The sequence below is a fragment of the Halomonas sp. genome (assembly GCF_052095765.1).
Lineage (GTDB): Bacteria > Pseudomonadota > Gammaproteobacteria > Pseudomonadales > Halomonadaceae > Halomonas.
On the sequence record NZ_JBQDJZ010000002.1, the window covers coordinates 1 to 55251 of the forward strand.

Consider the following 55251-nt stretch of genomic DNA (forward strand, 5'->3'; position numbering starts at 1 on the left):
AGGGCCAGGGGGTGGCCAACATTGGCACCGGACTGCTGGGTGGCATGGCTGGCTGCGCGATGATTGGCCAGTCGGTGATCAATATCAAATCTGGCGGTCGTGGTCGGTTATCCACTTTCATGGCCGGTGTGGTGCTGCTGATCATGGTGGTGTTCCTGTCTGACTGGGTGTCGCAGATTCCCATGGCCGCGCTAGTGGCGGTGATGATCATGGTATCGATCGGTACTTTCAGTTGGACATCGATCCGCGATCTGAAAAAGCACCCGGTGTCCACTAGCCTGGTGATGCTGGTGACCGTGGTGGTCACGGTCAGTACCCACAATCTGGCCATCGGCGTTTTTGTTGGGGTGCTGCTGGCGGCGATGAACTTTGCCAACAAGGTCGGCAACATCCTGTACATCGGCACTGAAGACGATCCGCAGGCCAGCCATCGCACCTACCGGGTGGTAGGCCAGGTGTTCTTTGCCTCATCCGAGCGCTTCGGAGCCGCCTTCGACTTCAAAGAAAGCGTCGGGAAGGTCACCATCGATCTGTCCCGCGCGCACTTTTGGGATATCACCGCAGTGCAGGCGTTGGATATGGTAGTGATCAAGTTCCGTCGTGAAGGCACCCAGGTGGAATTGATTGGCCTCAACGAAGCCAGTGCGACCATCGTTGACCGTTATGCCGTTCATGATGATCCCAAGGCCGTTGAAAAGCTGATGGGCAGTGAGTGACGCGCTGTGACGTTACAGCTTGAATGATGTAGAACGTACTTAGCCAACCCTTATTCGCCAACATGCGGAGCAGACAGATGACTGAACAGGTGATGGCCGCCATTGACGGCTCGCATTTCTCGGAAGGCGTTTGCGATTATGCCGCCTGGGCGAGTCTGGCGCTGGGCGCACCGTTGACCTTCCTGCACGTGGTCGACAATCATCCGAAAACCACCGAGACCGACTTGTCTGGCAACATCGGTTTCGGTGCTCGCGAACAGCTGCTGGAGGAGTTGGCGCAGCTCGATGAAAAACGCGGGCGCATTGCCCAAGAGCAGGGGCGTCTGATGCTCAAGGCTGCCCAGGAGCGTGCCTTGGCTGGTGGAGTTAGTGACCCCAGTACGCGTCAACGCAATGGCACCCTGGTGGAAACGCTGGAGGAGCTGGAAGACGAAATGCGCCTGCTGGTGATTGGCAAGCGCGGCAAGACGGCCCACAAAGACAGCGATCATCTGGGCTCTAACCTAGAGCGCGTGGTGCGTAGCTTGCATCGGCCGATCCTGATGGTGCCGGATACCTTCCATCGCCCGGAAAAGGTCATGATTGCCTTTGACGGCAGCAAAACCACCCGCAAGGGGATCGAGATGCTGGCACGTAGTCCACTGTTTCGCGGCATTGAATGCCACGTGGTGATGGTGGGTGCCGATACCGCTGATAACCAGTCACAATTGGCCTGGGCGTTGGATGCGCTGCGCGCAGCCGAGCACAAGGCCGACGGCGTGATTCGTGCCGGAGAGGTGGAGCAAGTGCTGCGCAGTTACAAGCAGGAGCATGGCATTGATATGACGGTGATGGGGGCTTACGGGCATTCGCGCATCCGTCACCTGTTGTTGGGTAGCACCACTACTAGCGTACTGCGGGGCGCGACCATTCCGGTGCTGCTGTTGCGCTGACGCATTCCCTGGGCTACGGGTTTTTCGGGGTGTCGTTTCGGAGTACCATGTGGCTCCCAAAACAATGTGCAGGAGCAGTACCCATGAGCATTCAGCGTCACGATACACAAGCCCGCATGAGCCGTGCCGTCATCCATAACGGTGTGGCATACCTGTGTGGCCAGGTGCCCGGCCCCGAGTCGCGTGATGGCGATATCACCGAGCAGACCCAGAGCATGTTGGCCAGAGTGGATGCGCTGCTGGAAGAGATTGGCTCGGATCGTGAGCACATGCTTGCTGCCACGCTTTACCTCACTAATGCTGACGATGCTGCCGCCATGAATGCCGTGTGGGATGCTTGGGTACCTGAGGGTCATGCACCGACCCGTACCTGCGTCTGTGCGCCGCTGCCCGCCAAGGAGTTGTTGGTGGAGGTGACGGTAACGGCGATTGTGAAAAGCTGAGCTGCTATCGCGAAGTGACAATAAAGCCGCCCTTTGAGGCGGCTTTATTGTGGCTGACGGGCGGAGCCGGTAGGAGTGGTGGCTCAGCTGTCCGTGCCTGGTGGTGGGGTATCCATAGACAGGGTGGTGCCTAGCAGATGTTGGGCGCCGGGCACCAGCCACACCGGGTCGAGGCGCGTATTGGCCGACTCGATGCACAAGAAATGACGCGCCGCATCAACCGATGTGTCTGGGGGTGGCTGCTGTGCGGGGTGCCAGATTACCGCAGAGTCGCTGCTCTGGCGGGCGACTCGCAGACGCCGGTGGCCGTCATCCAGAACCAGTTCGGCGTTGGTGTGATAGATACGGTCCAGCCCACCACGCACGGCAAGTTCGCCAACCTGTTCGCTCTGTGAAAAATCCTGAAGCTTGTCCAGATAGCGCGCGCCAGAAAGTCCTTCAATCTGGCAGCCAAAGGCATCGGTCACTGCCAGGTAAGTGTGCAGGGCGCCGGTCATCTTTACCGGCGTGTCACCGACGTGCTCTGTGATCAGCTCGACATGCAGGCGCTGCGCGTTGGCCTGTATCAGTGCACGTGGTGCCAGTTGGGAGTGCAGGCGCTCAACGGGAGACAGGTGCAGCTCAACGCCGTCTTCGTGAGGATCTGCCGCATCCAGACGCCACTCTGCCAGACGCGCTGGTCCATGCATCGGGCCTGAGCGGTCGGCCGACTCATCGGCCGTGTGTTCATCGGCAAACCATGGCCAACACAGCGGTATCCCTCCACGAATCGCACCGGGAAGCGCCTGGGGCGTCGGTGTTACCCACAGCCAGCCACCTGGCACCAGTGCTTCGCTCGCCGTGCGAGGTGGCGTGTTTTCGGGGGCGTCAGCCGAGCTTGGCGGCGGGGCCGGTAAATAGTGCAGCACCTGTGCGCCCTGAAGTGACACAGCCAGCTGCCCCCAAGGCTCATTGGCCAGCCACACTTGTCGTCCTTGCCACTGTGTGAGGCGCTGGCCCTCGGTTTTATCGAGCAGGGCCTGCAGGTTGGGCGGAATCATAACCTTGTCCTTATGTCGAGCCGTTCATTCAATATTCGATTAGTGGCCACTCACGACTGCAGCATCAGCTCAGCAAAGCGGGGCAGCAGGCTGGCTGCCTCGGGTGTTTCCTGAACCTCGCGCAGCAGTTGCTCAGGGTCGTCGCCTTGCTCTCGTAACGCACTGACTTGGCGTTCCAGGTAGGCACGTATGATGGCGGCGTTGAACTCAGGATGAAACTGTACGCTCCATTGCCTGGGGCCATAGCGCAGCGCCTGGTTGGCATCAAAGGCATTGGCTGCCAGCAGGCTGGCGTCTTCGGGGGCCTTGAGCACCGACTGAGCATGGGTCAGTTGGGCCCTAAAGGGCGTGGGCAGTATGCTCAGCAGCGGATCATGGCGGCCAGCGTCGGTCAGGGTGATGCGATGTGTGCCAGACTCGCGCCCGGCCGGGTGATAATCGCTGTAGCCGCCGAATGCCGCTGCCATCAGCTGGTGGCCGTAGCACACGCCGAGCATGGCGACATTGCGCTTGCGTGCCTCGCGCAACCAGGGCTTGAGGGCTTCGCTCCAAGGTTCGGCATCGCTGACCATGGCATGGGAGCCGGTAATGATGATGCCGTCTTCGTCTGCCAGTATCGGAGGCTCGCCATCATGGCGAGCGTCATGAACAGCCAGTTCGAGTTGTGGGTGGCGCTCGGCAAAGGGGCGTAACTCAGCCAGAAAGCGTGCCTCGAAATCACCCTGGTCGGCGACAATCTCGGGGAAGGCGTCGCCGGTCTTGATAATCCATAGCCTTGGCATTTCAATGCTCCTCAGCCAGTCGGCTGCCCAGGGCGATCATGAAATCGCTGGCGGCCAGAAGCTGTGCGTGTTCAATATACTCATCGGGCTGATGGGCCTGGGCGATGCTGCCAGGGCCGCAGATCACCACCGACAGCCCCTCGCGCTGGAACTGGCCGGCTTCGGTGGCGTAAGCCACGGCGCCTGCTGGTTGCTCGCCCAGCAGCTCGGAACACAACGCCAGCACCTGCGCGTTGTCGCGGTCGGCCAGTGCCGGGACCGTGTCGACAAGACGTTCAGTATGAATGCGGCAGTCTGGGGAGCGGGTCTGCATTTTGGCCTCCAGGGTGGCGGCATAGTCGTTCACCCGGGCCAACAGGTCGTCGAAGTGATCGCTTGGCAGATGGCGGATTTCCCACTCGAACTGGCATTCCCTGGCCATGATGTTGATCGCCGTACCGCCCTGGATCTTGCCAACGTGCAGGCTGGAGTGGGCGACGTTGAACGCTTCATCGACGCGGCCCTCGCTACGCAGTTCGGCCATCACATCCTCAATGCGCGTCACCAGGCGTGCGGCCACGTGAATGGCTGATACTCCCTGGTTGACCTGACTGGAGTGTGCTTCAAGGCCAGTGACGGTAGTGCGCAGGTTGGTGCTGCCTTTCTGCGCCACCACCGGCTGCATCAGAGTCGGCTCACCAACTATCACCGTGGCCGGGCGCGGGTGGTCGCTCATCAGGCGCTCGATCATGCGCGGTGCGCCAAGGCAGCCGACTTCCTCATCGTAGGAAAATGCCAGATAGATGGGTTTTTTCAGCGGGCGGTTCACCCAGTTGGGCACCTCGGCCAGCGCACAGGCAATGAAGCCTTTCATATCGCAGGTGCCACGCCCGAAAAGGCGTCCATCGCCGCCATCGGTCAGCGTGAAGGGATCGGTAGACCAAGGCTGGCCGTCGACCGGTACCACGTCAGTGTGGCCCGATAGCACCACGCCACCCTCAACTGCCGGGCCGATGCGGGCCAGCAGATTGGCCTTGCGGCCGTCATCGCTGGTAATCCGCCACGATTCGACGCCGTGACGGGTCAGCCACTGCTCGATAAAGTCGATCAGCTTCAGGTTGGAGTCACGAGAAACGGTGGCAAAGCCCACCAGGCGCTCAAGCATCTCGACGGGAGTCATACTGTTTCCTCGAATAGTGAATGAGAAAGCGTATCACGCTGCTGCGTGGCTTGTCGGGGCCGTTGTCCGACATGATAGCGGCGCTGTGGTTCACAGGAACTCGCGCTGAACGTCGGTGACGCGCCCGTCCACGGTGCGCTGCAGTTTGTCTTCAATTTCGCTGCATAGCGACTCGGCTTCACGCTGGGTTCGAGCCGCCACCACAAACGACCACTCGCTGCTGTCCAGCACATCACGCAGCCCGCTTTCGCATACGGCTACCGCCGGGTTGCGGCCAAAGCGCTCATGCATGCCGCCCATACGCTGGCGCTTTTCTTTCAGCGAATCGCAGCCAGACATGAAAAAGGTCAGGGTCAGAATACCGATATGCACAGGGCGCTCCTCGTAATATCGTGCCGCGTAATAGCGGGCCAGTATCTTTGTCATAGCAACGTAATATCAATGCGTTGGCTTTTACACAGTCTGCCTGCCCGAGCGCAGTTGTCCAGCGCAGAAAACAGGCTAAGCTGGTGATTTGGACCAGCTCAGCCAGGACGGAGATGATGATGCCAGCCTTGCACGAATGGAACCTGACTCCTCGCGATGCTGTGGCCCTGCAGCGTCAATTGGCCGAGCGTGTGGAGCGCGAAGACCGTATTGGTGACGTGCGCCACATTGCCGGGGTCGATATCGGCTTTGAGCAGGGTGGGCACGTCACCCGGGCGGCGGTGGTGGTGTTGGCCTGGCCATCCCTTGAGGTGGTTGAGCAGCTGGTACACCGTGAGCCGACGCGAATGCCCTATATTCCCGGGCTGTTGTCATTTCGCGAGCTGCCAGCGGCATTGGGTGCTTTTGCAACGCTTAAACATGATGTCCAGCTGGTGATGGCCGATGGCCATGGGATAGCGCATCCACGTCGGCTAGGCGTAGCCAGTCATCTGGGGCTATGGCTGGATATCCCGACCATCGGCGTGGCCAAGTCGCGGCTGACGGGGCGTCATGCCGAGCCCGGGCCGCAACGGGGCGACTGGACACTGCTGGAAGACCCGCGCGCCGATGAAGTGATTGGTGCCGTGCTCCGCACCCGGGCTAACGTCAAGCCAGTGTTTGTTTCTGCGGGCCACCGGCTGTGTCTGGCCACGGCGCTTGACTGGGTGGTCGCCTGCCTGGGGCGTACCAAGTTGCCTGAGCCAACTCGGTTGGCCGATCGTTTGGCATCGCGGCGTGATGAATGAGCAGGGTATGATGGGCGATTACCCGCTGCGAGAGTTACCATGAGCCCATCTGCCGTTTGCCCACTAGCCGCCAGCCGCGCTTGGGTTGAGTCCTTTGTAGTTGGACAGAATGTTTGTCCTTTCGCCAAACGCGAGATTGACCGGCAGGCCGTACGCTTTGTCGCGCTGTCGGCCAAGGATCCGGTGGAGGCGATGCAAGGTCTGATCGATGAGTGTCGGCGGCTCGATACCGAGCCCGAAGTAGAAACGACACTGATCGTATTGACTGAAGGCGTCGATGATTTTGATGACTATCTCGACTTGCTGGGGCTGGCCGAGGCGCTGATGGAAGACCAGGGCTATGAAGGGACTTATCAGTTGGCGAGTTTCCACCCAGATTACTGCTTCCATGGCGCACAGGAAGAGGATGCGGAGAATTATACCAATCGCTCGCCCTGGCCGATGTTTCATGTATTGCGTGAAGCGGGTATCGAGCGTGCCTTGGCGCACTATCCTGACCCCGAGCAGATTCCACAGCGTAACGCTCAGCGAATGCGTGAAATTAGCCGCCTGCAACTGGCCGAGTGGTTGGAAGCGCTACGTTGAGCCTGTCTGGAATATTCAGGCTTGCAAGCAAGCGCTGGATAATGAAGCATGTAAGATGCATCTAAGCTGTTAACAACACCAAGGAGCCAACATGAGTATTCAAAAAACCGCCAGCGCCCAGTGGAAAGGTAGCGTAAAGAAAGGCAAGGGCAGCGTTTCTACCGAGAGCGGAGTGCTTTCCTCCCAGCCTTACGGCTTCAACACGCGCTTTGAGGGTCAGGCCGGCACCAACCCGGAAGAGCTGGTGGGTGCAGCCCATGCCAGCTGTTTTTCCATGGCACTGTCGCTGATGCTGGGTGAAGCTGGTCTGGAGCCGGAGCAGATCGACACTCAGGCCACGGTCACTCTGGAGCCGGATAGTCTGACGATCACCAAGGTGCACCTGGTCACTACGGCAAAGGTGCCGGGTGCTGACCAGGCAGCTTTCGAAAAAGCCGCCCAGGATGCCAAGGATAACTGCCCGATCTCCAAGTTGTTCACCGCCGAGATCACCCTGGATGCGACGCTGGAAAGCTGATGCCAAACCACCCGTTGCCCGGTAGTGCCGGGCAGCGGGTCTCAACCGAGACCCAGCCGCCGTCGATGCCTTAGGACAGTGGCTGGGTTTTTGCTGCTGCCCTGACCAGCGCGCGGGTCAAGCGTTGCTGGGGGCGGTTGAATATCAGCCACTCGGGGTGCCACTGCACGCCAATCAGGAAATCATGCCGTGTGGACTCGATCCCTTGCACCAGGCCGTCACGGTCCCGGGCGACAATCTCAATGCCATTTCCTGCTTGCTCAACGGCCTGATGATGCAGGCTGTTGACTCGGCACCAGCTCACCTTGAGGATGCGGTTGAGTTGGCTGTCACCGACGATATCCACGGTCTTGCGCGGCAGCACCGTGCGTCGGCGCTTCAGGCCTTCATGGGTGGTGTAGATATCCGGGTCTAGGGTGCCACCTAGGTGCACATTGATCAGCTGCGCGCCACGGCAGATGCCAAGCACCGGCGTGTGCTGGGGAATGAAGCGCTCGAGCAGTCTGAGCTCCAGCGTGTCGCGCTGGGGGTCAACGCGCACATCCAGCTGCATTTCTCCGCCATATAGCGATGCCTGTATATCATCCCCGCCGCCAATAATCAGTCCATCGAGCCTTGCTGGCTGCGGTCGCGAGGGTGATAGCCGCAACGGTTGACCACCGTGACGCCACACGGCGAACCAGTCAAACCACCAGGCAATCTGGCTCTTGTCGTCAGACGTTGTGATACCGATGAGCGGTTTTTTGCTCGGCTGTTGATGTTGCTGGCGTTGCTGATACTGAGAACTCATGAACCCAGCATCCTGCGGCGCAGTGACTTGAGCAACCGCATCAGGCGAGACGGATGGTGTTGGGCAAGATATTCGGAACTGCGCTGTGCCAGGATGTCGGGCTTTGCCGCCAGGCGCTCGACCTCCAGCCAGCGGCTCCATTCACACACCGCACCCCAGTCAGGGTCGGAAAGCTGGGCATTGGGTAGCCGGTAGTGAAAGGTCGGGCGTGGCTTGGTCAAGGGGCCGCTCAGCAGCGGGTGAGGATGTTCGGGAGCCAAATAGGCAAACAGCGGCAGCATGTCCAGCTCACGGTTGCGGGTGGGATTAAAGCACATATAGTCATCAATCAGCGTGGTCAGGTCGGGGCTGTAGTCTGGCGCCAATACCCGCATGGCATAGTCGTGAGGGAAGGGGTTGGCATGCGGCAGCACCTCACGGGTAATGTCCACCTGGATCTGGTCGCGAAGCCAGCCGGCCAGCAGCAGATAGGCCCGGATATGTGCAAGGATGACGTCCACGTTTAGACTAGGTGCTTCCGGGTTGAGGTGCAGGCCAAAGCCGTAGAGCAGGCTGGCATCGGTGCCTTTGGCGCCGTGTTGGCGCAACAGGTCGAACAACGTGTCGAGGGTGCCAAGCTCGTTCCAGGGCACCGGCGGGCAGACAATTTCGGTCGGCACAAGCCCTGTGGCAACGTCGCCAATCAGCTCGCGCGTGCGCGTGTGGAAATCTTTGCGCATGCGCTCCCACTCGCTGTCGTCAGGCACGGGGGGATGCATGATACGCTCATCCGGGTGGGCATACTGGGTGTCGAGCTCAATGCGAAAATCACCCCAGCGCGTGCTGCGTACCCACAGACGGTGCGCGCTGGCAGCCTCTAGTTCACCGCCAAACAGGTCGTTGACCAGTTCAGCGGTGGTGCGTGGCAGCAGCCCAGCAAACTCGATTTCAACCCCCACGCGTCGATAGCCGCCGTTCGTGTTGCGCTGTGTGGGTGGCGATTGCGCTGTCATAACGTCATCCTGTGAGTCTTGGTGTCGAGCAGGCTAACATACTGCCATGCCCGTTCAGGGTCTGGAAAAGCTTATGGTCAGTGAGCCCTAATAGGATAGGAGATCCGATGTCATTTTTTGTACCGAGCCGCCTGGCTGGCCTTGCCGGCCTGCTGGTTCTGCTGATGCTGGCGTTAGCGTTGCCGCCTACAGCATCAGCCCAGACCTTGCCGTTCGGGATGAGTGGCGAAAAATCGGAAGACGGGCCCAGTGCCAAGGAGCTCCAGCAGTCGCTGGATCAGGTCATTGAAGTACTGCAGAACGAGGGGCAGCGTAAAAGGCTACTTGATGAGCTGGAAGCGTTGCGTCAGGCCAACAGTCAGGTGACGGATCAGGAAGGTCTGACCAACCAGCAAGGTCTGCTTGGCGCACTGGCCGACACCTTGACCGATCTGGGTGAGCAAGCTAGCTCGGATCAGTCGCCATTGATGGAATGGAAACGACAGCTGAAGGAAGGCTGGACAGACTGGTCAGACCTGCTGATTGCAACGGGCAACACAGAGCTGGCGCGATTCGCTATCAACCTGGTGGTGTTGATGGGGGTATGGGTCGGGTTTCTGGTGTTGTTTATCGCTCTGGGCCGACTCATTGCTGCCCGCAACAACTGGCCACTCGACCTGCCACGGGAGCCCCAGGGCGGGCTGATGGTTTTTCACTTCCTGCGTCGCCTACTCCCCTGGGCTCTAGCGTTTGCCCTGACCCTCGGGATAGCCCACCTGTTGCCGGAAAGCTCTGGGCGGCTAGCGGCACTGGTAATTGCCTATGTGGCGCTGTGTGGGCGGGTGTTGTCTGTTGTGGTGGAAACGGTAATTTCGGTATTCACCAGTGGTCACCGCTACACAGCGGTGCAGCTGCTGCACCGTGACAGCTTGCGCCCGCTGTTCATGATTGGCGCTTTTATCGCGTTGGGTGACGCGCTCAACACGGCACGTATTACTGATATCATTGGCCAGGATCTTGCCGGCTTGATGTCAGTTCTGACGAATATCCTTGCCGCCGTTCTTAGCGTCCGTTTCATCATTCGTTTTAAGCGCCCCATTCAGCATCTGATCACCAACCGCTCCTATGCTGATCGCCGCGACACCAGCAGTGCCATAGAGATGGTGCGTGCGCTGGGTGGGCTCTGGCATGTGCCGGCGCTGTTGCTGGTGGGTGGTTCGCTGGTGGCGATTTTTATCTCTGGCGGGGATGTGGGCTCGGCACTGGCCAAGTCGATCATTTCAGCCGCTTTGCTGGTGCTGGCGCTGGTCATGGTCGGGCTGATCCGGCGTAATGCCGTTCGCCGTTCCAAGCGGCGTCGCACAGAATACCGACAGCGTCTTGAGCGCTTCGGCTATGTGCTGGCACGGGTGCTGACCTGGATAGTGTTTGGTGAGTTGTTTCTGCAGGTCTGGGGTGGCTCGTTGATTGGCATTGGCCAGCAGGGCGTGGCCAGCGTGCGTATCGGGCAGGCGCTTTTGGCCATCGGTTTTACCGGGCTGATTGCCTGGCTGGCGTGGATATTTGCTGATACCGCGATTCAGCGGGCACTGGTGGCTTCTGCCGGTGCACGTGGCCGACGTGTCAACTTGGCGCGGGCCCAGACTATTACACCGATGATTCGCAACGTCATTTTCATCACTATCGTGATCATCGCTTCTATCGTCGGCCTGGCCAATCTTGGCGTAAACGTCACGCCGTTACTGGCGGGTGCTGGTGTTATCGGTCTGGCGCTGGGTTTTGGTGCCCAGACGTTGGTACAGGATCTGATTACCGGCATTTTCATCATCATTGAAGACTCTCTGGCCGTAGAAGACTTTGTGCGTATCAATGGTCACATGGGTACTGTTGAAGGCCTGACGCTGCGCACCGTGAGGCTGCGCGACCTGGACGGCATTGTGCATATCATTACCTTCAGTCGCATCGACTCCATCCACAATATGTCGCGTCAGTTTGGCATCGCGCTGATGAAGATTCGTATTCCTTACGACATGAAAATTGATGATGCCATCCAGCTAATGCAGGAGAATGCCTTGGCGCTGCGCAAGGACCCGATGATGCGCCACCACATCTGGTCGCCGCTGGAAATGCAGGGTATTCATGCATTTGAAGATGGCTGCGCCATCCTGCGGATGCGCTTTCGCACCTCCCCGGAAATGCAGTGGGATGTGATGCGCGCCTTCAACCTGTTACTCAAGCGCCGTATGGAAGAGCAGTCTGTTGATCTTGGTGTGCCGCGGATCAGCGTTGGCATGGAAGGTATTGCCGGTGGCCGTCTGAACAGGACAGATAACAGCGACAGCGCTGATGGCAATGATGGCAACGCAGATGCCGAATGGCGCGACGCCAGCGGACGTCGTCCGGGAGAGGCTGAGGCCGCCGACCCACAGCGCGATACTAGCGCCATGGGTGCCTCACCCGACCCAAGCTGATCTGACAGGCCGGCTCAGTCCGGCCCGCTTTGCAGTGCCTCGCAGCGAATGCGCCAGTCATCCAGCGAGAGTCTGGCCTGTGCCTGCCTTTTGAGCAGAAAATCCCCGTCAGGCACAAGCCGGGCATAACTGATAATGTGGTGATGTCTGCTAGCTAAGCGTGCATGATGCCATTCTTTAGTGAGCGTGTTTTCACAGTCTGGTCATAAATGAGGTATAACCTAACTGTGTCTATAAACACTGACGAATATTCGTTCAGTTACCGGAAGGGAATACACATGACGATGATGCGCACAACAACATTGACAGCGTTCACCATGGCCTCAGCACTCGGGTTGGCAGCAGGCTCGGCCTCTGCTGAGGAGTTGAAAATCATCACTTGGGGAGGCTATGCCCCTGATGATGTGGTCGCTGCCTTTGAAGAACAGACCGGTATTGATGTACAGATCACTCTGTCCAATAACGAAGACATGATTTCCAAGCTGCGAGCAACTGGTGGCGCGGGCTTCGATCTGGCTCAGCCCAGTCAGGACCGCATCGTCGGCGTACAGCGCCAGTTCAACGTTTACAAGCCGGTGGACTATAGCCGTCTTGATAGCGCCAATATGCAAGCCTCAATGGTCGAAGCAACCCAGCAGGCCACTGAGCTTGATGGCGAGTATTACGGCGTACCGATGGTGTGGGGTACCAGCGGGCTAATCGTGCATGATAGCGTGAAAGACAGCGTCAAAGACTACACCGACCTATGTAATGCAGAGGTCGCCGGCGAGGTCAGTTACCGGCTGAAGCGTCCGACACTGATGGGCTTTGCCTTCGCCATGGGGCTGGACCCCTTCGCTGCCTATGACGATAAAGAGGCCTATGCTGACATTCTCTCTCAGGTTGAAGACAAGCTGATCGACTGCAAGTCGAACGTGAAAACCTACTGGACCGGCGGTGACCAACTGTTGTCGCTGCTACGTACTGGTGAAGCGAAAGCGGCCATGGCCTGGGATGCTGGCGGGTGGAAGCTGCATGCAGAAGACCCTGAGATCAACTTCATTGCGCCGACCTCGGGTGCGCTTGGCTGGATCGATACCTTTGCCATTCCGCGCCGCAGCGAGAACGAAGATGCTGCCTATCAGTGGATCAACTTCGTGATGCAGCCTGAAATTGCCGCAAAGATCACCAACGCCTCGGGCAACTTCACCGCATCGCAAGGTGCCGACGAATTTGTTGACGCCGAGCTGCGTGATGCCTATCGCATCAGCTTCGATGAAGAGGCCATCAATAACATCAAATGGTATCCACCGGTGCCGCCGGGCCTGGAAACTGAAGAAGGCCAAGTGCTTGATCGCGTTCAGGCCGCCAAGTAACTGGTATGCCATTAGCTATTGACTTGCATTGTCAGGACTTGGTTCGCCGCTTTGGGTCACACACTGCGGTGGATCAGGTGTCTCTTGAAATTCCTGCGGGAAGTTTCTTTTCCATTCTCGGGCCATCTGGCTGCGGAAAAACCACGCTGCTACGGCTGTTGGCGGGGTTCGACCGTCCCGACTCGGGCGATATCGTTATTCGTGGCCAGCGCATGAACGATGTCGCCCCCAACCGCCGTCCGGTCAACATGGTTTTTCAGCATCTGGCGCTGTTTCCCACCATGAGTGTGGGCGACAATATTGCCTACGGCTTGAAGCGTCGCAAGGTGCCTGCCGCCGAACGCCGCCAGCGCATCGCCGGGGTGTTGGAGCAAGTTGGGCTGGCCGGTATGGAGGCACGTTTTCCGCAGCAGCTTTCCGGTGGCCAGCGTCAGCGCGTGGCGCTGGCGCGCTGTCTGGTGCTGGAGCCAACGTTGCTGCTGCTTGATGAGCCGCTGGGCGCGCTAGACCTGAAGCTGCGCGACCAGATGAAGGTCGAGCTCAAGAATCTGCAGAAGGCCTTCGGCACCACTTTTGTGTACATCACCCACGACCAGTCCGAAGCGTTGGTGATGTCAGACCGCGTCGCGGTGATGCGCGATGGCCGCTTCGATCAAGTGGCTTCCCCAGAAGCACTGTACCGCGAGCCAGCGACGCCCTTTGTGGCGAGCTTTGTTGGAGACAACAACCGCCTGAGCGGCAAGCTGATCGCCAAAGAAGGTGAACTTGTGCAGCTGGCGTTGGCCGATGGTCGCCGTGTTAGCGGGCGCTTGGCCGGCGCAGGCGAGCAGGATAAGTCTGCTGCTGGTGCCCCCGTCGTTGGAGCCCCTGGAGTTGGTGACAGCGTCGAGTTGTTCATTCGGCCTGAGTCGCTGATGCTAGACACCCCAGCGCCAGGGCACTGCACGCTGTCTGCCCAAGTGCGTACCACCTTGTTCGACGGCGCCAATAGCCGAGTGGAAGTCGAAGCCGCCGGTGAGCGCTGCTATGTGCGTTTGCCTCAAGATGGCAGCGTACCTGTGCCGCAAGAGGGCGCCAGCGTCGAGCTGGCCTGGGACCCGCAGTTGGCGCGTGTATTTCCCGCGGAGGCCGGCTGATGCGCTCGACCGGACGCTTGTCACTGTGGCTGCTGCTCACGCCCTTCGTGCTGTGGATTGTACTGCTGGTGCTGCTGCCTCACGTGCAGATGCTGCGGGTCTCGTTCCAAGTGCGGGAAAGTTGGGACACACTGGCCTTTGGCGTGGATCAGTACCGCAACTTCTTTACCGAGTCCTACTACTGGCGCACCTTCCTGCGTACCGGGGTGATGTCGCTATTTACCACTCTGATTACGTTGGTGGTTGCCTTCCCCGTGGCCTGGTATATCGCTCGGCTGGCGCGTGGACGGGCTAAGGGCTGGCTATTTCTGGCTTGCCTGGTGCCGTTCTGGGCCAGTGAACTGGTGCGTACCTACGGCTGGATGATTTTGCTGCGCGAAAGCGGACTGTTCAGCGCCTGGCTGCAAGCCCTCGGCTGGGTCGATGGCCCGGTGGAAATGCTCTACAACGACGCCGCTGTCATCATCGGACTGGTCTATAACGGCCTGTTGTTCATGGTGGTGCCGCTGGTCACTACGCTGGAAGGCATGGACGATAATCTGGTTGAGGCCGGCTACGATCTTGGCGGCGGGCATGTCACGGTGATGCGTGAAATCGTCGTGCCTTGGGCCATGCCCGGCATCGTCTCTGGCTGCATCGTGGTGTTCATGCTGACGCTGGGGAGCTACCTCACGCCGGTTTTGATGGGCGGCAAGGATAGCGCCTGGTTCACCGATCAGATATTCACCCAGTTCATTACTCGCTTTAACTGGGAGCAGGGCGCAGCACTTGGGGTATTGCTGTTGGTGCTGTCGTCGCTGATCGTGTGGCTTGGGCTCAAGTTCACCGGTCAGTCGCTGCGTAAGGTTATGGGGTAAATCAGATGATTCGTTCAGTACCGCGCTCGCGCTGGTTCAATGGCTTGTATCTGGCCTATCTCGTCGCCTTCTTCATCTATCTGGCGTTGCCGCTGCTAGTGACGGCGGCCTTCGCCTTCAACAATGCGCCGTATCCGTCGCTACCCTGGAAAGGCTTCACGCTGGACTGGTTCATCGGCGATGGCAGCGCCGGGCGTACCGGTTTTTTCCATGACAGCGGATTGCTCTCAGCACTGTGGGTCAGCGTCAAAATCGCCTTCTGGGTCACTATAGTCAGCGTCGCGCTGGGGTGTGGCAACGCGGTGCTATTTGAGCGGATACACTTTCGTGGTAAAGAGTTTCTGTATCTGCTGCTGTTGTTGCCGCTGGTGATTCCCGGCGTCATCCTGGGCGTGTCGATATTGGTGTTTTACAGCGGCATGGCCAACGAACTGTCACGTGCCTGGGCGTTTGAACTGGACATGTTGCGCCCTGGTACACCGTTGGTGGTCATAGGGCAGGTCAGTTTCATTACCACTCTGAGCACCTTGGTCATCGCCGCCCGGCTGCGTAAATTTGATCCGCAACTCGAAGAAGCGGCGCTTAACCTCGGCGCTACACCACTGGTGGCCTGGTTCACCGTCACGTTGCCTTGGCTTCTGCCGGCGATTTTCGGTGCAGCTGCCATGGCGTTTCTGATGTCGTTCGAGAACTTCAACACCACAGTTATGCTGACCGGCAGCGACACACCGCTTACCGTGGCGCTGTTCAACCGCCTACGCGAAGGCTCTACTCCGGTGCTTAATGCCGCCGCCCTGGTGCTGATGGTTGCCTCGGCCTTGTTGGCTGCGCTGGTGTTGAGGCGCAGCTCCGGCAATGAGGCAAAGTAAGATTAGACCCAGCTGGGCGAAGCGCTGGGGCTGGCCCCTACGGTGCGCGAACTGTTTCATACCCTGCGCATCGAAGGCAATAAAGCGACCTGGCAGTTTCGTACCCGGCACCGTGAAGCCATGGGCGGACTTAGGGTCGCGCGCAAGGTGGGCTGGTGTTATAAATTCTGAAGCCTGTGCAGCTTAAGTTTTTCACCCATCGATGCATGACGAGGAGAAAAGGTATGTCTGTGATCCGTCAGTTGAACGACAAGAAAACCAGAGAATTTGCCCAACATTGCTTTGAGAAGGTTAAAGAAGAAAAGCTGCAGGAGATGGCCGCAGGGCCTGCCAGCGAGCATGATATGAAGCACTGGGATATCAGCGAGGGCGAGTGGGAAGAAGCAGTCGCCGCTGCCCTGGCTGACAGGGAGTTCACCAAGAACCCGCCGCAAGATTAACCTGTCGGGATTGATTCATGGCCCAGCTTGTTTCAGGCCTGGGCCGTATTGTGTCTGGAGCTGGAGTAGACTCAAACGCCTTCAGCCACCGTCAAAACTACTGGCCGGTGCCAAGGTTCAGTTGCAGTGCCTGTAAGCCGTCAAGCTCTAGGCTGACGTTGTCGGAGAATACCGGGTTGCCGATGACGCGGATATTCAGCCCGGCGCCCACGCCGCGGGAAATCACGTTGGCCTTGATGCGGGTGTCTGTCATCAACGGTGCGGTGTAGGGGAAGTCGATGCTTTTTACTTCAACTGAGCTGAGCCCTAGTTCGCTGACTTGGGCTTCGACGGTGCGCTTCATGGTGTAATCGTAATAAAAGAAAAGGCCGGCGTAGGCCAGTCCGGCCAGCACAGCAAGCTTGAAAATGAAGCGGATCATGATATTTCCTTAGCTCCTTTAAGATAGCGAACGGTGTTTTCTGACGGTCGTCATGCTACCTGACTTTGTGCTTTATTTCTTATTTGGCTGCATCAGCCAGCCTCTGGATTTCGTCAGTCCTCGGGCCTGTCAGACGCTGGCGCCCGACTTTCCAGGCGTCTTAGACGCTGCCACATATCACTGCGCAGATCCGCAAGGCGCGGGCGCTGATCGTCAGTAAAGGCCAGCGGGCGCACTAGGCGCTGGGCTCGTAGCCCCAGGCGGGCGCCCAGCAGGCCCACGCCCAGTCCCTGGGCCGCGCGGGTCGAAAGTTTACCGGCCAGATTCATGGAAACCAGCTGCATGCTGGCGTCGCTGGCCATCTCGCTGACGCCGGCAAAGGCCATGTCGCGCAGCACATGGCGCAGCAGACGTAGCCGCGAGGCATAGTTGAGCTCCAGCCCGTACAAGCGGCTGAGCCGGTCAACCATGGCCAGATGACGCCAAGCCACTAGTGCCATATCCACCAGGGTCAACGGGCTGACCGCGACCAGCACAGCCGTTTCGCTGCTCATGCGTGAAATCAGTCGGCTGGCCTCGCGATCGCGCGGGGCCAGCAGGTGGTGGTCGAGCAGTACCTGAATGTCCTGACCATCGTGGTGCGGCTGACTGGCGGCGATAAACGCCTGCCAGTGCGGGTGGTCGTCATCAAGATCAAGGTCCTGACGCAGTGCCTGGGCAGTCGCCAGAGCGCGGCGGTGAGTGGCTTGGGGTAGTGCACCCAGCGCCTCGCGCAGTTTGTTGTGACGTCGCAGCCGACGCAGGCGGAATAGCTCGCAGATCAGCGCTGCACTGCCCAGGCCAATGGCTGCCAGGCCCAGTGCCTGCCAGCCCAGGCTGAACCAGTCGCCAGCGGCTAGGCTGGCTGGCAGCGAAAGGCCAAGCTCGACCACACCCAGCGTAACGCCACCCGCCAGCAGGCCAAGCAGCCCCCAGCGACGTTTGCGCGGGCGCGAAAGGCTATCGGCCAGCCCGCGTTCGGCTTGGCTATCCGGGTCCGGCGTGTCGATGACTAGTGGCTGGTTGTCGATATCTGGTGAGACTTGTTGGCCCGGGGCCGGCTCAGCGGGGTTGGGACGGCTGTTGCTGCGCTCCGTGGGCTCGGCATCCTGTTCTGGTAGGGAAAAGCGTCGGCCTGGGCGTGGGTCATGGTTTTGCTGATCGTTCTGGCGCTGGCTGTTTTTCTGGGTGCCAAAAGACGAATATCTTGAATTCATTGCAGTTTGTCTCCGATCAGCCAGTCGATGGCGGCATCCATGCGAATGTGCGGCAGGGCACCTTTGCCCGGGGGCAGCGGCTGAAAGGCGGTGAAATTGAAGCCTTGGCGCGCCCAGAAGTCCGCAGTTGGCAGCTGTTGGGGTACGTCACCGGGAAACATCAAGGTACTTTCTCCGCTCAGCGTAGTGCCGCGCAAAGCGGTGAGCGTCTTGCCATTGTCGTGTACCTCCCTGGCGTCGGTGGCGCGTATCGAGGCCAGCGACAGGGCCTTGACCGGCACGTTGGCATAGCGCAGATCCTTGATCGGTTCAGCCAGCAGCGCTTCCAGCAGGCCGGTCAGACGTGGGTGCTGCTCGGGCGTGACATGGTCGGCCTTGGTGGCAGCAATCGCCAGGCGGTCGATCCGCGGTGCGAACAGTCGGCTGAGCAGGCTGCGCTGGCCGTAGTCGAAGCTTTCCATCAGCCGGGTGAGGGCACGGGACAGATCTTCGAAACGTTCTGGCCCGGCGTTGAGCGCGCCGAGCACGTCAACCAGTACGATCTGGCGATCAAAGCGGCGGAAATGATCGTGGTAAAAAGGTTTGACGATGTGTTGCTGATAGTAGCGAAAGCGCCGTTTCAGGGTGGCATACAGGCTGTCGGGGGGCAGCTTGGTCAAGGTGCCGGGGGCGTGATCGCCAAGTCCGGGCAGCGGGAAAAATTGCAGCACGGGTGCGCCGTCAAGATCCCCGGGCAGAAGAAAGCGCCCGGGCTGAAGATCAGAAAAGCCTGCCTCTCGTGCGGCGCGTAGGCCGCCAGCATACAGCTCAGCAATCTCGGCCAGGCGGGTTTCGTCCAACTCATCCTGTGGGCTCAGCTGTTCAACCGCGCTGCGCCACTGGTTGAAAAATTCGCCGCGCTGCTGGCCGTCGGTGCGCTGTTGTTGGCTCCAGCTGTCAAAGTCGTGCTCAAGCAGCGGCAGGTCCAGTAGCCATTCACCGGGGTAATCAAACAGGTCCAGTGTTAGCTCTCGGATATCCGCTCCGAACAGACTGTTCTTGCGTGGGCGGTAGCGCAGTACCAGACGCAGCTCGCTGATGCCGCGTGTGGCATCCGGCCAGCGTGGCGGGTTGGCATCAAGGGCGGCCATGGCCTGATCAAAGGGAAAGCGCGGTACGCCAAGGTCCTGCTGCTCGACGCGGCGTGCGCCCAGCAACCGACCTTCCCGGGCTGCCGTTAGCAAGTCCAGCCGAGCTTCGACGCCAGCGTGACGCAGCTGGTGAATCAGCGAGGTGAGAAAGGCGGTTTTTCCCGCACGCGACAGGCCAGTAACCGCCAGACGCAACTGGCGATCGCGCGTTCGCTCCATCAGGTCATTCAGTTCCCGGGTCAGGGGCTCGAGCATGCGGCAGAGGTCCTTGTCGGTGACAGTCTGGGTCTAGAGGTTGGTATGGGGGTGGCGGCGGCGCAACGCAAGTCGTCGCCAGGCCAGCGTTACCGGTGGCAGCAGGCACAGGGGCAACAGTGACGCGTTGAGGGCTGACCAGCCCACGGTGTTGACCAGTGGGCCGGCAATCAGTGCCGTGATGGCTACGGTGGAAAATACCAGGAATTCGTTGGCGGCTTGGGTGCGTGCTCTTTCTTCTGGCTTGTGTACTTCAGTGAGCAGCCCGGTCGCTGGCAAGAAGGTGAAGTTCCAGCCCAGGCCAAGCAGCACCAGGCCGATAATGAAGTGGGCGTAGCTGGTCTGGAATTGGGCAACGGCCACGCTTGCTGCCAGCAGCAGACAGCCAGTCACTATCATGAATACTGGGCCGAAACGGGCGGTCAGCCGGCCGGTCAGAAACGAGGGCAGAAACATGGCCACTACGTGCCACTGGATGGTGGTGGCAACTTGGTCGAAGTTATGTCCGGCATCGGCCATGGCGATTGGCGTAGCGGTCATGGCCAGGTTCATCACGCCATAGCCCACCATGGCGCTGGTAGCAGCCAGGATGAAGCTAGGCTGGCGCATAATATCGAGCAGCGAACGCGTTGATGTGGTCTTTGAGTGTGGCGCAGCCGGGGCGATATGCACCCAGCGTAGCAGCACCAGGGCAAGCAGATAGAGGGCGGCTAGGCCGAAGAAGCTACCTAGATATGGGGTGTCGGCCAGCGCATGGCTGTAGCGGGCAAGCCAGGGGCCAAGGAAGGCCGCCAGCACGCCGCCGCCCATCACCAGGCCAATCGCCCGGTCACGCCCGCCTTCAGGGGCCGCCTCAACCGCCGCAAAGCGGTACAGTTGGCCAAAGCCGATCCCGATGCCGATCAGCCAGGTAGAAGCCAGGAACAGTATGAACTGCTGCGCCTGCAGGGCGACCATGGCTAGGCAGGCGCCGCTGAGGCCGAGCAAGTTGCCGAGCACGAAGCCGCGGCGACGTCCCAGCCGTCCCATGATTAGCGAGGCGGGGATGGTTGCGCACATCAGGCCCAACCACTGGGTTGCTACGGGGGCGGTAGACCAGGCTGGCGATGGCGCAAGCTGTGAGCCGATCAGCGGTGATACGGCGATTAGCAGGATATTGCCGCTGACCAGCAGTGCCTGACATAGTGACAGTAGCAGAACGACCCGAGGCATCTGATAACCTTTAGCTATGGCGATTGACCATGGCGATAAGCAGTGAAGAAAGCGAAGCGTTAGTTGGCTGTGGGCTTACTGCGGGGGCACGACGCCAGTTGCAGAGGGTTCGAAAGCCCCCATCATCTGCATCAGCATCGGGCTTGCGGCAATCAGAAAGCCGAGTACCACCAGAATGCCACCAAGTACGCGTCGATGTTTGTTGCGGGCTATGGTCAGGCCGACGATACACAGCACAATGCCGATGACGTTGAAAACATAGCCGAACATGGGAAGCATCTGGTTGAAATTCATGGGTAAGCCGCCAGTCGTTAAGTTGTATGGAATAACGCTATGCTGAATGATACCAGCCGTTGTCCCCAATGGGGCATGAACTTGGAGGCGTGGATATGCCCGATCAGAATGCAGTATATGCATCCGAAAAATTTGCAAGCGAGGTGATCAGGTACTGGTTTACAGAACTGACGCCGGCGCAGTGGTTCCAGAAGTCCAGCACCCTTGATGCTGATATTGAACGACGTTTTGGTGAAGTGCTGATGGCTGCCAAGCACGGGGAATTGTGGCGGTGGCGGGCCACGCCGCATGGTCGCCTGGCCGAGGTGATTGTACTTGACCAGTTTTCACGCAATATCCATCGCGATACGCCCGAGGCTTTTGCTGCAGACCCGCAGGCACTGGTGTTGGCGCAGGAAGCCGTGGCGCGGGGAGACGATGCTGCCCTTGAGCCCCATGAGCGGGCCTTTCTGTATATGCCTTACATGCATAGCGAGTCGTTGCTTGTTCACGAGGAAGCGCTGCGACTGTTTGACCAGCCAGGACTTGAGAAGAACCTGGACTTCGAGCATCGTCATCGAGACATCCTGCTGCAGTTTGGTCGTTATCCGCATCGCAATGAAATTCTCGGTCGTGAATCCAGTGCGGAAGAACTGAGTTTTTTGCAGCGCCCGGGGTCTTCCTTCTGAGCCGCCTCGTGTAGAGCGGAGTGAGGGGAGGCCGTTTGTGTCATTACCAGGGATTGATGTCCAGCGTTTCGGCACGACGCAACTCGCGTGCGATATCCCGGGCAATGTACAGGGCGGCGATGGCCCGGGCTTCATGGAAGTCATCTCGCTCCAGCAGTGCCGGCAGCTCTTCAAGCGCGTGGGTTTCAACGACCAGTGGTTCAGGTTCGTCGCCTGGCAGCCGTTTGGGGTAAAGATCAGTGGCCAGCATGACCTGCATGCGGTGGCTCATGTAGTTGGGTGCCAGGCTCAGCTCAGTCAGCGGCTCAATATTCCGGGCGCCAAAGCCGCACTCTTCCATCAGCTCGCGGTTGGCCGCAGTAACGATATCTTCACCCGGGTCTACTAGGCCTTTAGGTAGCGTCAGCACATAGTCCTCAAGGCCTGCCGCATACTCACGGATAAGCAGCACGTGGTCGGGGTCGGGCAGGGCGACGATCATTACTGCACCGTAGCCGCGTCCTGTGCCACCCAGCCGCTCAAAGGTGCGTTCGGCGCCATTGGAAAAGCGCAGCTCCATTTCTTCAATGCGAAACAAGCGGCTTTCAGCGACGCGGCGTCGTGCCAGAATATCGGGTTTGTGCACGGGGGAGTCGCTCATGGTGACGTCCTTATGATTAAGTGGTGAGTGAGGTAAACGCGTACAGTGACTGAGGTGACATGGCAGCAACATGCGACTGCAGCATTGATTGGTTACACTATCACGTCGTTTTCATTCGTGAACCTTTCCGGACTCTTCGAGGAACTTCATGATCGACTGGCGCGCCATCGATACCGTTCTGCTGGATATGGACGGCACTCTGCTGGATCTGCACTTTGACAGTCATTTTTGGCTTGAGCACTTGCCGCGCCGCTATGTGGAGCTTCACCAGCTCGATGAAGCAACTCAGGACGTGGTGCGTTCGCGGATTATCCGTGAGCAGGGCTCGTTGGACTGGTACAGCCTGGCCTACTGGAGCCGCGAACTGAAGGTGGATGTGCCGGCGCTCAAGCGTGAAGTGCAGCACCTCATCGGCCTGCGCGATGACTCGCTGGATTTTCTCAAGTGGCTCAAGGACGCTCACCCCAGAGTGGTGCTGGCGACCAATGCAGACCGTGAAAGTCTGGCGTTGAAGCTGCCGCTCACCGGGCTTGACCACTACCTAGATGCTATCGTGTCCTCCCAGGATCTGGGCGCGCCCAAAGAGCAGCAGAGTTTCTGGGTCGAGCTGCAGAAAATCGAGCCCTTTGACCCGCAGCGCACGCTGTTTATTGACGATAACGTTACCGTGTTGGAGAGTGCGCACCGTTTTGGTATTCGTCACCTGTTGGGTATTAAGCAGCCGGACAGCACGCGCCCAGAAAAGGTGTTCGAGAGTTTTTCGGCAGTTGACCGGTTTGCCTCTTTGCTGCCGCAGGTCGTTTCATCTGCAGGAGGTGCCCATGAGTAGTGTGCGTCTCGACAAGTGGTTGTGGGCGGCACGCTTTTTCAAGACCCGGGCGCTGGCCAAGAAGGCCATTGAAGGCGGCAAGGTGCATTACAACGGCGCCCGGGCTAAAACTAGCAAGCTTGTGGAAGTGGGTGCGCTGATTCGGGTTCCCCAGGGCTGGGATGTGATGGAAGTCGAAGTGCTGCTGTTGTCGGATCAACGTCGTGGCGCCCCCGAGGCCCGGACCCTATATCAGGAGACCACCGAGAGCCAGGAACGTCGTACCCAGGAAGCCGAAAGCAGGCGTCTGGCCAATCAGGCCATGCAGCATCCGCTCAAACGTCCCGACAGCCGGGACCGCCGCCAGATTAAGCGTTTCATGCGTGGTGAGGACAGTGGCAAGGGTTGACGCCGCATTTTCCGCTGGCACGTTGTGGCCTATCCGCTCAAGGTTTCAATACTTGTCATTTTTTACTCAGGTAATCAGGTTTTCCAATGACTGATCAGATTCAGCGTTTTCTTTTTGAGCGCACCAACGTACGTGGTGAGATCGTTAACCTTGCCAAGGCGCATCGTGAAGTGATGGCGCGTCATGACTACCCTGATGCCGTGACGCGTCAGTTGGGTGAGTTGCTGGCTGCTGTGGCGCTGTTGACCGAGACGGTCAAGCTCGACGGCACCATGAGCATCGAGGTGCGTGGCCAGGGTGCGGTGACCATGATGATGGCCGAATCCAATCCCGGCGGTGAGCTGAGGGCCATTGCCCAGCTTGACGACAGCGCGGCCTTGCCGGATGAGAATGCCAACTTCACCGACCTGTTTGGCAGCGGGCGCATTACTATCACGCTGGACCCCAAGGGCGGGCGCCGTTACCAAGGTGTCGTGGCACTGGAGCGCGACTCTCTGGCCGGTTGCCTTGAAGATTACTTTGCCCGCTCCGAACAGCTGCCGACACGGCTGTGGCTGGCCGCTGACAGTGAAACAAGTGCCGGAATGTTGCTGCAGCGCCTGCCGGATGAGTCGCTCAATCAGGATGATGATGCCTGGGAGCGCACGGTAATACTGGCCCAGACCCTGAATGAAGCTGAGATGCTTGAGGTGGGGCCTGAAGAGATGTTGCGTCGACTTTATCATGAGGAAAGTGTGCGCATTTTTGAGCCCAAGGAGCTGCGCTTTGGCTGCACCTGCTCGCGCGAGCGGATTGCTGGCGCTTTGCTGACGTTGGGTGGCCAGGAGCTGCGCGAAATCCTGGCAGAGCAGGGCAGTATCGATACCCAGTGTCATTTCTGTCATACCAATTACAGTTTCACTGCCGCTGAGGTCGAGTTAATGCTGGATACACCAGATTCGCCACCACCGACGCTGCATTAAAATAGCGCTTTCCGGTAATAAAACTACATAATTCCACTTAAAGATGACGTTCCACGTAGCGTGAATATTTGCAATAATACGCGCCATTCATCTAGGTGAGAGCAGGGCGGGACGAAACGGAATGCCGTTTGCGGAGCTCTCGGGATGAGCGAGCAAGTACCACTCACGCACGGTAAATGAGAGAACGGCCCAAGGCCCAGGAAACGACATGAACATGACGCAATCAGCCCCCACTAAAGCCCACGTCAACCTCAGCAGCACGGAGCTTATCGAGCGTGCCGTCGCTAACGGCGAAGGTCGTCTTGGCGCTCAGGGAGCATTGGTAGTGAATACGGGTGAGCGTACCGGTCGTTCGCCCAAGGACCGTTTCATTGTCGATGAGCCGACCACGCGTGATGAAATTGACTGGGGCAGCGTCAACCGTCCTTTTGCTGCCGACAAGTTTGATGCCCTCTGGGCGCGTGTCGAGGAATACCTGCACGGCCGCGAGTATTATGTTTCTGAGCTTCACGTTGGCAGCGATCCGACCCACTATTTGCCGGTTCGTGTTAATACCGAGACTGCCTGGCATGGCCTGTTTGGCCGCACGATGTTCGTGCGTCCTGATGCCTATAACCCGGCGGGTAAAGATGAGTGGACGATCATCAACGCGCCGTTCTTTGTCTGCGATCCGGCCCGCGATGGCACGAATTCCGACGGTTGTGTGATCCTGAATTTTGCTGAGAAGAAAGTACTGATCGCTGGGATGCGCTATGCCGGCGAAATGAAGAAAGCCATGTTCTCGGTGCAGAACTTCCTGCTGCCCGCGGCTGACGTGTTGCCGATGCACTGCAGTGCCAACGTGGGTGAGGACGGAGAAACCACGCTGTTTTTTGGTCTTTCTGGCACCGGCAAGACCACGCTGTCAGCTGACCCCGCGCGTTTCCTAATTGGTGACGATGAGCACGGTTGGGGTGTCGGTACAGTGTTCAATATTGAGGGTGGCTGCTACGCCAAGTGTATCGATCTGTCTCAGAAGAATGAGCCGATCATCTGGGATGCCATCAAGTTTGGCACTGTGCTGGAAAACGTGGTGCTCAATGATCGTCGTGAGCCGGATTACACCGACGACAGCCTGACCCAGAACTCGCGTGCCGCTTATCCGCTGGAGCACGTCGAGAAGCGTGTGGCCGAAAACCGTGCCGGTGAGCCCAATGCCATCGTTTTCCTAACCTGCGACATGAGTGGTGTGTTGCCGCCGGTCTCTGTGTTGTCCAAGGAAGCGGCGGCTTACCACTTCCTGTCTGGCTACACCGCTAAAGTCGGCTCGACCGAAGTGGGTTCCTCCAGCAGCCTGGAAGCGACCTTCTCAACCTGCTTTGGCGCCCCTTTCTTCCCGCGCCCAGCGCGTGTCTATGCTGACCTACTGATCAAGCGTGTGGCTGAGAAAGACGCCCAAGTGTATCTGGTCAACACTGGCTGGACCGGTGGCGTCTACGGCGAAGGTGGTTCGCGTTTCTCCATTCCGACCACTCGCGCCATCATCAGCGCGATTCAGGCTGGTGTGCTGCGCGATGTGGAAACCCGTCATCTGCCAGGCCTGAATCTGGCCGTGCCTACCGCTGTCCCGGGCGTTGATTCGCGTCTGCTTGATCCGCGTGAAACCTGGGAAGACCAGAACGCCTATGATCGTCAGTTGGGCGAGCTGGTGGCCAAGTTTGTCGACAACTTCAAGATGTTTGACGGCGTTAGCGACGCCATCACCAAGGCAGGGCCGAGCCTGGGCTGATAAAACGCCAGTAACACAAGGCACTGCGTTTACAGTGAACTTGGTGCCTGGCTGCAAGTCTATAAGGGGAAGCGATGGCTTCCCCTTTTTATTTTTGAATACCTCTGTACCGACCGACTCAACGCATGGGAGATCACATCATGAAGCGCCGCCAGTTTTTAGGAATGATCGGTATTGCCGGCCTGGCTACGGCGCTGCCAGGAGTGGTCAGCGCACGTCCCAAGCTGGATCTGTCACCGGCCGAGGGGATTGAAAAGCTCGAGCTATCGGCAGACGAATGGCGTGAGCGCCTGGGCGAGGCCCGCTATGAGATTCTGCGTGAAGCAGGAACTGAGCCCGCCGGGTCGAGCCCGTTGGATAAAGAAACCCGCGACGGTGAATACCGCTGTGCCGGCTGTGGCCTGGTACTGTTTGACAGCGACATGAAGTACGACTCAGGCACCGGCTGGCCGAGCTTTTTCACCCATGTGGAAGGCCACCTGCTGACTGAGCGAGATTTTGTGCTGCTGATTCCTCGTACGGAATATCACTGCGCCCGCTGCGGTGGTCATCAAGGTCACGTTTTCGAGGACGGCCCAGAGCCAACAGGCTTGCGTTGGTGCAACAACGGTCTGGCGCTTGAGTTTGTGCCTGCTTAGTGACTCACCCTATGTGGTGTATCGTTGCTCTGTCTTGTTGTTCTGTCTTTGTATGAGCTCGTGTTTGACTCTTTTGATGGCATTGCCAACTCTTAAAGAAGGAAAGTGAACCATGGCGCGTTTTGATAGCAAAGTTGGGTTGATTACTGGATCTGCCAGCGGCATCGGCAAGGAAATTGCCATCCGTTTTGCCGCCGAAGGCGGCATTCCCATTATTGCTGATCTTAATCTGGATGCTGCAAAGACTACTGCAGATGAGATCAAGGCATCCGGGGCTGATGCTTTTGCTGTGGCCATGGATGTCACTGACGAGGCGCAGGTTGAAAAAGCGGTGGATGAGGTTATTGCCAAGTATGGCAAGATTGACATTCTTGTCAGCAATGCGGGTATCCAGACGGTACACCCGCTGGTAAATTTCCCGTTTAACGACTGGAAAAAGATGCTATCAATCCATCTTGATGGCGCCTTCTTGACCACCCGCGCCTGCCTCAAGCATATGTACAAAGCCAATTATGGTCGTGTTATTTACATGGGTTCGGTGCACTCCAAAGAGGCCTCGAAGCTTAAAGCGCCTTATGTGACTGCCAAACATGGCCTGATTGGTCTCTGTAAGGTCTTGGCCAAGGAGGGCGCTGAGCATAATGTCACTGCGAATGTGGTCTGCCCGGGTTTTGTGCGTACGCCGCTTGTCGATAAACAAATTCCTGAGCAGGCCAAGGAGTTGGGCATCACTGAAGAGGAAGTGATCAAGGATGTCATGCTCAAGGAAACGGTAGACGCTGAGTTTACTACTACCGACGACGTGGCTGATGCCGTGCTGTTCTTTGCTGCTGCCCAGAGCAATGTGATGACCGGTCAGTCGCTGGTTGTCAGCCACGGCTGGTTCATGCAGTAAGCGATTAGCTGCAGCAGGCGGCTTACAAACGGGAAGGCATTGCCTTCCCGTTTTTGTGTGCGGCTTTACTGATTGTTTCAGGGCTTTAAGTCGGGAAAGTCGTCCTCGAAGAATTCTAGCTCTCCGCGCTGGTCATCCGCTTTGTTGGTTTCGGCATGGCGTAGCTCGACGCGGCGAATCTTGCCCGAGATGGTCTTGGGCAGGTCGGCGAACTCCAAGCGGCGGATGCGCTTGTAAGGCGCCAGGCGTTCGCGGGTGAAGGCGAAAATATCCCGTGCCAGTTCGGCATCAGGCTCAAAGCCGGTGGCGGGGATGATGTAGGCCTTGGGTACTGAGGTGCGCACCGGGTCGGGGCTTGGGACGATGGCGGCTTCGCCTACTGCGGGGTGCTCGATCAGCACACTTTCCAGCTCGAAGGGGCTGATGCGGTAGTCAGACGCCTTGAACACATCATCGGAGCGGCCCACGTAGGTGATGTAACCTTCATCGTCGATGCTGGCCATGTCGCCGGTGCGGTAATAGCCGCCAAACATAGCTTCCTCGGTGCGCTCAGGGTCGCCAGCATAGCCGACCATCAGCCCAGCGGGGTGCTTGTCACCCAGCACAAGGGCCACCTCACCTTCGCTGCTTGGGTTACCTTCGGCATCGAGCATGGCCACATGGTAACCCGGCAAAGGACGGCCCATGGAGCCAGGCTTGAGCGGCTGGCCGGGCGAATTGCCGATTTGAGCAGTGGTCTCGGTCTGGCCGAAGCCGTCACGAATGGTCAGCCCCCAGGCAGTTTGCACCTGGTCGATGACCTCGGGGTTGAGTGGCTCGCCAGCACCGACGATATCGCGCAGCGCGATGTCATACGCCTTGAGGTCCTGCTGGATCAGTAGGCGCCATACGGTGGGCGGGGCGCACAGCGTGGTGATCTGGTAGCGCTCCAGCACCTGTAGCAGGGCCAGGGCATCGAACCGTTCATAGTTGTAAAGAAATACGCAGGCACCAGCATTCCATGGGGCAAAGAAACAGCTCCAGGCGTGCTTGGCCCAGCCTGGCGAGCTGATATTGAGATGCCGGTCGCCTTTCTGCAGACCAATCCAGTACATGGTGGAAAGGTGCCCTACCGGGTAGGACTGGTGGGTGTGGGTTACTAGCTTGGGCTGTGAGGTGGTGCCGGAAGTGAAGTACAGCAGCATTGGATCATCGGCTTTGGTCACACCATCGGGTGTGAAGTCAGCATCGGCCTTTTGAGACTCGGCAAAGTCATGCCAGCCCGGCGTCGCGCCACCGACGCTGATACGCGTGAGCCTGGCGTCGATGTCATCAAACTTGTCCAGATGGGCATGACCGATGATCAGGTGCTTGACGCCGCCGCGGCCAACACGGTCGTCGAGGTCCTCTGGAGTCAGCAGCGCGGTGGCGGGAATCAGTACCGCGCCGAGCTTGATGGCGGCCAGCATGACTTCCCACAGCGGCACTTCGTTACCGAGCATCAGCAGGATGCGGTCGCCGCGCTGGATACCCAGTCCACGCAGCCAGTTGGCCACCTGGTTAGAGCGTTGGGACATTTCGGCAAAGCTCAGGCGCGCCTCACTGCCGTCTTCCTCGACGATCCACAATGCCGGGGCATCGTTGCCTTTAGCCATGGGGTCGAAGTAGTCCAGCGCCCAGTTGAACTCGCTGAAGCGCGGCCAGCGGAAGTCGCGGTAGGCGGTAGCGTAGTCTTCACGGTGGGCCTGTAGGAAGTCACGGGCCTGCACAAACTGTGCTATATCTGGCGCTGTCGACGGGGTGCTCATGATGGGTATCCTCTTTGCGTTGTCGTTTGTTATTCGGAACGGGCTGCTCAGACAGACGGGGCGAAGCTTCAGAGATTGTCGACAATGTAGCCGGATTTTAAACCGTCTGTCCAAGGTCCAGGCCATCAACGCGACTAAAGTCGTCATGCGCGGATGCGCGTGGCTCAACTTGGCGTTTGTGGTACCTTGTCGCGATACTTCGTATCTGTATCGGCAAGGACTTCATGGACGTACAAGCCAAGATCATCACCCGTCTCGCCGAGGAACTCGGCGTTCGCCCCGCGCAGGTGGCGGCCACCGTGGAACTGCTCGACGGAGGGGCTACTGTGCCCTTCATCGCTCGTTATCGTAAGGAAGTCACAGGCGCGCTCGACGATATCCAGCTGCGCAACCTGCATGAGCGCCTGGGCTATCTGCGTGAGCTGGAAGAGCGCCGCGACGCGGTGCTGGTCAGCATCGACGAGCAGGGCAAGCTGACCGATGAGCTTGCTGGGTTGATTCGCGACGCGGACACCAAGCAGCGTCTGGAAGACCTCTACCTGCCGTACCGTAAGAAGCGCCGCACCAAAGCCCAGATTGCCCGTGAAGCAGGCCTTGAGCCGCTGGCCGATGCGCTACTGGCCGACCCGATGCTGGACCCCGAAGCCGAGGCGGCCAAGTACCTTCATGTCGCAGAGGGCGACAACCCAGCCGTTGAAGATGCTAAGGCGGCACTCGACGGCGCCAAGCAGATCCTTATGGAGCGCTTTGCCGAAGACCCGGAGCTAGTCGGGCAGCTGCGCGAGCGGCTGTGGAATGAAGGCGAGCTGAGCGCGCGGCTGATTGACGGCAAAGAGCGCGAGGGCGCCAAGTTCTCCGATTACTTCGAACACGACGAAACACTGGCCAAGGTGCCATCGCATCGTGCGCTGGCGATGTTTCGCGGTCGCAACGAGGGCGTGCTGGCGCTGACTCTGCGTCTGCCTGGTGAAGACGAGGCAGCGATTCATCCGGCCCAGGTGGCGATTGCGCGTCACTTCGAGATTCGCGATGAGCAGCGTCCGGCTGACCGCTGGTTGGCCGAGGTGGTGCGCTGGACTTGGCGGGTCAAGCTGTATACCCACTTGGAAACCGAGCTGATGGGTCGGCTGCGTGAGCGCGCCGAGATCGAGGCCATCGAGGTGTTTGCTGCCAACCTCAAGGATCTGCTGTTGGCTGCACCGGCCGGTGCCAAGACTACGCTGGCTATTGACCCCGGCTTGCGTACTGGTTGCAAGGTGGCGGTGGTGGATGCCACCGGACGCTACCTTGATGAGACAACCATTTTCCCCCATGCACCGCGCAACCAATGGAGTGAGTCTCTGGCGACCCTGGCTCGCCTGGTCGAGCGCCATGACGTGGCGCTGATCGCCGTGGGCAACGGCACCGCCAGTCGCGAGACTGACCGCTTGGCCGGTGAGCTGGTTAAGCTGGCGGCGGGCAAGCGTGTGCTGTCCAAGGTCATGGTGTCGGAGGCCGGCGCCTCGGTGTACTCGGCGTCTGAATACGCGTCACGTGAACTGCCTGATCTGGACGTGACGGTGCGCGGCGCAGTGTCTATCGCTCGCCGGCTGCAGGACCCGCTGGCCGAGCTGGTCAAGATCGAGCCCAAGTCCATTGGCGTGGGGCAGTACCAGCACGATGTGTCTCAGGTGCAGCTGTCGCGTAGCCTGGAAGCGGTAATTGAAGACTGTGTTAATGCCGTGGGTGTTGATCTCAATACCGCCTCTTCGGCGCTACTGTCGCGGGTGGCTGGCTTGAACCCGGGGCTGGCCGAGAATATCGTGGCGCGCCGAGATGCCGAGGGGGCGTTCCGCTCGCGTCGCCAGCTGCTGGAGGTCAGTCGGCTGGGACCCAAGACCTTTGAGCAGTGCGCCGGCTTTCTGCGTATCATGAACGGCGATAACCCGCTGGATGCCAGCGCCGTGCACCCCGAGGCCTATCCGCTGGTGGAAGCCATCGCCAAACGCAGCCAGCGTGAGCTTGGCAGCCTGATAGGCGACAGTGCCACACTCAAGTCACTCAAGCCCGGCGACTTTACCGATGAGCGCTTCGGCGTCCTAACGGTCAGCGACATCCTTGCTGAGCTCGACAAACCGGGGCGTGACCCGCGGCCCGAGTTCAAGGCGGCGGAGTTCCGCGAGGGAGTAGAAACCCTCAAGGACCTGGAGCCGGGCATGGTGCTCGAGGGCAGCGTGACCAATGTGACCCACTTCGGCGCCTTTGTGGATATCGGCGTTCATCAGGACGGCCTGGTGCATATCTCGGCGCTGTCCGACCGCTTTATTGATGACCCGCGCACGGTGGTCAAGGCCGGAGATATCGTCACGGTCAAGGTGATGAGCGTGGATATCGAACGGGGTCGTATCGGGCTGTCCATGCGCCTGGATGACCAGCCCGAGGAACAGGAAGCGCCGGGCCGCTCTGGCCGGGCAGCGCAGGACAGACCCGCGCGCCGCGGCGGAAGGTCGCGCGGCGACAGCAGTGGTGGCGGGCAAGGGAACAAAGGCCCGCGCCAGGGGCAGCAGGGCAGCAATCAGTTGGGTGCGCTGGGGGCGGCACTGCTCAAAGCGAAGGAAGGCAAGTGACCCTGCTTGCAAGGCGCTTCATGAGCGCCATAATTGACCATCTTATGGGTGCTTCGGTGCCCGAGGAAAAATGCGATGCCGGCGCTGCGCCGGCGTCCCCGACACGGGGTGTTCCACTTGTCTGAATCGCTCACAGCATTGATTGAACGGCTTCGCGAGCCGGCACAACAGGGGCGTCTTGGTCGTCTGCGCCGAGGCATTGAAAAGGAAGGCTTGCGGGTCGATCCTGACGCACACGTTGCCCAGACACCGCATCAGCGCGGGCTGGGCTCCAAGCTGACGCATCCGTATATCACCACGGACTATTCTGAAGCGTTGCTGGAGTTCGTGACGCCAGTCTTTACTGAGACGCAGGAAGCGTTGGACTTTCTGACCGAATTGCACCGCTTCACCTACCGTAAGATTGGTGATGAAAGCATCTGGCCGGCGAGTATGCCGTCGCGGCTGAGCGGCAATGACAGTGTGCCGATTGCCGACTATGGCACCTCCAATAGTGGGCGCATGAAGCACGTCTATCGCAAGGGGTTGGATCTGCGCTATGGGCGCATCATGCAGTCGATTGCCGGCGTGCACTACAACGTTTCCCTGCCTGAGAGCTTCTGGGACCACCTGCTTGAGCTCGATGGCCGCAGTGACATTTCCATGCAGGACTATCGCTCGGCCCGCTACTTTGACCTGATCCGCAACTTCCGTCGTCACAGCTGGCTGCTGCTGTATCTGTTCGGCGCCTCACCGGCATTTGATACCAGCTTTATGCCTGATGGTCGCGTACCAGAAGGGCTCGAGCGCCACGGCGAGCACACCCTGATCTCGCGTTATGCTACCAGCCTACGGATGTCGGACCTGGGGTATCAGAACAAGGTGCAGGAGCAGATCAAGATCTGCTTCAATTCGCTGTCCAACTTCGTCAATACGTTGCGTCATGCCATTTCCACACCTTGGCCGACTTATGCGGCAAGGGGCGCTCAGGCTGACAGCGACTGGCCTCAGCTCAATGCCAGCATCCTGCAGATTGAAAATGAGTACTACAGCGACATCCGGCCCAAACGTGTGGCTAAGCAGGGTGAAACACCCAGCCAGGCGCTGGAATGTGACGGTGTGGAATACATCGAGGTGCGCTGCCTGGACCTTGATCCGTTTGATGTGCGTGGCATTGATGCTACGCGCTGTCGTTTCCTTGATACCTTCGTGGCTTGGTGTCTGTTGTCTGATAGCCCGTGGATTTCCGATCTGGAGTGTGAGCACCTGGATGATAACCGCCGCCTGGTGGTCAGTCGTGGCCGCGACCCGGAGCTGCGTCTGGAGCACCACGGCAACAAACGTAGTGTTGCCGACTGGGGTGGCGACATCTTTGCTGAGATGGGGCAGGTCGCCGAACTGCTGGACATCGAAGAAGATGGCAGCCCGCACGCTGATGCGCTTGCCGAGCTCGCGCCGCTGCTGGATGACCCTGAGCTGACGCCGTCAGGGCAGTACCTGAAGAAGTTATTGGACAGCAACAGCGAGTTCTCTGAGCTGACCTACGCTGAAGCGCGCCGACAGGCCGAGCTACTGGCAGCACAGGATCCGGATCCAGAGCGCCAGGCCGAGTTTGAGGCGCTGGTTGCAGACTCCGAGCAACAGCAAAAGGAGATTGAAGCGGCAGATACACAAAGCTTTGATGAATTCATGCAGGACTACTTCACACGCGCCGATAAATCGTGTGCGGCTGTCATCATGGCGGCAGAGGGCACACAGTAATGTGGGACGAACTCAGGGAGGTGAGTGTGCGCCGCTGGGCGCTGCTGGGCCTGGCATTTTGTGTGCTGATGATAATGGTGGCTCTTGGCCTGGAGCATTTGGCCGATCTGGAGCCGTGTCCGCTGTGTATCTTCCAGCGTGTGGCTGTGCTGGCCGCTGCGCTGGTATTTGCGATAGCCGCTATTCACAACCCCGAAGGGCGCGGCGGAGCCTTTGTTTATGGTCTGCTCGGCCTACTGGCGGCAGCTGGTGGTATCGGTCTGGCATGGCGTCACTTGTGGCTGCAGTCGCTGCCTGCCGATAAGGTACCCAGCTGCGGGCCGGGGCTGGACTACATGATGGACATGCTGCCGTTGCAGCAGGTGATCAGCCAAGTGCTGACCGCTTCCGGCGAATGCGCCGATATCAGTCTGCGCTTTCTCGGTCTGTCGCTGCCTGGCTGGACACTGATCGGTTTTGTGCTGCTGGCCCTGATCCCCTTGGGGATGCTGCTGAGTCTTATCAGAGCGCGGCGCAGCGGTTATCGTTGGATGGATGTTCCACCTGCCGATTGATGACGCTATTGCTTCGCTAGGGGCTGTCAGTGATGATTTACTGACCCTGGCACTTGTGGAGAAGAACCATGCTTGAGAAATGTAAAACAGCTCAGGAGCGTTGGGGCGGTGTCCACCAGCTGGTGGATCACTGGCTGGAGCAGCGCCAGGCGCTACTGGTGAGCTTCAGGGTGCTCAATGACGCCTGTGACGCCGAGATGGAAACACCGACCAAGCAGTATATTGACGATTTCAGTCAGCTGCTGATGGACTACGTCAGCTCCGGGCATTTCACGGTGTATCCCCAGCTGGCCAAAGAAGCTGAAGCCTTTGATGACAAGCAGGCGCTGACGCTGTCGGAGCGCCTGCTTGAGCGCCTGGAAATGTCGACAGAGCTGGTGCTGGCGTTCGATGAAGACTACGACACGCCAGCCAGCTGTGAGCGCAATCTTAACCGGCTGCCGGCCTGGATCGAGCGACTGACAAAAGGCCTGGGCGAGCGCTTTGCCCTGGAAGATGAGCTGATTGCCCGACTGCATGACGCCAATACCCCGGCTGCTGAGTAATATTGGCGTATCCTGAAGTCTCTGCTAACAGGCCAACCTAATCACCGCTGCGCGGCGTTTTCGCCTTGTGAACAAGGCTTCTACGAAAATCGGTGCATCTCGTTGTTTATAAACGGGTGATTCGCCTTCGTGGGAGAAGTCTTCAGATTTTGACCTTCGTGGGAGCTGTCTTTAGACAGCGATGGCGCCGTCAGGCGCCCAAGTCTATCAGCTAACCCTGTTTTTTTGCTTTGCGCTGCTTGCCCAGCACCAGCATGCAGGGTGTCAGTAGCAGCGTCAGGCCGGTAGCAAAAGTCAGGCCACCGGCAATGGCGCTGGAGAGCTGGGTCCACCACTGGGTCGAGGGCGCGTTGAATCCCAGTGCAGGGCTGAACAGGTCGACGTTGATCTGCAGCACCATGGGCATCAGTCCCAGCACCGTGGTAATCGCGGTAAGCAGCACCGGGCGCAGTCTGAGCCCGCCAGCCTCCAGTGCTGCCTCAATCGGCTCCAGCCCTTCGTCGCGCAGCTGATTGTAGGTGTCGATCAGCACGATGTTGTTGTTCACCACGATACCGGCTAGGGCAATGATTCCCATGCCCACCATGACGATGCCGAACGGCTGAGCATTGATCAGCAGGCCAAGCAATACCCCGGCAGTTGAGAAAACAATGGCCGAGAGCACCAGCGCGGCCTGGTACAGGCTATTGAACTGGGTGACCAGAATCAGCGTCATCAGTGCAATGGCCACTAGGAAGGCAGTAATCAGAAAGCCCATGGTTTCCTTCTGATCCTGCTGCTCACCCGCCACCTTGACCGTTACGCCGTCTGGCAGGCCGTCTTCCTGCATGGCGTCAAGCAATGCATCTAACCGCTCCTGAGGCTGTCTACCCGACTCAACGTCGGCTTCAAGCGTCAGTGCTCGGCGACCGTCAATGCGCTGCAGGGTGCCGACTTTGGTGTCTGGTGTCATGGTGACGAAATTGGTGATGGGCACTTGGCCGCGAGGGGTGTTCAGTGTCAGTCGACCAAGCTGGTCCAGTGAGCGGGCGTTTTCCGGTAGGCGGATACGGATATCCACTTCGTCGTCGACGTCGATGCCGGTGGGGCGGTAGCTGGCGACTTTGAGGCCGGTAGTAATCAGCTGGATAGCGCTACCAACCGTGGTGACATCGGTGCCGAAGCGGGCAGCGGCTTCACGGTCTACCTTGATGCGCCACTCCACGCCGGGCAGGCTGCGATTGTCTTCGATGTCACGAAAGCCGCCCAGGCTACTCATGCGGCTGCGGATAGCATCAGTGGCAAGCTCTGCCTTGTTGCTCTGTGCGGCGGCAATTTCAAGCACGACGGGCTTGCCGCCTGCTGGTCCCTGTTCCTGTTTGCGGAACTCCAGCTCTATACCCGCCAGATCCTCGGTCTGGCGCGCCATGTCGTCGAGGATCTTCTCTGCCTGGCGGCGCTGCTGCCAGTCAACAAACTGGAACTGCAGCACACCGATCACATCGCTGCCTAGCTGCTGGTTAGGGTTGGCAAAGGAACGCGCATAGATCGCCTGAATTTCACTCATGCCACCCAGGCGTGCCTCCACGCGGCGCACGATGGCGTCGTTTTCCTGGACGGAAAAATCGCCTCTTGCGTGAACCAGTACCTGGGCGGTATCTGGCTCAGCACTGGGAAAGAACTCCACGCCGTGATTGAAGCGTGCATAGCCCACGTAGACCAGCGCGATCAGCAGCACGGCGCCCAGCAGGGTCAGGAGGGGGTGGCCCAGCAAGCGAGCGAGCAGAGCGCGGTAAGCGCGTCCGCCGGCGCTGACGGTGCTGGCCTGTTGGGTTGTCTTGCCGCCCAGTACGCCCCCCAGAGTGGGTAGAAAGATCAGCGCCATGGCCAGCGAGGCCAGCAGGCACAGGATCACTGTAGCCGGCAGGAATTTCATGAATTCGCCGACCATGCCGGGCCAGAACAGCAGCGGCAGAAACACGGCCAGGGTGGTGGCGGTGGAGGCGATGACCGGCCAGCTCATGCGGATCGCGGCCTCGTTCCATGCCTGCACCGGGGGCATGCCCTGATGTAGGTTGCGGTCGGCTAGCTCGCTGACCACGATGGCGCCATCAACCAGCATGCCGGCTACCAGGATTAGCGCAAACAGCACCACCATGTTGAGGGTAAAGCCGATTGCCCAGATCAGCAAGATGCCGGTCAGAAAGGCGCCTGGAATGGTCAGTCCTACCAACAGGGCGGGGCGCAGCCCCATGGCGGCCAGAATCACGATCAGCACCAGCACAACGGCGGTAAGCACGTTGTTGAGCAGCTCTGACAGCAGGGAACCTACCATGTCGGACTGATCGGTAATGGTGGTAATGACCATACCCTCGGGTAGCTGGTCAGCCGCCTGCTCAAGCAGCTCGTTGACGGCGGCCACGGTGGCAATCAGGTTGGCGCCGGTGCGCTTGGACACTTCCAGCACCATGGCTGGCTGGCCGTCGATGCGCGCGAATCCGCCAGGGTCCTTGAAGGTGGGGTATAGCTGTGCCACATCCTTGAAGGTGACGACCCGGTCGCCATCGACTTTGACCGGCAGGTTGAGGACGTCCTCGACATCTTCGATGACCCCGGGCACTTTCAGGGCGATGCGCCCGGCACCGGTATCCAGGCTGCCTGCGGCAACCAGCTGATTATTGCGGCTGACCTGGTTGAACAGGCTGCCAAAGTCGACGCCGTAACTGTCGAGAACCTGAGGATCGACAATGATCTCCAACTGGGGCTCGCGATCCCCGCCGATATCCACCTCGAGTACCTCGGGAATGCCCTCGATGGCCTGTTTCAGGCGCCGTGCGGTGATCGCCTGGCGCTCTTCATCCACTGGACCTGACAGCCCGATGGTCAGTATCGGGAAACGGCCTACGTTAACCTCGATAACCCGCGGCTCCTCAGCTTCATCCGGTAGTTTGACCTTGGCAATATCCACTTTTTCGCGAACGTCGGTTAGGGCTTTGTCTGGGTCGAAGCCCGGGTCGAATTCCAAGGTCACCGAGGCATGACCTTCCGAGGCCTGTGCTGTGACCTGGCGTAAGCCTTCGATACTGCGCAGCTCCTGCTCCATAGGGCGAACCAGCAACCGCTCAGCGTCCTCGGGGCTGACGCCTTCAAGCATCAGCGACACATAGACGAAAGGAATGGTGACGTCGGGGTTGGCCTCCTTGGGAATTGCCTGCCAGGCGTTGACCCCGGCCACCAACAAGGCGATCAGCAGCAGCAGGGTAGTGCGGGCATGGGACGACGCGGCTTCGATCAGGCGGCGCATCATGGAGTGGAGGACTCGTCGGTGTGTTGTGAACTGTCCTGTCGACTGTTGACTGGACCCGCGGTGTTGGGATTGCTAGTGGCCAGGACAGGCGCAACCTTTTCTCCGGATGCGACGAAACCGGCGCCGAGGGTAATTAGACGGATATGCTCGGGCAGACCGGCTACCCGGGCCTGGTCGGCGTCGCTGGAGACCAGCTCGACCGGCTCGAGAACGACGCGATCCTGGTCGTCAAGGTGCTTGAGTGCCAGCTGGCCTTCCGGGTTCAGGCTCAGCAGCCCCGGTGAAACACGATGGACGCGCCTTGTGGGGAGCGTCAGTTCGATGGTGGCGCTGGCGCCGGCCAGGCGGCGCTGCTCAGGGTTATCCAACATCACTTCGATAGCAAAACTGCGTGTGGCTTCGTCGGCACGATGGGAAATAGAGCTCAGCACACCGTTCAGCTTGCTGCCGTCCAGTAGTTGGACTGAGGCAGGTAGCCCAACGTCCAGGTCGAGAGCTTGGCGCTGAGGCACCCAGCCCTTGGCGACAAGCCGGTTATCCTCGATCAGCAGGCCCCAGGTCTCGCCAGTCTGGAGTTCATCGCCTGGGTCCACGTCGAGGCGATCTAGACGGCCTGCGAAAGGCGCCTGGGGGCGGGTGTCGTCAAGCTCGCGGCTGAGCATTGCCACTTCGGCCCGGGCCCGGCTGAGATGGCTTTGCAGGCGCAGGTATTCTGTTTCAGAAATCATCGAGCGTGTGCGTAGGCGCTCTGCTCCATCAAGCTCGGCCTGGGCCAGGTTCAGCTCTGATTGGGCCTGATTCAGCCTGGCGGGCAGCGCTTGCTGGTCAATTTCCAGCAGCACTTCGCCCTTGGCAACGCGACTGCCTTGGCTGATCGGCAGGCTGGCCACCTGACCGCTTTGGCGTGCACGCAGCTCTACCTCATACTCGGCCTCGAGCTGACCCTGAACCCTTAGGCGCGGGGCGAAGTCGCTGGCGTCACGCTCCATGATTTCGACCCGTGCAGGCGGAGTCTGTGAGACGACCTCGGCTTCGGGCGCATCATCGCGAAAACTTGACAGGTCGCCGAAGGCCAGCCACAGCGCCAGTATGGCCACCAGGGAAAAGGCCATCAGTACGGGGCGTGAGGGACTTCGATAAGACATTGGGTGTTCCGGATGGCGAACGGTGGATAATACAACGAGAGATTAAGCCAGTCAGCATAACGCAAGATCAGTCTATAAAAACATATACTGTCAGTGTAGTCGCAGGTCGCATTGAGTTTTGTGCAATGCAGGCATACCATTTTGCCCACTTGAATGTCGGCGCGATGTAAAAGCGCCGGTTTTCCTCACGGTGATAACCGAAGGAGTTACCATGAAAGCCCCCGTACGTATTGCCATTACCGGCGCTGCCGGCCAGATCAGCTACTCACTGGCGTTCCGTATCGCCGCTGGCGACATGCTCGGTAAGGATCAGCCGGTCATTCTACAGCTGTTGGAAATTACGCCTGCTCTCGACGCTTTGAGCGGCGTTGTTATGGAGCTGAACGACTGCGCTTTCCCGCTGCTGCATGACATTGTGGCAACCGATGACGCCAATGTCGCTTTCAAGGACGCAGAATATGCTCTGCTGGTTGGCGCACGCCCGCGCGGGCCCGGCATGGAGCGCAAGGATCTGCTCGAAGCCAACGCGGCGATCTTCTCTGCCCAGGGCAAGGCCATGAACGACAGCGCCAGCCGCGATATCAAGGTGCTGGTGGTGGGCAACCCGGCTAATACTAATGCGCTGATCGCCTCGTGCAATGCGCCGGACCTCAGCCCGAACCAGTTCACCGCGATGATGCGTCTGGACCACAATCGGGCTAAGTCGCAGCTGGCTGAGAAAACTGGCAAGCATTCCACTGATGTGGAATCCATGGTGGTGTGGGGCAACCACAGTGCTACCCAGTATCCGGACCTGGCTCACTGCAAGGTCGCTGGCAAGCCGGCACTGGAGCTGGTTGAGCAGGACTGGTATGAGAACGACTTCATTCCTACCGTACAGCAGCGTGGCGCGGCGATTATCAAGGCGCGCGGAGCTTCCTCTGCGGCGTCAGCAGCTTCTGCGGCCATTGACCACATGCGCGATTGGGCGTTGGGCAGCGATGGCATTGTCAGCATGGGCATTCCCGCTGATGGCAGTTACGGCATCGAGCCGGGCATCATGTACTCCTACCCGGTGATCTGTAAGGGTGGCAAGTACGAGATCGTTCAGGGTCTGGATATCAGCGATTTCAGCCGTGAGCGTATGAGCGCTACCGAGCAGGAGCTGCGTGAAGAGCGCGCTGCCGTTGAGCATCTGCTTGGCTAAGCGTTAGCCCGCAGCTGCAAGCCGAAAACAACGACTGCAAGTAACGTAAAACCCGCCGGGAAATTCCCGGCGGGTTTTTATCTTTGTTTCACACCGTTTTTTTTGCGTTGTCTGGGGCATCTGTCACAGCCTGAAGGCAGCTCCTACCAAAACCCGCATGGTGCCAGTCAAGCGTCGCGGTCCATCAGGGGTCAGTCACGCAAACTGATGATCCGCCAGTCGCGTTGTTTGGCGATTTCTTTCAGCTGGTCGTCTGGATCGACGGCCACGGGATGGTCAACCATCTCCAGCAGCGGCAGGTCGTTGTGAGAGTCGCTATAGAACCAGGCGTCTTCCATGGAAAGTTCTTTGTCGGCCATCCACTCTTTCAGGCGAGTGATTTTGCCCTCGCGGAAGCTGGGCGTACCGACGGCGCGGCCGGTGTAGCGTCCACCTTTCATTTCCGGTTCGACGGCGATCAAATTATCGATGCCCAGGCGCCTGGCAATGGGGGCTGTGATGAAACGGTTGGTGGCCGTAATGATCAGCAGAGTATCGCCGCTGGTACGGTGGCGTGCGATAAGCTCTTCGCCACGCTCAAGTATATGGGGTTCGATCCAGCCGGCCATGAACTGTTGATGCCAGGATGCCAGCTGCTGTGGAGTGTTCTCGGCCAGTGGCCTGAGTGCCACTGCCAGAAATTCATCCATATCCAGGGTGCCGGCTTCGTAGTCAGCCATGAAACGGTCGTTAGCTTCACGGTAGGCTGTTGGGTCCACGGCGCCCTGTTCCAGCAGAAACTCTCCCCAGGCGTGGTCGCTGTCGATGGAGATCAGGGTGTTGTCCAGATCGAAAATGGCTAGGCTCACGGTTTTCCTCAAGTTATGGCGGTCTGCATTCGCGTCAAGAGTATGGCAGAAGCACCTGAAGACGACGAGTTCAGCAGAGGCGCAATTTGCCGGCTGTATTGCGGCCCTTCACAGCCTTATGGAAGAATGAGACTAATACTTGAATTCATAAGGTGAAGTCCGTGATCGACGCTGACGGCTTTCGCCCCAATGTTGGCATCATTATTGCTAACGACCAGGGGCAGCTGCTTTGGGCGCGTCGGGTAGGGCAGAACGCATGGCAATTTCCCCAGGGAGGCATTAACGCAAGTGAAACACCTAAACAGGCGCTCTTTCGTGAGCTGCAAGAAGAAATCGGCCTGACCGCCGATGATGTCGAGGTGCTTGCTTGTACCCGGGGATGGCTTAGGTATCGTCTGCCGCGACGCATGGTAAGAACACATTCCCGGCCGGTTTGTATCGGCCAGAAACAGAAGTGGTTCCTGCTTAGGATTCGTTGCCACGATGATCGGGTGTGCGTGAGTAGCGGCTCGGCCAAGCCTGAGTTTGATGGCTGGCGCTGGGTCAGCTACTGGTATCCGTTGGGCCAGGTGGTGTCGTTTAAGCGGGAAGTCTATCGCTGTGCGCTGCGCGAGCTATCACCACGCTTGCAGCGGCTGACACAGCACAAGAACTGAGCAAGCCCGGACCGGGAATAGGCGTAGAGAATAGGCAGAGACAGGACCGCCGGACCATTCGGCGAATAGGGTCGGGATCCCTCCCGGGCAATAGCAGTGGGGCGAGAGACGAACATGGATAGCAAAACGCCGATGCTTGAGGTACTGCGGCGCATCATTCTGGAAGTAAACGGGGCGCGTAATCTTGAAGTGGCCCTGTCCACCATGGTGCGGCGTATTCGCAAGGCGATGCTTACCGATGTGTGCTCCTTTTATCTGTATGAGCCTGAGCATGAGCAGCTGGTGCTGATGGAAACCATCGGCTTGAGAACCCAGTCTGTGGGTCATGTGATCCTGCCGCTCGGGGAGGGGCTGGTAGGGCTGGTGGCCAAGCGCGAAGAGCCGCTCAACCTTGAGGATGCCCAAGCGCATCCGCGCTTCTGCTACTTCGCTTCCACGGGTGAAGAGCGTTATTTCAGCTTTCTGGGTGTGCCCATCATCCATCAGCGCCGGATGCTCGGTGTGCTGGTGGTGCAGCAGGCTGACAAGCGCCGCTACAACGAGTCCGATGAGGCTTTTCTGGTCACCATGGCCGCCCAGTTGGGCGGCGTGCTTGCCCATGCGATAGTGACGGGCAACCTGAATCGCCCCGGCGCCCTTGGTGGCCAGGTGACCTTCCACGGTGTGGCTGCATCCCCCGGCATGGCGATCGGCGAAGGGGTCGTCATTGCGCCGCTGGCGGATCTGGATAGCGTGCCTGACCTGATACCTACCGATCAGGAGTTCGAGATTGCGCGCCTGAAAGATGCCATCGACCATGTGCGGGAAGATATTCGTGCCGCGGGCGAGCGGCTGGCCAGCCGGATTTCAACCCAAGAGCTGGCACTCTTTGAGGTTTACCAGCAGATGCTGGGCGAGGCCGCGCTGTATCAGGAGGTCGTCAAGCGTATTCGTGAAGGCCAATGGGCCCCCGGTGCCCTGGCGGATGTGGTGCGCCGCCATGTGCAGTACTTGGAACGGGTTGATGATGATTACCTTAGTGAGCGTGCCGCTGATGTGCGCGACCTGGGGCGCCGAGTGCTGGCCAACCTTCAGGAAGAAACGGTCGACAGACCGGCGGTCTATCCCGAAAGCACCATTCTGGTCGGCGACGAGATCAGCGTAGCCATGCTCGGTGAAGTTCCCCGGGAGCGCTTGGGCGGGCTGGTGTCGGTCAACGGCTCGAGCAACTCCCATGTGGCGATCATCGCGCGGGCCATGGGCATTCCTACGGTAATGGGTGTTTCTGATCTGCCGCTGCCCCGGCTCAATGGCGCCAACGTTGTGTTGGATGGCCATCGGGGACGGCTGATTGTGCGACCAGGTGAGGATCTTGAGACCCGATATCGCGCCCTGATCAAGGAGGAACGCGCCATCAGTGAGCTGCTTGAGCATGAGCAGGACTTGCCCAGCTGCACACCGGATGGCCATGAGATGCCGCTACTGGTCAACACCGGTCTGGCAGTGGACGCTGTGGCCTCTTTGAAGCCACGGATCAGCGGTGTCGGGCTGTACCGCACCGAAGTGTCCTTTATGGTGGCTGAACGCTTCCCCAGTGAGCAGGAGCAGATGCGCCTGTACCGTGACCAGCTGGAGAGCTTTTCGCCGCTTCCTGTGGTGATGCGTACTCTGGATATCGGCGGCGACAAGGATCTGCCGTATTTTCCCATCAATGAAGCCAACCCTTTTCTGGGCTGGCGTGGCATCCGTGTGACCCTGGATCACCCGGAGGTCATGATGGTGCAGCTGCGCGCCATGCTGCAGGCCTCACAGGGGCTGAACAACTTGCGCATCCTGCTGCCGATGGTCACCAACGTGGAAGAGGTCGATGATGCTCTGCGGCTTCTTGACCGTGCCGTTGTTGAGCTGGCAGAAGACGGCATCGAGGTCGACCGGCCGCGAGTCGGTGTCATGTTGGAGGTGCCGGCTACGTTGTATCAGCTGGGGCCGCTTTCTCAGCGGGTCGACTTTTTCTCGGTGGGCAGTAACGATCTGACCCAGTACTTGCTGGCGGTAGACCGTAACAACTCGCGTGTCGCTGACCTGCATGATGCCTGTCACCCGGCGGTGCTGTCGGCACTGTCGCGACTGGCCATTGAAGCCCGCGCCTTGGAAATGCCGGTTTCTGTGTGTGGTGAACTGGCCGGCGATCCCGCCGGGGCCTTGCTGCTGATGGGGATGGGCTTTGATGCGCTGTCGATGAATGCGCTCAGCCTGCCCCGGGTGCGTGCGGCCATTCGGCGCGTGTCCCTCGCCGCCGCCCAGCAACTGGTTGACGATACCTTGATGCTGGATTCGCCCCAGGAAGTCAGACTACTGCTGGAGGCGCGGTTGCAGGGCTGGGAGCTGGGCCACCTGTTGCCGCCCAGTACGGATTGAATGCTGGTTACGTGTTGGCCGCCTGGTACTGGCAGGCTGACACTGACTGGCTAGCTAGCGGACTGTACTGCTGCCGACGGGAGCCTGGATGACCAGCTGTCGTCTAGCGCTGGCTGCTGCCGGCATTGTTGGGGTGGAGCAGGCCCCGTAGCTGAGTTCCTCGATTTCAAGACTGCCTCCAGCGTGCCATTCAAGGCGGGTCGTTGCGCGGGTGCCGTACTGCTGACCACGAATGAACGCTGCTGACAGCTGCCGCTCCCAGGCGACGCCCATGCCGGTGTCGGGCAGTTCGCTGTCGGCGGCAAGCTGCTCGTCGGCAAAGGCCGCCAATGCCGTGGTCGGCCAGTCGCCGAGCTCAAGGCTGCGGGCCAGCGCCTGGCGCACTTTGAGAACCTTGGGCCAGGCAGTGTCCAGGTTGGCGTTGGAAAGGGCATATAGGCCGGGAGAGAGGTGGTTAAGTTCAATACCGTCATGGCCGCGGTGCAGGTGCCAGAGCTGCTGGCCATCACCGACCAGCAGGTTGAATCCGGCGTAGGTCCAGGCGTCGCCGCTGGCCAGTTGCTCAAGCCAGCTGAGTGGGTCATCGGTGGTCAGAGCCGTGGTGACTAGGTGGCCGCGGCTGGGGCTGTCGGGGGCGCCAAGCAGGCGAGGGTCACGGACATTGGTCAGTGCAGCCACGCGGCCACGGCGATGCGCTGCCAGCCAGCTGCCACCTGCCTGCAGATCGCGTCCGCCAACGATACCTTCCAGATCCGACCAATTGGCCAGCGGTGCCGTGGGGCGGGCATGAAACTCGTCACGGTTGGCGATCATACGAAGCACAACCGGTCCGTTGGGGTCGTGATGCAAGGCAATAAGACACATCTGCATAGCTTACCCCTTGTTGATGTGGCGCGGAAGAGCGACCTCGCGGTGTGAGTGTTGTACCATGCGCCAGCGTCTGCGGGGCGCGAGGTTTCAGTGTTGCCACTCCCGTTCAATAAGGATTGTCATGACGTTGATGTTGCTATTGGCCTATCTGGCGCTAGGCGCTGTGGCCGGCACCCTGGCCGGATTGTTCGGTATCGGTGGCGGTCTGGTGATCGTACCGGCGTTGGCTGCTGCCTTTGTCGTTCATGGCGTGGCTGAGCCGGTTATCATGCATCTGGCGATCGGTACCTCGCTGGCCACTATCGTGATTACCGGCAGTTCATCGGCCTGGGGGCATTACAAAAAAGGCAATATCCGCCGTGATTGGTTCATGCTGCTGCTGCCGGGGTTGATGCTGGGTGCGCTCAGCGGGGTGTTTATCGCTTCCAGCCTGTCGAGTGGTGCACTGGGCAGCCTGTTTGGTGTGTTTTTGCTGATTGTTGCCGGTCGCATGATTGCGGTGAAAGAGATCGCCGAAGGGAGACAGGCACCCAGCCGTTGGATCATGCTTGTTGCTGGTGCCTTGATTGGTGGTTTTTCGGCGCTGTTCGGTATCGGCGGCGGCACGCTGAGTGTTCCGTGGCTGGCACGCTGTGGTGCTACCATGAGGCAGGCCGTGGGTACCTCTTCGGCTTGCGGAATGCCCATTGCAGTGGTGGGTGCGGCAACCTTCATTGCTACGGGCTGGGGAGTGCCAGACCTGCCAGCGGGGGCCACCGGCTATGTGTTGTGGCCGGCTTTTCTGGCCATCGTGGTGACCAGTGTGCCGTTTGCTCGAGTCGGCGTTCGCATGGCCAGTGTGCTGCCAGCCAAGAAGCTTAAAATAGCCTTTGCAGTACTGCTGTTGATCGTTGGCGTACGCTTTCTATTCTGATTGTTCTGTTTTGATTTGGTTTGAACTTCACTCATCGTATGCGCATTGGTATTTGTAGAGGACATTATGCTCAGTTATCCCACCATTGACCCCGTTGCTATCTCGCTGGGCCCTTTACAGGTTCACTGGTATGGCTTGATGTATGTGCTCGGCTTTGTGGCCGCTTTGCTGCTGGGGCGGATGCGCATTGAGCGCATCGGGCTGAGCAAGGATGACATGGGCGATTACCTGTTCTATGGCGCCTTGGGTGTAGTGATTGGTGGTCGTCTGGGTTATGCGCTGTTCTATGGTCTGGGGCAGTGGCAGGCCGATGCGCTATGGGTGTTTCGTGTCTGGGATGGTGGCATGAGCTTCCACGGCGGCCTGCTGGGTGTGCTGCTGGCCTCGCTGTACTTTGCCCGCCGCAAGGGGCTGGCCTTCTTTACGCTGACGGACTTTGTCGCACCCCTGGTGCCGATTGGGCTGGGTGCTGGGCGCATCGGTAACTTCATCAACCATGAGCTGCCGGGGCGGGTGACCGACTTGCCCTGGGGCATGCCGTTTCCTGGTATGGGGCCGCAGGCGCGCCATCCGTCCGCGCTCTACGAGGCGCTACTGGAAGGTGTGGTGCTGTTCGTCGTGCTATGGGTCATCTCAGCCAAACCGCGCCAGCGTGGTCTGGTATCCGGCTGGTTTCTGGTGCTGTATGGCATTTTCCGTTTTGCGGTGGAGTTCGTTCGCATGCCGGACGCACACATCGGCTTTGTCGCCCTCGACTGGGTCACCATGGGCATGTTGCTGACGCTGCCGATGATAGTGGCCGGGCTAGGATTGATCCTGTGGTCGCGTAGCCAGCCGGTGGATGCGCGAATTCCCGCGAAAGCCAGTTGAGCGGCGTCGCCAGCAGCGGTTAGGTGCAGTCAACCAAGCTCGTGAATGACATCGGCCGGGTAGAAGTGCCCGGCCAGGGTGTCGCGGATACGCCGCATGACCAGCGGGCTGCGTAGCCGCTGCTGGCGTTCCAGCTGCTCGATTTCCTTCAGCGTCAACCAATGAGCCGCCACCACGCCCGAATCAATCGGTCTGTCGAGCGGATGGAGGACTGTGCCGCTGAAGCCGTGACTGTGGAATGTCTTGCCGTCAGCCGCTTGGAACACATAAAGGCCCAAGTAGTGGGCAATGTCGACTTCCCAGGCGGATTCTTCACGCACTTCACGCAGGGCGCCGTCGCGGATACTCTCACCGGGTTCCAGGTGCCCAGCCGGCTGAGTGAATAGCGTCGCGCCCTGCCCATGACGCTCCTCTATCATCAGAAAACGGCCTGCTTGCTCGATTACCGTGGCGACGGTGGTAAAGGGCTGCCAGCGTGTCATTGATGCCTCCGTTTTGATGGTGATGAGGACGGTTTGCGTGGATGGCGTTTGTGCTGTGCTGGCGCATGCAGGGTTTCCCTTCGCCACTCGCCTGGTGCCAGGCCGTCCAGCAGCCAGTGACCGATAGCCACGCGCACCAGGCGCAGTGTTGGGTAGCCGACATGAGCCGTCATGCGCCTTACCTGCCGGTTGCGGCCTTCGCTGATAGTCAGCTCAAGCCAGCTGGTAACAGGGTGGCGCTTGGGATTCAACGGCGGCTCGCGCTCGGCAAGGCCGCTTTTGCGAAGGCGTTTTACCCGCGCCGGGCGGGTGAGCCCATCTTTCAGCGTGATGCCCTTACGCAGTGCCTCGAGTGCGGTGTCATCGGGCGTGCCCTCAACCTGCACCCGATAGGTCTTGGGCTGTTTGAAACGCGGATGGGCGATGCGATGGATCAGCTCGCCGTCGTCGCTGAGCAGCAGCAGCCCTTCTGAGTCGTAGTCGAGGCGCCCGGCCGGATAGATGCCGGGGACGTCGATCATGTTAGCCAGGGTCGCGCGTGGATTACCTTCACTGCCAGTCCGGTCAGTAAACTGGGACAGCATGCGATAGGGCTTGTGGAGCAGGTAGAGGTTCATTGCAGCCTCTCTACTGTTTCGGTGTCAGAACGTAACAGCTCCCGTCTGCCATGGGCGGACGGGAGCCAGTAAGACCGCCCTGTTCCTGTCAGGGCAGGGCGGTGGTTGCAGTACGCTTGACTCAGCCCTTGGCGACCATCGCCAGGGTTTCGTTCAGGGTCTTGCTGGGGCGCATCACGGAGCGTGCCAGCTCAGCATCGGCGTGGTAGTAGCCCTTGAGATCGACCGGTTGGCCCTGCACGCTGTTGAGCTCTTCGAGGATGGTCGCCTCGTTGGCTCTGAGGGTCTCGGCCAGACGACCGAAGAGCTCCTTGAGGCCTGCGTCTTGGTCCTGGGCGGCCAGGGCGTCGGCCCAGTACAGCGCCAGGTAGAAGTGGCTGCCGCGGTTGTCCAGCTCGCCTACCTTGCGCGAGGGCGACTTGTCGTTCTCGAGGAATTCGCCGGTGGCTTTGTCCAGCGCATCAGCCAACAGTATTGCGCGCTCGTTACCGAACTGCTTGCCGAGGTGCTCTAGAGAGGCGCACAGGGCCAGGAACTCTCCAAGGCTGTCCCAGCGCAGGTGGTTCTCCTCGAGAACCTGCTGTACGTGCTTTGGCGCGGAGCCGCCGGCTCCGGTTTCGAACATGCCGCCACCCGCCATCAGCGGTACGATGGAGAGCATCTTAGCGCTGGTGCCAAGCTCAAGGATCGGGAACAGGTCAGTCAGGTAGTCGCGCAGGATATTACCGGTTACCGAGATGGTGTCGAGGCCACGGGCGAGGCGCTCCAGGGTATAACGCATGGCACGAACCTGAGACATGATCTGGATATCCAGGCCTTCGGTGTCGTGCTCGGCGAGGTAGGTCTTGACCTTCTTGATCAGCTCGTTCTCGTGGGGGCGGTAGGGGTCGAGCCAGAACACCGCCGGCATGCCGGAGTCGCGGCAGCGATCCACGGCGAGCTTGACCCAGTCGCGGATCGGCGCGTCCTTGACCTGACACATGCGCCAGATGTCACCTTCCTCAACGTCCTGTGACAGCAGCACTTCGCCGGTCTCCAGGTCGGTGATGTTGGCAACGCCAGCTTCCGGCACTTCGAAGGTCTTGTCGTGGGAGCCGTATTCTTCTGCCTTCTGTGCCATCAGGCCGACGTTGGGCACGGTGCCCATGGTGGCGGGATCAAAGGCGCCATGCCATTTGCAGAAGTTGATCATCTCCTGATAGATACGCGCGAAGGTCGACTCTGGCATTACCGCCTTGACGTCCTTGAGGCGGCCGTCGGCACCATACATCTTGCCGCCGGCGCGGATCATGGCAGGCATCGAGGCATCCACGATCACGTCGCTGGGCGAGTGGAAGTTGGTGATGCCGCGCGCTGAGTCAACCATCGCCAGCTCCGGGCGCTGGTCGTGACAGGCGTGCAGGTCGCGGATGATCTCGTCACGCTGGCTTTCGGGCAGTGTGTCGATCTTCTCGTAGAGGTTGGCGATGCCGTTGTTGACGTCGACGCCCAGTTCGTCGAACAGTGCGCCGTGCTTCTCAAAAGCTTCCTTGTAGAAGATCCTGACGCAGTGGCCGAACACGATGGGGTGCGAGACCTTCATCATCGTCGCCTTGACGTGCAGCGAGAACATCACGCCCGTCTTGTAGGCGTCGTCAATCTCTTTCTCGTAGAAGTCCAGCAACGCCTTCTTGCTCATGAACATGCTGTCGATGACTTCCCCATCGAGCAGCGAAATCTTAGGCTTGAGCACTCTGGTCTCGCCGCTTGCGGTGATCAGCTCCATCTTCACGTCACGGGCGCGGTCCAGTGTTATCGACTTCTCGCCAGCGTAGAAGTCACCCTCATGCATGTGTGAAACGTGGCTGCGCGAGGCTTGGCTCCATTCCCCCATGTGGTGGGGATACTTGCGAGCGTACTCCTTGACTGCCTTGGGCGCACGGCGGTCCGAGTTGCCTTCACGAAGCACTGGGTTGACGGCACTGCCCATGACCTTGTCGTAGCGCGCCTTGATGTCCTTCTCTTTCTCGTTTCCTGGCTCGTCCGGGTACTCCGGCAGGGCATAGCCTTGGCCTTGGAGTTCTTTGATGGCAGCCCGAAGCTGCGGCATGGACGCGCTGATGTTAGGTAGCTTGATGATGTTGGCTTCTGGCGTTTTAGCCAGGGCGCCCAACTCGGTCAGGTGATCCTCCACACGCTGATCCTCGGTCAGCCAGTCGGAGAACTGGGCGAGGATCCGTGAGGCCAGGGAGATGTCGCGGGTTTCTACCTCGATGCCGGCAGCGTCGGTGTAGGCGTCGATGATCGGCAGCAGCGAGTGGGTCGCCAGGGCAGGCGCTTCGTCGGTGAACGTGTAGATAATCTTGGGCGTTTGGGACATGGACATAGATCTCTCTGGTCACTGCGGTGGCAAGGAACGGAGGCGTCGCACAGGGCACCCTCCAGTGAGAGTTGATTATATCTCTCTTGTCGACTGGTGTCCCCCCGCAGCCTACTCTGGCCCATGGCGTAAATGCTATACTCGAGGTTCCACTGATAGACCAGACAGGGGAGTTCTCCATATGGGGTTTCAGAAAATTGTCGTTCCCACGGACGGCACCAGGATAACCGTTAACGCCGATAACACGCTGAACGTGCCGAATGATCCGATCATTCCGTTCATCGAAGGTGACGGTATCGGTGCTGATGTGACACCGGCAATGAAGATTGCCATCGATGCCGCTGTCCAAAAGGCCTACAACGGTGAACGCAAGATTCACTGGATGGAGATATACGCTGGTGAAAAGGCCACCCAGGTCTATGATGGCGACACTTGGTTACCCGAAGAGACGCTTAAAGCGGTCAAGGACTTCGTGGTTTCCATTAAGGGGCCGCTAACTACGCCGGTGGGCGGTGGTATCCGCTCGCTGAATGTGGCGCTGCGCCAGAAACTCGATCTCTATGTCTGTCAGCGCCCGGTACGCTGGTTTACCGGTGTGCCGAGTCCGATCAAGCGCCCCCAGGACGTGGATACGGTCATCTTTCGCGAGAACTCCGAGGACATCTACGCCGGTATCGAGTGGCAAGCGGGTTCGCCGGAAGCCGACAAGGTCATCAGGTTTCTGCGCGAGGAAATGGGTGTCACCAATATCCGCTTTCCCCAGGACTGCGGTATCGGCATCAAGCCGGTGTCCGAGGAGGGTACCAAGCGGCTGGTGCGCCAGGCCCTGCAGTATGCCATTGATAACGATCGCGAGTCGGTGACGCTGGTGCACAAGGGGAACATTATGAAGTTCACCGAGGGTGCCTTCAAGGATTGGGGTTACGAGCTGGCCAAGGACGAATTCGGTGCCGAGCTGCTGGATGGCGGGCCCTGGATGACCATGAAAAACCCGAAAAGTGGCAAGGATATCGTCATCAAGGACGTGATTGCCGACGCCATGCTGCAGCAGATCTTATTGCGTCCGGCGGAATATGACGTCATTGCGACGCTGAACCTGAACGGCGATTACATCTCTGATGCCCTGGCCGCTGAAGTCGGCGGTATCGGTATCGCACCAGGGGCCAACTTGTCTGACGCCGTGGGCATGTTTGAGGCCACCCACGGTACGGCGCCGAAGTACGCTGGTCTGGACAAAGTTAACCCAGGCTCGCTGATTCTCTCGGCCGAGATGATGTTGCGCCACATGGGCTGGGTCGAGGCGGCTGATTTGGTGATCAAAGGCATGGAGGCAGCCATTTCCAAGGGGGAAGTCACCTATGACTTCCATCGTCAGATGGACGATGCCAAACTGCTCAAATGCTCCGAGTTCGGCCAGGCTGTCGCTGACAACATGTAAATTAGCCATCGTGATCGAGTCGCTTCAGGGCCCTTGTCCGCCAGGCGGACAAGGGCTTTTCACGTACTCCAGTGCTATTTTGGGCCGGCTTTTCCATCAATGATGTGATGAACGATGCGCTGCTTGTGGCGTCTAATGAAACAATACTTAGATACCGAAGGTGGCCCCGGTTGCAGGCTCGTCGCACGTATCCGATCTTTATGCGTCTATTTTAATGAAACCTATGACAACGACTTTCGGCAGCAAGGTAAATCAGTTGCCACCTCCGCTGCCGCGTGCCGGCATGACACGTCCGTCTACGCCAGATGAAGGCGGTGGCCTGGCGGTTCTTCCCGCTAAGCCTGTGCTGGGCAGGCCGCCAATGTACAAGGTGGTCTTGCTTAATGATGACTACACCCCCATGGACTTTGTGGTAGAAGTGTTGACGACATTTTTCAATATGGACAGTGAAAAAGCCGTTCAGATCATGCTGGCGGTGCATACCCAGGGGAAGGGTACCTGCGGAATTTTTCCGCGAGACATTGCTGAGACCAAGAGCTATCAGGTCAACGAGTATGCGCGCGCCTGTGAGCACCCGCTGATGAGTGATGTTGAGCCTGTAGACTGACCGGGGTAGGGTTTTTAGTGCATAAAGGTGCTAAATACAGTTGACTAGGCTTGCATCCAAGGTGTTTGCGCGCCATGTTGAAATTACTGGACCGAGATGGACCCAAAGCACGTCCTGAGCGGCGAAAAGGGGACTGCCATGCTAAGTAAAGAACTTGAAGTGACCCTGAATACAGCATTTACTGTGGCGCGCGCCAAGCGCCATGAATTCATGACTGTTGAACACCTGCTGCTGGCGCTGCTGGACAATGCGTCAGCCTCAGTGGTGTTGAGGGCCTGCGGGGCAAACCTCGACAAGCTGAAAACCGATCTGCAGGATTTTATCAACTCCACGACGCCGCTGATTCCTGAAAGCCACACTGAGCGCGAGACGCAGCCCACGCTGGGGTTTCAGCGAGTGCTGCAGCGTGCGGTTTTTCATGTGCAGTCATCAGGAAAGAGTGAGGTGACCGGTGCCAACGTACTGGTTGCGATCTTCTCTGAGCAGGAGAGTCAGGCGGTCTACTTCCTCAAGCAGCAGAATGTGGCGCGGGTCGATGCGGTTAATTACATCGCCCACGGCATCTCCAAGGTGGTCGATCAGGGAAACAGCACTGATGCTGACGCCCAGCAGGTCGACGACGCTGAAGAGGGCGGTAGCGAGACCGCCGGCAACCCATTGACTAGCTACGCGACTAACCTCAACGAGCAGGCACGGCTTGGCAAGATTGATCCCTTGATCGGGCGTGCCCATGAAATCGAACGCGTGGTACAGATCCTGGCCCGCCGCCGCAAGAATAACCCGCTGTTGGTGGGTGAGGCTGGCGTTGGCAAGACGGCAATCGCCGAAGGTCTGGCCAAGCGCATTGTCGAGGAAGACGTGCCGGAGGTGATCAGCGATGCGGTGGTCTACTCGTTGGACATGGGCGCGCTGCTGGCTGGTACCAAGTACCGCGGCGACTTTGAAAAGCGGCTCAAGAGCCTGCTGGCCGAAATACGCAAACTGCCCAGTGCGGTGCTATTCATTGACGAGATTCACACCGTGATCGGTGCGGGTGCCGCCTCGGGCGGTGTCATGGATGCGTCGAACCTGCTCAAGCCTTTATTGTCCTCTGGCGAGCTGAGCTGCATCGGTTCAACCACCTATGAAGAGTTTCGCGGCATTTTCGAGAAAGACCGCGCGCTGGCCCGCCGCTTCCAGAAAGTCGATGTGCCGGCACCGTCGGTTGAGGACACCATCCAGATCCTCAGAGGGCTGCGCTCACGCTTTGAAGAGCACCATCAGCTAAAGTACACCGACAAGGCGTTAGACAGTGCGGCCCGGCTGGCGGATCGCTACATCAATGACCGCCACCTGCCCGACAAGGCGATCGATGTGGTAGATGAAGCCGGTGCCCATCAGCGGCTGCTGCCGCCGGAGGCTCGGGTGGACACCATTGATGTTGAGCAGGTCGAGGCGGTGGTGGCGTCTATGGCGCGAATTCCCCCCAAGAGCGTGTCAAGCTCTGATCGCAAGCTGCTAAGTAATATTGAGCGCGACCTTAAGATGCTGGTGTTCGGTCAGGACGAAGCCATTGATAACCTGTCGGCGGCCATCAAGCTGTCGCGGGCCGGCCTCAAGTCGCCGGACAAGCCGGTGGGCAGCTTCCTGTTTGCCGGACCCACAGGGGTCGGTAAGACCGAGGTGGCGCGACAGCTTGCTAATGTCATGGGCATTGAGCTGGTACGTTTCGACATGTCGGAGTACATGGAGCGCCATACGGTCTCGCGGCTGATCGGTGCGCCACCGGGTTATGTGGGCTACGACCAGGGCGGCCTGCTGACTGAAGCCGTCACCAAACAGCCGCACTGCGTGTTGCTGCTGGATGAGATCGAGAAGGCGCACCCGGAAGTCTTCAACCTGCTGCTGCAGGTCATGGACAGTGGCCGCTTGACCGATAACAACGGGCGTCAGGCTGACTTTCGTCATGTCATCCTGATCATGACCTCCAACGCCGGGGCTGAAAGGGCGTCGCGGCGCTCTATTGGGTTCCAGACCCAGGACCACTCAACCGACGTGATGGAGGTGATTCTCAAGACCTTCACGCCGGAATTCCGCAACCGCCTGGACGGCATCATCCAGTTTGATGCCTTGCCTCCGGCCGTGGTGCGCAGCGTGGTCGACAAATTCCTTGTCGAGCTGCAGGCACAGCTGGATGAAAAGCGGGTGCAGATGGATGTGGATGACGATGCTCGGGCTTGGTTGGCCGAACGTGGCTACGATCCTGACATGGGAGCAAGGCCACTGGCGCGGCTGATTCAGGAGCAGCTCAAGAAGCCGCTGGCTGAAATGATCTTGTTTGGTGATCTTTCTGAGAATGGTGGCCAGGTGCATATCACCGCCCAAGACGACGAGCTTCACCTTGAGACGCAGCCGGAACTGGCCGGAGCCCCTGAATAGATATTCGGTGTAGCGGCCAAGCACAGAAGTTGCTTTTCACAGAAAGTTGGTTTGCACAGAAAACACGCCCTGCCTGATAGCGGGGCGTTTTCTTAGTGCACTGGTTCGATGTGCCTGGGCTCGCTTTCTCAGGTAAGGCGCGCCGGACGGAAAACCGGTATAAAAAACGTCGGCGCTGGCGTCTTAGCGGGAGCGGTAGACGATGCGGCCTTTGGTCAGGTCATAGGGAGTCAGCTCGACCTTGACCTTGTCGCCGGTCAGGATGCGGATATAGTTCTTGCGCATCTTGCCGGA

53 protein-coding genes (1 of these 53 only partly in view) are annotated in these 55251 nt (G+C 59.3%); 32 read left to right on the plus strand and 21 right to left on the minus strand.

Annotation, left to right across the window (positions count from 1 at the left end; all coding sequences use genetic code 11):
- From ACTH3D_RS00440 to ACTH3D_RS00450, 3 genes are all read left to right on the plus strand, one after another.
- A partial coding sequence (locus ACTH3D_RS00440) for a SulP family inorganic anion transporter (RefSeq protein WP_441664119.1) occupies positions 1-716 on the plus strand: 716 nt, incomplete at its 5' end.
- Between the two features lie 77 nt (positions 717-793).
- Entirely contained in the window at positions 794-1648 is an 855-nt protein-coding gene (locus ACTH3D_RS00445; RefSeq protein ID WP_441664121.1) for a universal stress protein, read from the plus strand.
- Positions 1649-1731: 83 nt separating this feature from the next.
- The gene (locus ACTH3D_RS00450) at positions 1732-2091 is read left to right on the plus strand and encodes a RidA family protein (protein WP_441664123.1); all 360 of its coding nucleotides are present in this window, start codon (positions 1732-1734) and stop codon (positions 2089-2091) included.
- A gap of 83 nt (positions 2092-2174) precedes the next feature.
- On the opposite strand, the gene ACTH3D_RS00455 is transcribed toward ACTH3D_RS00450, so the two are convergent.
- From ACTH3D_RS00455 to ACTH3D_RS00470, 4 genes are all read right to left on the minus strand, one after another.
- On the minus strand, positions 2175-3131 hold the full coding sequence (locus ACTH3D_RS00455; protein ID WP_441664125.1) for an aldose epimerase family protein: 957 nt from the start codon (positions 3129-3131) through the stop codon (positions 2175-2177).
- Between the two features lie 50 nt (positions 3132-3181).
- Positions 3182-3913: a glutamine amidotransferase gene (locus ACTH3D_RS00460; protein ID WP_441664127.1), complete on the minus strand. Its 732-nt coding sequence runs from the start codon at positions 3911-3913 to the stop codon at positions 3182-3184.
- Position 3914: 1 nt separating this feature from the next.
- A complete protein-coding gene (argE, locus tag ACTH3D_RS00465; RefSeq protein ID WP_441664129.1) occupies positions 3915-5072 on the minus strand; it encodes an acetylornithine deacetylase in 1158 nt (385 codons plus the stop codon).
- A gap of 90 nt (positions 5073-5162) precedes the next feature.
- A complete protein-coding gene (locus ACTH3D_RS00470) occupies positions 5163-5498 on the minus strand; it encodes a DUF503 domain-containing protein (protein ID WP_441664131.1) in 336 nt (111 codons plus the stop codon).
- Positions 5499-5614: 116 nt separating this feature from the next.
- Between ACTH3D_RS00470 and nfi the strand changes: the two genes are divergently transcribed.
- The 3 genes from nfi (at position 5615) to ACTH3D_RS00485 (ending at position 7388) form a co-directional block, all read left to right on the plus strand.
- Complete coding sequence (gene nfi, locus ACTH3D_RS00475; protein ID WP_441664238.1) at positions 5615-6286, plus strand: deoxyribonuclease V; 672 nt, start codon at positions 5615-5617, stop codon at positions 6284-6286.
- 39 nt (positions 6287-6325) lie between these two features.
- Positions 6326-6871 carry a DUF1415 domain-containing protein gene (locus ACTH3D_RS00480; RefSeq protein WP_441664133.1) on the plus strand — a complete coding sequence of 182 codons (546 nt, stop codon included), beginning with the start codon at positions 6326-6328 and terminating at the stop codon, positions 6869-6871.
- Positions 6872-6962: 91 nt separating this feature from the next.
- Positions 6963-7388 carry an OsmC family protein gene (locus ACTH3D_RS00485; protein WP_441664135.1) on the plus strand — a complete coding sequence of 142 codons (426 nt, stop codon included), beginning with the start codon at positions 6963-6965 and terminating at the stop codon, positions 7386-7388.
- Positions 7389-7458: 70 nt separating this feature from the next.
- On the opposite strand, the gene ACTH3D_RS00490 is transcribed toward ACTH3D_RS00485, so the two are convergent.
- Together ACTH3D_RS00490 and ACTH3D_RS00495 are read right to left on the minus strand one after the other, a co-directional pair.
- Positions 7459-8178, minus strand: coding sequence for a gamma-glutamyl-gamma-aminobutyrate hydrolase family protein (locus ACTH3D_RS00490; RefSeq protein ID WP_441664137.1), 720 nt, complete (start codon positions 8176-8178; stop codon positions 7459-7461).
- The gene (locus ACTH3D_RS00495) at positions 8175-9170 is read right to left on the minus strand and encodes an amidoligase family protein (RefSeq protein WP_441664139.1); all 996 of its coding nucleotides are present in this window, start codon (positions 9168-9170) and stop codon (positions 8175-8177) included. The genes ACTH3D_RS00490 and ACTH3D_RS00495 overlap by 4 nt, the downstream gene beginning before the upstream one ends.
- A gap of 107 nt (positions 9171-9277) precedes the next feature.
- Between ACTH3D_RS00495 and ACTH3D_RS00500 the strand changes: the two genes are divergently transcribed.
- The 7 genes from ACTH3D_RS00500 to ACTH3D_RS00530 all read left to right on the plus strand — a co-directional run bounded on the left by ACTH3D_RS00500 (position 9278) and on the right by ACTH3D_RS00530 (position 16277).
- Positions 9278-11620 carry a mechanosensitive ion channel family protein gene (locus ACTH3D_RS00500; protein ID WP_441664141.1) on the plus strand — a complete coding sequence of 781 codons (2343 nt, stop codon included), beginning with the start codon at positions 9278-9280 and terminating at the stop codon, positions 11618-11620.
- A gap of 278 nt (positions 11621-11898) precedes the next feature.
- Positions 11899-12975, plus strand: a complete 1077-nt coding sequence (locus ACTH3D_RS00505; protein WP_441664143.1) for an extracellular solute-binding protein — start codon at positions 11899-11901, stop codon at positions 12973-12975.
- Positions 12976-12980: 5 nt separating this feature from the next.
- Positions 12981-14111: an ABC transporter ATP-binding protein gene (locus tag ACTH3D_RS00510; protein WP_441664145.1), complete on the plus strand. Its 1131-nt coding sequence runs from the start codon at positions 12981-12983 to the stop codon at positions 14109-14111.
- Positions 14111-14968, plus strand: a complete 858-nt coding sequence (locus ACTH3D_RS00515) for an ABC transporter permease (protein WP_441664147.1) — start codon at positions 14111-14113, stop codon at positions 14966-14968. Before ACTH3D_RS00510 ends, ACTH3D_RS00515 begins: the two co-directional genes overlap by 1 nt.
- 5 nt (positions 14969-14973) lie before the next feature.
- Complete coding sequence (locus tag ACTH3D_RS00520) at positions 14974-15837, plus strand: ABC transporter permease (RefSeq protein ID WP_441664149.1); 864 nt, start codon at positions 14974-14976, stop codon at positions 15835-15837.
- A 42-nt stretch (positions 15838-15879) separates the two neighbouring features.
- Positions 15880-16008 (plus strand): hypothetical protein, encoded by a 129-nt coding sequence (locus ACTH3D_RS00525; RefSeq protein WP_441664151.1) that lies wholly within the window; start codon positions 15880-15882, stop codon positions 16006-16008.
- A 53-nt stretch (positions 16009-16061) separates the two neighbouring features.
- Complete coding sequence (locus ACTH3D_RS00530; protein ID WP_441664153.1) at positions 16062-16277, plus strand: hypothetical protein; 216 nt, start codon at positions 16062-16064, stop codon at positions 16275-16277.
- A 97-nt stretch (positions 16278-16374) separates the two neighbouring features.
- Here the strand turns inward: ACTH3D_RS00530 and ACTH3D_RS00535 are convergent, their stop codons facing one another.
- The 5 genes from ACTH3D_RS00535 to ACTH3D_RS00555 form a co-directional block, all read right to left on the minus strand.
- A complete protein-coding gene (locus tag ACTH3D_RS00535) occupies positions 16375-16698 on the minus strand; it encodes a hypothetical protein (RefSeq protein WP_441664155.1) in 324 nt (107 codons plus the stop codon).
- A 113-nt stretch (positions 16699-16811) separates the two neighbouring features.
- Positions 16812-17954: a TIGR01620 family protein gene (locus tag ACTH3D_RS00540; protein WP_441664157.1), complete on the minus strand. Its 1143-nt coding sequence runs from the start codon at positions 17952-17954 to the stop codon at positions 16812-16814.
- On the minus strand, positions 17951-19339 hold the full coding sequence (locus ACTH3D_RS00545) for a YcjX family protein (RefSeq protein WP_441664159.1): 1389 nt from the start codon (positions 19337-19339) through the stop codon (positions 17951-17953). Before ACTH3D_RS00545 ends, ACTH3D_RS00540 begins: the two co-directional genes overlap by 4 nt.
- Before the next feature lie 33 nt (positions 19340-19372).
- Positions 19373-20551, minus strand: coding sequence for an MFS transporter (locus tag ACTH3D_RS00550; RefSeq protein WP_441664161.1), 1179 nt, complete (start codon positions 20549-20551; stop codon positions 19373-19375).
- A gap of 75 nt (positions 20552-20626) precedes the next feature.
- The gene (locus ACTH3D_RS00555) at positions 20627-20845 is read right to left on the minus strand and encodes a hypothetical protein (protein WP_441664163.1); all 219 of its coding nucleotides are present in this window, start codon (positions 20843-20845) and stop codon (positions 20627-20629) included.
- A 95-nt stretch (positions 20846-20940) separates the two neighbouring features.
- On the opposite strand from ACTH3D_RS00555, the gene ACTH3D_RS00560 reads away from it, so the two are divergent.
- On the plus strand, positions 20941-21513 hold the full coding sequence (locus ACTH3D_RS00560) for a DUF924 family protein (RefSeq protein WP_441664164.1): 573 nt from the start codon (positions 20941-20943) through the stop codon (positions 21511-21513).
- Between the two features lie 43 nt (positions 21514-21556).
- Here ACTH3D_RS00560 and nudE read toward each other — a convergent pair whose 3' ends face one another.
- Positions 21557-22153, minus strand: a complete 597-nt coding sequence (gene nudE / locus ACTH3D_RS00565; protein ID WP_441664166.1) for an ADP compounds hydrolase NudE — start codon at positions 22151-22153, stop codon at positions 21557-21559.
- Positions 22154-22301: 148 nt separating this feature from the next.
- On the opposite strand from nudE, the gene yrfG reads away from it, so the two are divergent.
- From yrfG to ACTH3D_RS00595, 6 genes are all read left to right on the plus strand, one after another.
- Positions 22302-22982 carry a GMP/IMP nucleotidase gene (gene yrfG, locus ACTH3D_RS00570; RefSeq protein ID WP_441664168.1) on the plus strand — a complete coding sequence of 227 codons (681 nt, stop codon included), beginning with the start codon at positions 22302-22304 and terminating at the stop codon, positions 22980-22982.
- Complete coding sequence (locus ACTH3D_RS00575) at positions 22975-23370, plus strand: RNA-binding S4 domain-containing protein (RefSeq protein ID WP_441664170.1); 396 nt, start codon at positions 22975-22977, stop codon at positions 23368-23370. Before yrfG ends, ACTH3D_RS00575 begins: the two co-directional genes overlap by 8 nt.
- 86 nt (positions 23371-23456) lie before the next feature.
- Positions 23457-24332, plus strand: coding sequence for an Hsp33 family molecular chaperone HslO (gene hslO / locus ACTH3D_RS00580; protein WP_441664172.1), 876 nt, complete (start codon positions 23457-23459; stop codon positions 24330-24332).
- A gap of 208 nt (positions 24333-24540) precedes the next feature.
- Entirely contained in the window at positions 24541-26100 is a 1560-nt protein-coding gene (locus ACTH3D_RS00585; protein WP_441664174.1) for a phosphoenolpyruvate carboxykinase, read from the plus strand.
- Positions 26101-26240: 140 nt separating this feature from the next.
- On the plus strand, positions 26241-26738 hold the full coding sequence (msrB, locus tag ACTH3D_RS00590) for a peptide-methionine (R)-S-oxide reductase MsrB (protein WP_441664176.1): 498 nt from the start codon (positions 26241-26243) through the stop codon (positions 26736-26738).
- A 112-nt stretch (positions 26739-26850) separates the two neighbouring features.
- Positions 26851-27633, plus strand: a complete 783-nt coding sequence (locus ACTH3D_RS00595; RefSeq protein WP_441664178.1) for a 3-hydroxybutyrate dehydrogenase — start codon at positions 26851-26853, stop codon at positions 27631-27633.
- A gap of 77 nt (positions 27634-27710) precedes the next feature.
- On the opposite strand, the gene ACTH3D_RS00600 is transcribed toward ACTH3D_RS00595, so the two are convergent.
- Entirely contained in the window at positions 27711-29420 is a 1710-nt protein-coding gene (locus tag ACTH3D_RS00600) for an AMP-binding protein (protein ID WP_441664180.1), read from the minus strand.
- Positions 29421-29644: 224 nt separating this feature from the next.
- Between ACTH3D_RS00600 and ACTH3D_RS00605 the strand changes: the two genes are divergently transcribed.
- The 4 genes from ACTH3D_RS00605 (at position 29645) to rsd (ending at position 34865) form a co-directional block, all read left to right on the plus strand.
- A complete protein-coding gene (locus ACTH3D_RS00605) occupies positions 29645-32026 on the plus strand; it encodes a Tex family protein (protein WP_441664182.1) in 2382 nt (793 codons plus the stop codon).
- 117 nt (positions 32027-32143) lie between these two features.
- Positions 32144-33766, plus strand: coding sequence for a glutamate--cysteine ligase (gene gshA, locus ACTH3D_RS00610; RefSeq protein WP_441664184.1), 1623 nt, complete (start codon positions 32144-32146; stop codon positions 33764-33766).
- A complete protein-coding gene (locus tag ACTH3D_RS00615; protein WP_441664186.1) occupies positions 33766-34320 on the plus strand; it encodes a disulfide bond formation protein B in 555 nt (184 codons plus the stop codon). The genes gshA and ACTH3D_RS00615 overlap by 1 nt, the downstream gene beginning before the upstream one ends.
- Positions 34321-34388: 68 nt before the next feature.
- On the plus strand, positions 34389-34865 hold the full coding sequence (gene rsd / locus ACTH3D_RS00620; protein WP_441664188.1) for a sigma D regulator: 477 nt from the start codon (positions 34389-34391) through the stop codon (positions 34863-34865).
- 211 nt (positions 34866-35076) lie between these two features.
- Here rsd and ACTH3D_RS00625 read toward each other — a convergent pair whose 3' ends face one another.
- Entirely contained in the window at positions 35077-38148 is a 3072-nt protein-coding gene (locus tag ACTH3D_RS00625) for an efflux RND transporter permease subunit (protein WP_441664240.1), read from the minus strand.
- Positions 38148-39296, minus strand: coding sequence for an efflux RND transporter periplasmic adaptor subunit (locus tag ACTH3D_RS00630; protein ID WP_441664190.1), 1149 nt, complete (start codon positions 39294-39296; stop codon positions 38148-38150). Before ACTH3D_RS00630 ends, ACTH3D_RS00625 begins: the two co-directional genes overlap by 1 nt.
- Positions 39297-39507: 211 nt before the next feature.
- Here ACTH3D_RS00630 and ACTH3D_RS00635 point away from each other — a divergent pair, with 211 nt between their 5' ends.
- Complete coding sequence (locus ACTH3D_RS00635) at positions 39508-40482, plus strand: malate dehydrogenase (RefSeq protein WP_441664192.1); 975 nt, start codon at positions 39508-39510, stop codon at positions 40480-40482.
- A 191-nt stretch (positions 40483-40673) separates the two neighbouring features.
- On the opposite strand, the gene ACTH3D_RS00640 is transcribed toward ACTH3D_RS00635, so the two are convergent.
- Positions 40674-41330 (minus strand): HAD family hydrolase, encoded by a 657-nt coding sequence (locus ACTH3D_RS00640; protein WP_441664194.1) that lies wholly within the window; start codon positions 41328-41330, stop codon positions 40674-40676.
- 161 nt (positions 41331-41491) lie between these two features.
- Between ACTH3D_RS00640 and ACTH3D_RS00645 the strand changes: the two genes are divergently transcribed.
- Together ACTH3D_RS00645 and ptsP are read left to right on the plus strand one after the other, a co-directional pair.
- Positions 41492-41986 carry an RNA pyrophosphohydrolase gene (locus ACTH3D_RS00645; RefSeq protein WP_441664196.1) on the plus strand — a complete coding sequence of 165 codons (495 nt, stop codon included), beginning with the start codon at positions 41492-41494 and terminating at the stop codon, positions 41984-41986.
- 132 nt (positions 41987-42118) lie between these two features.
- A complete protein-coding gene (ptsP, locus tag ACTH3D_RS00650; RefSeq protein WP_441664242.1) occupies positions 42119-44383 on the plus strand; it encodes a phosphoenolpyruvate--protein phosphotransferase in 2265 nt (754 codons plus the stop codon).
- A gap of 54 nt (positions 44384-44437) precedes the next feature.
- Here ptsP and ACTH3D_RS00655 read toward each other — a convergent pair whose 3' ends face one another.
- Positions 44438-45253 (minus strand): NRDE family protein, encoded by an 816-nt coding sequence (locus ACTH3D_RS00655; RefSeq protein ID WP_441664198.1) that lies wholly within the window; start codon positions 45251-45253, stop codon positions 44438-44440.
- A gap of 121 nt (positions 45254-45374) precedes the next feature.
- Between ACTH3D_RS00655 and ACTH3D_RS00660 the strand changes: the two genes are divergently transcribed.
- Positions 45375-46166, plus strand: a complete 792-nt coding sequence (locus ACTH3D_RS00660; RefSeq protein ID WP_441664200.1) for a sulfite exporter TauE/SafE family protein — start codon at positions 45375-45377, stop codon at positions 46164-46166.
- 66 nt (positions 46167-46232) lie between these two features.
- Positions 46233-47036: a prolipoprotein diacylglyceryl transferase gene (gene lgt, locus ACTH3D_RS00665; protein WP_441664202.1), complete on the plus strand. Its 804-nt coding sequence runs from the start codon at positions 46233-46235 to the stop codon at positions 47034-47036.
- 29 nt (positions 47037-47065) lie between these two features.
- Here the strand turns inward: lgt and ACTH3D_RS00670 are convergent, their stop codons facing one another.
- The 3 genes from ACTH3D_RS00670 to ACTH3D_RS00680 form a co-directional block, all read right to left on the minus strand.
- Positions 47066-47518 carry an NUDIX domain-containing protein gene (locus tag ACTH3D_RS00670; protein WP_441664204.1) on the minus strand — a complete coding sequence of 151 codons (453 nt, stop codon included), beginning with the start codon at positions 47516-47518 and terminating at the stop codon, positions 47066-47068.
- Positions 47515-48135 (minus strand): pseudouridine synthase, encoded by a 621-nt coding sequence (locus ACTH3D_RS00675; RefSeq protein ID WP_441664206.1) that lies wholly within the window; start codon positions 48133-48135, stop codon positions 47515-47517. The genes ACTH3D_RS00670 and ACTH3D_RS00675 overlap by 4 nt, the downstream gene beginning before the upstream one ends.
- A 121-nt stretch (positions 48136-48256) precedes the next feature.
- The gene (locus ACTH3D_RS00680; RefSeq protein WP_441664244.1) at positions 48257-50494 is read right to left on the minus strand and encodes an NADP-dependent isocitrate dehydrogenase; all 2238 of its coding nucleotides are present in this window, start codon (positions 50492-50494) and stop codon (positions 48257-48259) included.
- Between the two features lie 181 nt (positions 50495-50675).
- On the opposite strand from ACTH3D_RS00680, the gene icd reads away from it, so the two are divergent.
- The 3 genes from icd (at position 50676) to clpA (ending at position 54957) form a co-directional block, all read left to right on the plus strand.
- Positions 50676-51932, plus strand: a complete 1257-nt coding sequence (icd, locus tag ACTH3D_RS00685) for an NADP-dependent isocitrate dehydrogenase (protein ID WP_441664208.1) — start codon at positions 50676-50678, stop codon at positions 51930-51932.
- Between the two features lie 283 nt (positions 51933-52215).
- A complete protein-coding gene (gene clpS / locus ACTH3D_RS00690; protein ID WP_441664246.1) occupies positions 52216-52539 on the plus strand; it encodes an ATP-dependent Clp protease adapter ClpS in 324 nt (107 codons plus the stop codon).
- A gap of 138 nt (positions 52540-52677) precedes the next feature.
- Positions 52678-54957, plus strand: coding sequence for an ATP-dependent Clp protease ATP-binding subunit ClpA (clpA, locus tag ACTH3D_RS00695; RefSeq protein ID WP_441664210.1), 2280 nt, complete (start codon positions 52678-52680; stop codon positions 54955-54957).
- A 183-nt stretch (positions 54958-55140) separates the two neighbouring features.
- Here clpA and infA read toward each other — a convergent pair whose 3' ends face one another.
- Positions 55141-55251 carry the 3' portion of a translation initiation factor IF-1 gene (gene infA, locus ACTH3D_RS00700; protein WP_027961652.1) on the minus strand. The gene runs 108 nt beyond the window's last position, so the window shows 111 of its 219 coding nt (coding positions 109-219); its start codon lies beyond the right edge, outside the window — the gene reads right to left on this strand; its stop codon occupies positions 55141-55143.

What these genes read in the sequence shown, in the direction of transcription:
- ACTH3D_RS00445 (WP_441664121.1), top strand. Translation starts at nt 794, where the DNA reads ATGACTGAACAGGTGATGGCCGCCATTGACGGCTCGCATTTCTCGGAA.
- ACTH3D_RS00450 (WP_441664123.1), top strand. Translation starts at nt 1,732, where the DNA reads ATGAGCATTCAGCGTCACGATACACAAGCCCGCATGAGCCGTGCCGTC.
- ACTH3D_RS00455 (WP_441664125.1), bottom strand. Translation starts at nt 3,131, where the DNA reads ATGATTCCGCCCAACCTGCAGGCCCTGCTCGATAAAACCGAGGGCCAG.
- ACTH3D_RS00460 (WP_441664127.1), bottom strand. Translation starts at nt 3,913, where the DNA reads ATGCCAAGGCTATGGATTATCAAGACCGGCGACGCCTTCCCCGAGATT.
- argE (WP_441664129.1), bottom strand. Translation starts at nt 5,072, where the DNA reads ATGACTCCCGTCGAGATGCTTGAGCGCCTGGTGGGCTTTGCCACCGTT.
- ACTH3D_RS00470 (WP_441664131.1), bottom strand. Translation starts at nt 5,498, where the DNA reads ATGACAAAGATACTGGCCCGCTATTACGCGGCACGATATTACGAGGAG.
- nfi (WP_441664238.1), top strand. Translation starts at nt 5,615, where the DNA reads ATGATGCCAGCCTTGCACGAATGGAACCTGACTCCTCGCGATGCTGTG.
- ACTH3D_RS00480 (WP_441664133.1), top strand. Translation starts at nt 6,326, where the DNA reads ATGAGCCCATCTGCCGTTTGCCCACTAGCCGCCAGCCGCGCTTGGGTT.
- ACTH3D_RS00485 (WP_441664135.1), top strand. Translation starts at nt 6,963, where the DNA reads ATGAGTATTCAAAAAACCGCCAGCGCCCAGTGGAAAGGTAGCGTAAAG.
- ACTH3D_RS00490 (WP_441664137.1), bottom strand. Translation starts at nt 8,178, where the DNA reads ATGAGTTCTCAGTATCAGCAACGCCAGCAACATCAACAGCCGAGCAAA.
- ACTH3D_RS00495 (WP_441664139.1), bottom strand. Translation starts at nt 9,170, where the DNA reads ATGACAGCGCAATCGCCACCCACACAGCGCAACACGAACGGCGGCTAT.
- ACTH3D_RS00500 (WP_441664141.1), top strand. Translation starts at nt 9,278, where the DNA reads ATGTCATTTTTTGTACCGAGCCGCCTGGCTGGCCTTGCCGGCCTGCTG.
- ACTH3D_RS00505 (WP_441664143.1), top strand. Translation starts at nt 11,899, where the DNA reads ATGACGATGATGCGCACAACAACATTGACAGCGTTCACCATGGCCTCA.
- ACTH3D_RS00510 (WP_441664145.1), top strand. Translation starts at nt 12,981, where the DNA reads ATGCCATTAGCTATTGACTTGCATTGTCAGGACTTGGTTCGCCGCTTT.
- ACTH3D_RS00515 (WP_441664147.1), top strand. Translation starts at nt 14,111, where the DNA reads ATGCGCTCGACCGGACGCTTGTCACTGTGGCTGCTGCTCACGCCCTTC.
- ACTH3D_RS00520 (WP_441664149.1), top strand. Translation starts at nt 14,974, where the DNA reads ATGATTCGTTCAGTACCGCGCTCGCGCTGGTTCAATGGCTTGTATCTG.
- ACTH3D_RS00530 (WP_441664153.1), top strand. Translation starts at nt 16,062, where the DNA reads ATGTCTGTGATCCGTCAGTTGAACGACAAGAAAACCAGAGAATTTGCC.
- ACTH3D_RS00535 (WP_441664155.1), bottom strand. Translation starts at nt 16,698, where the DNA reads ATGATCCGCTTCATTTTCAAGCTTGCTGTGCTGGCCGGACTGGCCTAC.
- ACTH3D_RS00540 (WP_441664157.1), bottom strand. Translation starts at nt 17,954, where the DNA reads ATGAATTCAAGATATTCGTCTTTTGGCACCCAGAAAAACAGCCAGCGC.
- ACTH3D_RS00545 (WP_441664159.1), bottom strand. Translation starts at nt 19,339, where the DNA reads ATGCTCGAGCCCCTGACCCGGGAACTGAATGACCTGATGGAGCGAACG.
- ACTH3D_RS00550 (WP_441664161.1), bottom strand. Translation starts at nt 20,551, where the DNA reads ATGCCTCGGGTCGTTCTGCTACTGTCACTATGTCAGGCACTGCTGGTC.
- ACTH3D_RS00555 (WP_441664163.1), bottom strand. Translation starts at nt 20,845, where the DNA reads ATGAATTTCAACCAGATGCTTCCCATGTTCGGCTATGTTTTCAACGTC.
- ACTH3D_RS00560 (WP_441664164.1), top strand. Translation starts at nt 20,941, where the DNA reads ATGCCCGATCAGAATGCAGTATATGCATCCGAAAAATTTGCAAGCGAG.
- nudE (WP_441664166.1), bottom strand. Translation starts at nt 22,153, where the DNA reads ATGAGCGACTCCCCCGTGCACAAACCCGATATTCTGGCACGACGCCGC.
- yrfG (WP_441664168.1), top strand. Translation starts at nt 22,302, where the DNA reads ATGATCGACTGGCGCGCCATCGATACCGTTCTGCTGGATATGGACGGC.
- ACTH3D_RS00575 (WP_441664170.1), top strand. Translation starts at nt 22,975, where the DNA reads ATGAGTAGTGTGCGTCTCGACAAGTGGTTGTGGGCGGCACGCTTTTTC.
- hslO (WP_441664172.1), top strand. Translation starts at nt 23,457, where the DNA reads ATGACTGATCAGATTCAGCGTTTTCTTTTTGAGCGCACCAACGTACGT.
- ACTH3D_RS00585 (WP_441664174.1), top strand. Translation starts at nt 24,541, where the DNA reads ATGAACATGACGCAATCAGCCCCCACTAAAGCCCACGTCAACCTCAGC.
- msrB (WP_441664176.1), top strand. Translation starts at nt 26,241, where the DNA reads ATGAAGCGCCGCCAGTTTTTAGGAATGATCGGTATTGCCGGCCTGGCT.
- ACTH3D_RS00595 (WP_441664178.1), top strand. Translation starts at nt 26,851, where the DNA reads ATGGCGCGTTTTGATAGCAAAGTTGGGTTGATTACTGGATCTGCCAGC.
- ACTH3D_RS00600 (WP_441664180.1), bottom strand. Translation starts at nt 29,420, where the DNA reads ATGAGCACCCCGTCGACAGCGCCAGATATAGCACAGTTTGTGCAGGCC.
- ACTH3D_RS00605 (WP_441664182.1), top strand. Translation starts at nt 29,645, where the DNA reads ATGGACGTACAAGCCAAGATCATCACCCGTCTCGCCGAGGAACTCGGC.
- ACTH3D_RS00615 (WP_441664186.1), top strand. Translation starts at nt 33,766, where the DNA reads ATGTGGGACGAACTCAGGGAGGTGAGTGTGCGCCGCTGGGCGCTGCTG.
- rsd (WP_441664188.1), top strand. Translation starts at nt 34,389, where the DNA reads ATGCTTGAGAAATGTAAAACAGCTCAGGAGCGTTGGGGCGGTGTCCAC.
- ACTH3D_RS00625 (WP_441664240.1), bottom strand. Translation starts at nt 38,148, where the DNA reads ATGCGCCGCCTGATCGAAGCCGCGTCGTCCCATGCCCGCACTACCCTG.
- ACTH3D_RS00630 (WP_441664190.1), bottom strand. Translation starts at nt 39,296, where the DNA reads ATGTCTTATCGAAGTCCCTCACGCCCCGTACTGATGGCCTTTTCCCTG.
- ACTH3D_RS00635 (WP_441664192.1), top strand. Translation starts at nt 39,508, where the DNA reads ATGAAAGCCCCCGTACGTATTGCCATTACCGGCGCTGCCGGCCAGATC.
- ptsP (WP_441664242.1), top strand. Translation starts at nt 42,119, where the DNA reads ATGCTTGAGGTACTGCGGCGCATCATTCTGGAAGTAAACGGGGCGCGT.
- ACTH3D_RS00655 (WP_441664198.1), bottom strand. Translation starts at nt 45,253, where the DNA reads ATGCAGATGTGTCTTATTGCCTTGCATCACGACCCCAACGGACCGGTT.
- ACTH3D_RS00660 (WP_441664200.1), top strand. Translation starts at nt 45,375, where the DNA reads ATGACGTTGATGTTGCTATTGGCCTATCTGGCGCTAGGCGCTGTGGCC.
- lgt (WP_441664202.1), top strand. Translation starts at nt 46,233, where the DNA reads ATGCTCAGTTATCCCACCATTGACCCCGTTGCTATCTCGCTGGGCCCT.
- ACTH3D_RS00670 (WP_441664204.1), bottom strand. Translation starts at nt 47,518, where the DNA reads ATGACACGCTGGCAGCCCTTTACCACCGTCGCCACGGTAATCGAGCAA.
- ACTH3D_RS00675 (WP_441664206.1), bottom strand. Translation starts at nt 48,135, where the DNA reads ATGAACCTCTACCTGCTCCACAAGCCCTATCGCATGCTGTCCCAGTTT.
- ACTH3D_RS00680 (WP_441664244.1), bottom strand. Translation starts at nt 50,494, where the DNA reads ATGTCCCAAACGCCCAAGATTATCTACACGTTCACCGACGAAGCGCCT.
- icd (WP_441664208.1), top strand. Translation starts at nt 50,676, where the DNA reads ATGGGGTTTCAGAAAATTGTCGTTCCCACGGACGGCACCAGGATAACC.
- clpS (WP_441664246.1), top strand. Translation starts at nt 52,216, where the DNA reads ATGACACGTCCGTCTACGCCAGATGAAGGCGGTGGCCTGGCGGTTCTT.
- clpA (WP_441664210.1), top strand. Translation starts at nt 52,678, where the DNA reads ATGCTAAGTAAAGAACTTGAAGTGACCCTGAATACAGCATTTACTGTG.